This window comes from Kingella denitrificans ATCC 33394, from assembly GCF_000190695.1.
Taxonomy (GTDB): domain Bacteria; phylum Pseudomonadota; class Gammaproteobacteria; order Burkholderiales; family Neisseriaceae; genus Kingella_A; species Kingella_A denitrificans.
The window spans coordinates 1226192-1279851 of sequence record NZ_GL870929.1; the positions used below are offsets into that span (position 1 = coordinate 1226192).

The following is a 53660-nucleotide window of genomic DNA, read 5'->3' on the forward strand; positions in this document are numbered from 1 at the left end:
TAAATTAGATATCCGTTCAAACACACACAAAAGCAGCCTGCACTTTGAAAATGGAAGTGCAGGCTGCTTTTTTCGGTTCAAAGATTAAAACGTATAACCCGTTTGCAATTCTTCGTCGCCCACCAGTTCCAACAGCAGTGCATAGAGCGGTGCCAATTCGGTGTAGCGGCGGGTGGTGCGGCGCAGGTAATTCAAAAAGCGCGGGATTTCGGGGCGGTATTTGTCTTTGCCGTCGCGATACCACAGCCGCGCGAAAATGCCGGCCACTTTCAAATGCCGCTGCACGCCCATCCATTCGTACCAGCGGTAGAACGTGTCGAACTCTGCCGGCACGGGTAATCCGGCGGCGCGCGCCTTTTCCCAGTAGCGAATCACAATGTCCAGCGTAAATTCTTCGTCCCATTCGATAAACGCATCGCGCGTCAGCGACACCAAATCGTATGTTATCGGGCCGTACAGCGCGTCTTGGAAGTCCAGCACGCCGGGGCGGCCGCGGGTCAGCATCAGGTTGCGGACGATAAAGTCGCGGTGCACAAACACTTTCGGCTGCTCGGCAATCGCGTCCAGCAGCGTTTCCGTGCCCTGCTGCCACAGGCGGCGCTGGGCGAAATTGAGCGTTTTGCCCAATTCTTTGCCCACGAACCATTCGGGGAACAAATTCATTTCGCGCAGCAGGATTTCGCGGCTGTATTCTTCCAGGCAGCCTGCACGGCTGGCTTGCTGCAACACAATCAGTTCGTCCACCGCTTCCAGCAGCAGGGCTTTGTGGGCATCGGGCGAGGGATCGTGCTGCATGGCTTTGAGATACTGGACATCGCCCAAATCGTTCAGCACCATAAAGCCCTGTTCGGGGCTGTGGTGCAGAATCTGCGGCACGTTGAGCATTTGGAACAGCTGCTGCACGCGCACATAAGGTGCAGTCTGCATTTTGTCGGGCGGCGCGTCCATGCAGATAACGCTGCCGCCGTCGGCGAATACGGCGCGGAAATAGCGGCGGAAATCCGCGTCGGCAGCGGCAAAGGCCAGCTCGAAGGATTGGTTCGGATAACATTGGGCCAGCCAGTTTTTTAGTTCGGTTTGGCGTTGCATGATGTGAATACTCTGTTTTTCGGTTAAAATAGCCGTCATTTTAACGTTAAGCACGGTTGTTCGTCAGCAGAATTATCACGGCGGGCAGCAACACACAGGGGCAGATTTTGACGCGTTTATTTGTTTGCAAACCTTTGGTGGTTTTATTAGGGATTGCTTTTTCCGGTTCGGCATGGGCGGCGGACAGCTGGTCGTCCGGCCGTTTGTGCCGCGCGCCGTCTGCCACCCCCGCCGCCCAAACCGATACGCAACCCGACAAGGACGACACGCCCCTGCCCGCTGGTGCAACGCGCATCACGGCCGACAAAGCCGTCGGCCAAACGCACACGCGCCACCGCGCCGAAGGCAATGTGCTGGTGGAGCGCAATGACGAAACGCTGAAAGCAGACTGGGTGGATTACCGTCCGCAGCAAGACACCGTGCAGGCGGGCGACCATTTCGTGCTGACGCGCGGCGACGGCGCCCAAGTACAAGGCGAGCGGCTGGATTATGATTTGGCGCAAAAATCGGGCAATGCCGAGCAAGTGGAATTTGCCGCCGAACGGGAAGGCCGCCGTTTGCAAGGCGTCGGAAGCAGCCTGCACATGGAAAACGACCAGCGCTACACCATGCGCGATGTGAAATTCAACACCTGCGGCGAAGGCGATACCTCTTGGTATGTGCAGGCCGCCGAATTGAAAGCCGACCGCGAAACCGGCATCGGCGTGGCGCGTCATGCGCGGCTGGTTTTCGCCGGCGTGCCGATTCTGTACACCCCGTGGGCAGACTTCCCCCTCAACGGCAACCGCAAAAGCGGCTTCCTGATGCCGTATGTATCGTTCGGCTCAAACGGCGCCACCCTCAAACTGCCTTATTATTTCAACCTCGCCCCCAATTACGACGCCACCTTCACCCCCGGCGTGATTTCGCGGCGCGGCGTGCAGCTTTCCGGCGAATTCCGCTATCTGCAACCCAAATACCAAGGCAGCCTGCAAGCCGCCTATATGCCGTACGACAACGCCTCGCGCCACAACCACCGCTACGAAATCCAGTTGCGCCACCAACACCGCTTCACACCGCACATCACCGGCGGCATCCACTTCAACCAAGTGTCCGATGACGACTACTACCGCGATTTCTACGGCCGCAACGACATTGCCGAAAACGTCAATCTGAACCGCAGCTTATGGCTGAATTACACCGGCAACGCCTGGGGCGGCAATGTGCAGGCTGCTTTTTTGGTCCGCAAATACCAAACGCTGGCCGACAGCAACGGCTACCGCTCCGCGCCCTACGCCCTCATGCCGCACCTCTCGCTGGACTGGCAGCGGCATTGGCGCAACGCAACGATTCACTGGAAAAACCAACTCACCCGCTTTGAAAGCGACCGCGCACAAAACGGCACGCGGCTGGTGATGTACCCCAGCATCCAATGGGATTTCTCCACGCTTTGGGGCTATATCCGCCCGAAAATCGGCGTACACGCCACGCAATACTGGCTCAACCGCTGGCAGGGCAACCCGCGCCAATCCGTGAACCGCGTGCTGCCCATCGCCAACATCGACACCGGGCTGACCTTCGAACGCGAGCGCACATGGTTTAAAACACCGCTGATTCAAACCCTCGAACCGCGCCTGTTTTACAACTACATCCCCAGCCGCCGCCAAAACCACCTGCCCAATTTTGATTCGTCGGAAAACTCGTTCAGCTACGACCAACTGTTCCGCGAAAACCTTTATTCCGGCAGCGACCGCATCAACGCCGCCAACAGCGTTTCCCTGGGCGTGCAGAGCCGCATCCTCCATGCCGACACGGGTTCGGAAATTTTCCGCGCCGGCATCGGACAAAAATTTTACCTTTCGCGCGACGACGTCCTATTGGACGGCAGCACCGGCACCCGAGCCCGCCACCGCAGCGACGTTGCCCTGTTCGCCGGCGGGCAAATCGCCCCGAACTGGTTTGCCGACACGCAATACCACTGGAACGCCAACCAGAAAAATACCGAGCGCTTCGACATCGGTGTGCGCTACAATCCCGAACCTGGCAAAATCCTGAGCGCACGTTACAAATACAACCGCAACACGGAAATTTACGCCGGCTTTTTCGGCAAGCTGCAACACATCGACTTGGCGGCGCAATACCCTATCAACCAAAACCTATACGCCGTCGGCCGCCTGAATTACAGCATCAGCCCGTGGGTGGCGTTGGAACAGACGCTCGGTTTGGAATATAAAAACCCCTGCGGCTGCTGGAGCGTGAGCTTTGTCGGACAACGTTATGTGGACGGCATCAGCAACGGCAGAAGCAGCCACAAATCCGCCGTTTTCCTGACCCTGCAACTGAAAAATTTAAGCAATATTGGCAACAACCCCTATGAACAGCTTCGTCTCGGCATTCCGGGATACAGCAAAACCAATGAGGTATTTACCCGATGAAACCTATCCGTACCCTTGCCGCCGCCGTTTTGGTCGGCTTGAGCCTTCAGACCGCTGGCGCTGCAGAAATCAAACCGCTCAACAGCATCGCCATCGAGATTAATTCGTCCATCATCACCTACCGCGACATCGAACGCGTGGTGCGCGAATTCAAAAGCCGCCCGGGCAACAAAGACATTCCCGAAGCGCAGTTGGTGCAGGCGGCCAAAAACACTTTGGTCGAACGCGCCCTGCTGGCCGATGCCGCACGCGCCCAAGATTTGAAAGCCACCCCCGCCGGCATTGACGCGGAACTCGAACGCCGCGCCGCAGCAGGCAAAACCACCGTGCAGAATATCTACGCGCAGGCTGCCGCATTGGGCTACACGCGCGAAGCTTACCGCACGGAAGTGGCCAAAGATTTGCTGATTACCTATATGCTGCAAAACCTGAACAGCAACATCAAAATCACCGACGAACAAGTGCAGGCTGCTTTGAACGAGCTGCAAGCCAAAGGCCAAGCCCCCACCGGCGAGCCCTACACCGTCTATACCATCCGCCGCGTGATTCTGAACGCCGCCAACCAGCAGCACATGCCCGCCGTCGGCCAGCGCATACAGCAAATCGCCACCGCCATCGCCCAAGGCAGCGACTTCGGTGCTGTCGCCCAACGTTATTCGCAAGAAGTGCAGGCGGCCAACCAAGGCCTGCATGACAACATCACCGACATGATGCTGCCCGAAAACGTTGAAGCCGCCCTGCACCAGCTGCAACCCGGCCAAATCACACCGCCGCTGCGCGCAGGCAACAGCTGGCAAATCGTGCAACTCATCGGCGCGCGCACCGAAAACGACCCGGCCAAAATGCAGCGGGAAGCCGTGCGCCGCATGCTGGTGCGCCAAGCCCAAGAGCGCAACCAGGCGCAATTCATGGCACAATTACAGCAAATGGCCGTGGTGCGCGAATATTGACCGCACACAGTTTGAACGCATAAAAAGCAGCCTGCACTTCAATTCCCAAAGTGCAAGCTGCTTTTCCCACCTCCGCCTTCCTGCCGCCATTCCTTGCCACACGCCCAAAACCCCTATATTATTCAACCCACCAACCATCAACACAGCCGAACATCATGCCCACATCCCTCCCCTTCTCCCCCGCCGAACTCTGGCAAATGCTGCTCACACATTTATGGCTTTCCGGACTGGCTTTGCTCGCGGCAGTGGCGATTGCCGTGCCTGCCGCCGTGTTGTTTGCGCGCAGACGGCGGGCGGCGGAAGCGGTATTGCAGTTCACCAATATATTGCAAACCATCCCGTCTTTGGCGCTGCTGGGCTTGTTGATTCCATTTGTCGGCATCGGTTCGCCGCCCGTCTTGATTGCGCTCACGTTATACGCGCTGCTGCCGATCTTTCAAAACACCTATCTGGGGCTGACCCAAATTGATCAATCCATTCAAGACGCTTACACGGCGTTCGGCCTGTCGCGTTGGCAGTCGCTGTGGCGGATTGAATTGCCCATGGCGCTGCCTGCCATGATTTCGGGCATCCGCACGGCGGCGGTGCTGATTGTCGGCACGGCAACTCTGGCGGCGTTAATTGGCGCCGGCGGTTTGGGCAACCTGATTCTGCTCGGTATCGACCGCAACAACATGACGATGACGTTTACCGGCGCATTGCTCTCCGCGCTGCTGGCTGTCGGCGTCAGCGGCATTATCGGGCTGTTGCAGAAATCGCGACGCAAGTTGCCGATTATTTTGGCATTGGCGGTGGGCTTCGGCGCGCTCGGTCTGTCGCAGGTTTCGTTTACGCCTGCCACGCAAAACGTGGTGATTGCCGGCAAAATGGGCAGCGAGCCGGATATTCTGATTAATATGTATAAATTATTGATTGAGCGTGAAAATCCGAATATCAGAGTTACCGTCAAACCCAATTTCGGTAAAACCACCTTCCTGTTTAACGCGCTGAACAGCGGCGAAATCGACATTTACCCCGAATTCACCGGCACGGTGCTGGAAACCTTGGTGCAAGTGCCGCCCGAGCAGAAAAACCGCCATCTGTCGCCAGATGAAACCTATCGACTGGGCAAACAATTATTGGCGGAACAATATCGGCTGGAATTCCTGCCGCCGATGTCTTATCAGAACACCTACGCGCTAGCGGTGAAAGAGAGCTACGGCGCGGCGCACCAGCTCAATACAATCAGCGATTTAAAGCGGGCTGCACCCGATATTCGGGCAGGTTTCTCACTGGAGTTTACCGACCGGGCGGACGGCTACAAAGGCATGCAGGCTGCCGGTATCACGCTGAAACATATCGTCCGCCTGGAACCCGCCCTGCGCTATACGGCGCTGCTGAATGACAAAATCGACCTGGTGGAAGCCTTTTCCACCGATGCAGAATTGAAGCAATACCAATTGCGCCTGCTGAAAGACGATATTGCCCTGTTCCCCGCCTATCAGGGCGCGCCGCTGATGAAAGCCGAATTTGCCGCAAAAAACCCGCAAATCGTGGCCGCGCTGAACCGCTTGGCAGGCAAAATCAGCGAAGCGGAAATGAGCGAGATGAACTACCGCGTGAAAGTGCAAGGCGAAAGCGCGGAAAACGTGGCGCGAGATTATTTGGAGAAAAATGGGTTGCTGGCGAATTGAAATGAGCGGCAGGCTACCTGAAAGCCAAAAAGCAGCCTGCACATGGTTTGACAGAAATCCTGCAAACGGCAAAGCCATCCCTTTTGAAAATACATAAGGAAAACAACATGAATCTAGCCATCACCGGCGCCAGCGGCAACATCGGCGGCATGGTCGCCCGTCATCTGAACACACGCGGACTGCCGCTTATCCTGCCGCTGCGCAACCCCGCCAAAGCACCCGACCTGCCGAACTGCGAAGCGCGGCAGTTTGCCTATGGCGATTTGGAGCTTGCCAAGCAGGCGTTAAACGGGGTGGATGTGCTGTTCATGGTGTCCGCCGCCGAAAGCCCGACGCGCGAACAGGAGCATTTGACTTTGGTGCAGGCTGCTTCGGAAGCGGGCGTAAAACACATTGTCTATCTCTCTTTTGCACAGGCGGCGTTGGACAGCACCTTCACGCTAGCGCGCACCCATGCGGTTACCGAAAATGCAATCCGGCAAACGAATATGCGCCACACCTTTCTGCGCGACAATTTTTACAGCGAGATGATGGCAACAATTGCCAACGCAGACGGCATCATCGCAGGTCCAGCCGACGACGGGCGCGTTGCCTGCGTGTCGCAGCGCGATGTCGCCCAAGCGGCGGCAAACGTCATCGCCGACATCGCGTACGGCCACCACCGCCACGACAATCAGACCTACACGCTGACCGGTCCCCAATCATTAAGTTTTGCTGAAATAGCCGCCGTCTTAACCGAAATCACCGGCAAACCACACCGCTACCACAACGACACCCTAGAAGAAGCCTTCGCCAGCCGCAAATCCGCGTACCCTGACACGCCCGATTGGCAGATTGAGGCATGGGTTTCCACCTACACCGCCATTGCCAAAGGCGAACTTGCCGCCGTTTCAGACGACCTGCCGCAGTTATTGGGACGTGCACCGCTTAATTTTGAAGACGTAGTAAGGGCACAATATGCAAAATAATCTTGTTCCGTTTATCGAATTTCGCGGCGCAGGCAAGCAGTATGACGGCAAATATGCCGTGCGCGATTTGGATTTGACCATTTATCAAGGCGAGTTTTTCGTGTTGGTGGGCGGCTCGGGCAGCGGCAAATCCACCACTTTGCGCATGATTAACGCGCTAATTGAACCGACCGACGGCAACGTTTATCTGCACGGCAAACGAATTAAAGACTACGACATCCGCCAGCTCCGCCACCAAATTGGTTACGTATTGCAGCAAATCGCCCTGTTCCCCACTATGACTGTGGCGGAAAACATCGCGCTCATGCCCGACATTTTGGGCTGGCCGAAAGCCGAACGCAAAGCGCGTGTGAACGAATTATTGGAACTGGTGGAACTCGACCCCGCACACTACCGCGACCGCTATCCGCACGAACTCTCCGGCGGCGAACAGCAGCGCATCGGCATTTTGCGCGCCATTGCCGCCAAGCCCCAAGTACTGCTGATGGACGAACCGTTTTCCGCGCTCGACCCGCTGGTGCGCACCGTGCTGCAAGACCAAATTGCCATGATTCACCAAAAATTTGGCACCACTATCGTGTTTGTGACCCACGATATGCAGGAAGCGGCGAAACTCGCCTGCCGCATCGGCGTGATGCACAACGGCAAACTGGTACAAATCGGCACGCCCGAAGCCATCAAAAAGCAGCCTGCAAACGATTACGTGCAATCGCTGTTTTCCGCCGCCGACGCACCCGATGCCCAACGTATCATCCACCAATTCCTGCGACTGGACCCACAGGGGCAGGAGGCGGTGAGACGGGCGTTGCTTTGATGCACGTTTGAGGCTACCTGAAAACCTAAAAAGCAGCCTGCACTTTGAATTTCTCAAGTGCAGGCTGCTTTTTATCGTCTGCGCCACCCTCTTTCCACGCCTTTCCGATTCTACAAAATCCCGTTTTGATTTACCATAACGCTTTCCCACAACAAGAACGAAGGAGAATCAAGATGGACATTCTTTCCCGCCTGCAAGCATTGCCGCCGGGCAGGTTCCACTACAAATTGCTGGTATTGGTCGGTATAGGTTGGTTGTTTGACGCAATGGATACCGGCATCGTGTCGTTTATATTGCCCGCATTAGGCAAAGAATGGGGATTGCAGCCTGCACAACTGGGCTGGATCGTCAGCATCGCCTTTATCGGCATGGCACTCGGCGCGGTAGCGAGCGGCTGGCTGGCAGACCGCTTCGGCAGGAAAACCGTATTTGCCGCGACCATGGCAGTGTACAGCACGGCGACAGGCCTATGCGCCTTTTCGCCCGATGTAGAAACACTGCTTACCTGCCGCTTCTTTGTCGGTGTAGGATTGGGTGGACAGCTCCCCGTCGCGGTGTCATTGGTCAGCGAATACGCCCCGCCGAAAGTACGCGGACGCTTTATCGTGTTGCTGGAAAGTTTTTGGGGGCTGGGCTGGCTTGCCGCCGCACTCGCTTCCTATTTCTTTATCCCAAAATTCGGCTGGCACAGCGCGTTTTTAATCGGTGCGCTGCCGATTGTGTATATCCCGCTGGTGTTGAAATTCATCCCCGAATCCGTACCCTACCTGCTCTCGCAAGGCAAAACGGACGAAGCGCACCGGCTGGTCAGCCGCTTGGAAGAGGAAGCGGGGATTACGCCCGCCGCAACGGCCATCGCACCGCCGCAAAAGGAAAAACAGCGCATCCGCTTCATACAACTATGGCAACAGCCTTTCGCACGGCGAACGCTGATGCTGTGGCTGGTTTGGTTCGGTATCGTCTTTTCCTATTACGGCATTTTTACTTGGCTGCCGAAACTCTTGGTCGAACAAGGCAATACGGTGGTCAAAACCTTTGAATATGTGCTGGTGATGATTGTCGCGCAACTGCCCGGCTACATCGCGGCGGCGGCATTGGTGGAAAAAATCGGGCGTAAAGCGACTTTGGCGGGCTTTCTCGCCGCCTGCGCCGTCTGCGCGTGGTTTTTCGGACAAAGCAGCAGCGCCACCGAAGTCATGGCATGGGGCAGCCTGATGTCGTTCTTCAACCTCGGCGCATGGGGCGTTTTATACACCTACACGCCCGAACTCTACCCCCTCCGCTTCCGTGCCTTCGCCTCCGGCTGGGCGGGCGCAATCGGACGCATCGGCGGCATTCTTGCGCCTATGGTGGTCGCCAAAATGGTCGGCGGCAGCGGCGGATTCGGCAATATATTCATGATGTTCGCCGGCGTGATGATGCTGATTGTATTGGTGATTTTGGCATTGGGCGAAGAAACGAAAGGCAGGACGCTGGAGGAAATCAGCTCGTAAACATATTTTCATACTTTAAAAGCAGCCTGCACCTTGGAAATCTGAAAGTGCAGGCTGCTTTTGTGCTGTTTGGTGTAAAATCCCTTCTTTTCCAAACGGGGGTATCACATGAAACGCAAATTTTGGTCGGGGTTTACCTCCGTCATGCTGGCGGTGGCCTTTTTGCTCCAAGCGGGCAATCTCGCCTGGAAAATGTATCAGGGCAAACAGCCGCAGGCAGCCATTGCGCCGGCCAAGCAATATGCCAGGGTGCAGATGGACTGGAATGCGGTCAAGCTGGAAAGCAACGTGTGGAAAATCCACCGCGAAGGACAGGCCGATTCCTATCTGCTGGGCACGTACCACATCGGCAAAAAAGGCGACGCCATGAACCCCGCCCTGAAGGATTTGATTGCCCGAAACCAAAAAATCATAACCGAAGTGGTCAGCGAGCCGCCCGAAGCCGAAATCAAAAACCTGGCACAAAACGCCATGAGAAGCAACGTGCCGCTGACGGAAAAAATGGGGCGGCGGCCATTTGACACGCTGGTGCGGAAAATGAATACCTATCCCGAAGGCAAATCTTTGTCGCAAAATCTGAAATATGTGAAACCTTGGGCGGGCGTGCTGTTCGTCATGGGTCTGCGCGATAAGGACGAAGACGGCAACACCGGCGCGGAAAGTTTCATTTATCGGGAAACGGCGCGGCTGGGCAAAGAGCACGGCGCATTGGAAACCCACACCGAAGCGACAATGTATTTCGCGCTGATTCCCGACGATTTGGCGGTGGCCATGTTGAACGACTGGGTGGCCCATTCCGAGGACTCGGAAGAAAGCAAGGCTTTGGAAGCGGCGTACCGGCAGGGGGAATTTAGCAAAATGCCCGCCCTGCACACCAAAATGTTTTCGCCCGACCCGGACGGCAAAAACACCTCGCTGACCCTGCCGCAGCAGGAAGCCGTTAACGAATGGTTCGTGCAGGATTTGCTGATTGCGCGAAACAAAAATTGGCTGCCGAAAATGAAGCAGGAAATGGCGCAGCAGCCGACTTTGTTTGCCGTGGGCGCGGCGCACTTGATGGGCAGCCAAGGGTTGATTGCCCTGCTGCGGCAGGAAGGCTACACGGTAACGCCCGAACCCGGATTGAAAGTGTGGCGTTAAGGCAGGACACGGCAAAAAGCAGCCTGCACCTTTGTTTTCGAGGTGCGGGCTGCCATCGGTCTGAATTTTCGATTCGGCGAACCGATGTGCGTGCCTTCGTACTGCTTTTTCGTTTTTCAGACTGCTGCAAAAACATTTGAGAGATTGCCTGAAACCTTCAAAGCAGCCTGCACCCGTCCCCTCTCTCGTGGGAGAGGGTTAGGGAGAGGGCACACCCGGACAGGCAGCGGAAAATTCAAAGACAGAGCATGGCGTATCGCTGCCATACCCACTCTCAAAAAGCAGCCTGCACCCGAGTTCGCCGTGCGTCCCCAAAGCCCTCTCCCCAACCCTCCCCCTCGGGGGAGGGAGCAGATTGCCGAAGCCGCGCCATTGGCTGAACAAACCCAAAAAGCAGCCTGCACTTTCTGAATTTGGAAGTGCAGGCTGCTTTTATAGTGGATTAAAATAAAAATGAGACAAGGCGACGAGCCGCAAGGCGTACAAATAGTACGTCAAGGCGAGCCAACGCCGTATCATTGCGATTTTAATTCACTATAAACACCCAATCCATCACCGCCGATACGGCAGCTTCGGATAGTCGGGCGTAACGTCAATAATATTATCGTCCTTCACCACAGGGCGAACATCCCGTTGCAAACGCCAGTATTCCCAAGCCAAAAGCGCGCCGCCGAGCAAAAGGCGGTATTTCCAGCGCGTGGGCAGCATGGCGATTTTCCATAACTGGCGGTTGCTGATAAGGCTGCCTGCACTGTTGGCCAGTTGCTTGAAATTCAAAAAGGCGTGAACGGCGGCATGGCTGCGGTCGCGGGCACGGTTTCGCGCGCGTTTGAGCTGGGCGGCCTGGATTTTCAGCCGCGCCAGTTTCGCCTGCAATTCCAACAGCTCGCGTTCTTCTTCACGGGTCATAGCGTTCTCCTTCTACGATATCAGACGATAGGTCGTCGGGCGACACGGTTTCGCACAGGCGGCTCAAATCGTCCTGCATATCGCCCAGCGTTTGGCTGATTTGCCGCACGTTGCGCTGCAAAATCGACGGAATACGCCATGCCAATAACACAATCGTCAGCAGGCACGCCGTGCAGACTCCGAAAAACACCCAAGGCTTCGCCGCTTCGGGCAACACCGCCTGCAAACCAAACAACAGCGCAATCAGCCCAACCAGCAACGCAACGGCGATAACGGCAAGCATGGCCAGCACGATAATGATGTCGGTTACCTGCGCGCCCAAATCCAGGCGCAAAAGGCGGAGGCGCAGCAGCAACAACTGTGCGCCCTGCGCCATCAGGGTTTTGATTTGTCGGATTTCTTGGGCAATATTCATTTCGGCAACCTTATATGGTTAAAAAACCTGCATTCATCGGCATGAACGCAGGTTCTGTTGCGAAAAGCAGCCTGCAAGGGCAGCCTGAACGGGATTAGCGGCGGTTCAGCAATACACCAACCACCAAACCGGCCAACGCGGCAAAGCCCATGGCGTAATACGGTTTTTCATTGATGTATTCGTCGGCGGCTTTGGCGGAATTTTTGACCTGTTCCACAGCGCGTTCTTCAAAATCCTGCAATTTGCTTTGCGCGTTGCTCAGGCGCTGCTTCAGTTTCGCGGTCAGTTCACGGGCTTCTTCTTCGCCGCGCTCCACACCGGATTCATAAAGGTTTTCCACTTCGCCCAAAACGTTGCGGATTTCCTGCAACAAGGCTTCTTTTTGGGCTTCAAAATCATTGCGGCTGTTACGTCTCATGAGACTCTCCTTAAACAAGTGGATGGGAAAACCCAATATACGCGGTTCGCGGAACGGGGGCAAGGGCGATGATGTTTTTTAACGCGGGTTTTCGCTATGTAACGTTTCCCAACGCGCAAAAAGCAGCCTGCACCCCCGTTTTCCAAAGTGCAGGCTGCTTTTTGCGCCGTCAATCGTGCGCCAACGCGTCAATCGGGTTGAGCTTGGAGGCGTTTTTGGCGGGCATATAGCCAAACACGACGCCGATGGCGGTGGAGCACAGCACCGCGCCGATGATGGAGGCGGTGGAGAACGACATGGCGAAATCGCTGACAAAAGAATTGAACAGTGCGGCCAGCCCGAAGGAAATCAGCACGCCGCTCAATCCGCCAATCACGCACAGCAAAATCGACTCAATCAGAAACTGCTGCAAGATATTGCCCTGCCGCGCGCCAATCGCCATACGCACGCCGATTTCCTTGGTGCGCTCGGTCACAGACACCAGCATGATGTTCATCACGCCGATGCCGCCCACCACTAGCGAAATCACGGCAATGCAGGAAATCAGCAGCGTCATGCTGCCCATGGTGCTTTCTATCGTCTGCTTGATGCTGTCGCTGTTGCGCGTGAAGAAGTCTTCCGTGCCGTGCCGCGCCAGCAGCAGTTCTTTCACGCCTTTTTCGGCGGTTTGCGAATCCACGTTGTCCTTCACTTTCACGGCAATGCCGTTAATGTGCTTGCTGCCGCTGATTTGGTGCATCAAGGTGGTATAGGGCACGTAAATATTCACGCTGCTGGAATCGCCGAAGGAATTGTCTTCTTTTTTCAGCGTGCCGATAATGGTGAGCGGCCGCTTGTCCATCATGATGACTTTGCCCAAGGGATCGCTGCCGTCGGGGAAAAGCTGCGCCACGGCGTTGCTGTCAATCACCGCCACTTGGGCGTTGCTGCGCACGTCTTCGTCGTCATACAGCCGCCCTTGGTCGAGCTTCAAGCCGCGCACGTCGAAAAACTGCGGCCCTGCCCCGTTGGCCGCGGCGGTCAGGTCGATATTGCGGTAGGTAACCGTGCCGCTGGTGCTGACGGAAGGCGTGGTGCTTTCCACATAACTCAGTTTGGCAATCGCATCGCTGTCGGCCACGGTGAGCGTTTTCACTTTGCCGCTTCTCCGGTCGCCGAAGCCTTTGCCGGGGAACACGGAAATGGTGTTCGTGCCCATGCTGTTGATGTCGGACAGGATTTTTTCCTGCGTGCCGCGCCCCAGCGCCACCACGGACACCACCGCCGCAATGCCGATGATAATCCCCAGCATGGTCAGCATCGAGCGCATTTTGTGCGCCACAATCGCCTGCACCGACATTTTGAAGGCTTCGGCAAACTGGTCTTTATAAAACCCGAAACCGCGTTTTTCCTGAATCGCCTGCACGTTGCTTTCGGGCAGTTCGGCGGTTTTGCTGTGGTCGGAAATGATTTCGCCGTCTTTGATTTCAATCACACGGTTGGCCTGCGCGGCGATTTTCGGGTCGTGCGTTACCATGATAATGGTGTGGCCGTCCGCATAAAGCTGGCGGATGATTTCCATCACGTTTTCGCCGCTGCCGCTGTCGAGCGCGCCCGTCGGTTCGTCCGCAAAGATGATTTCGCCGCCGTTCATCAGTGCGCGGGCGATGGACACGCGCTGCTGCTGGCCACCGGAAAGTTCGCTGGGCTTGTTTTTCTCTTTGCCTTTCAGCCCCAGTTTGTCCAGCAGCATATCCGCGCGGCGGCTGCGCTCGGCGTGGCCGATGCCGGCATAGACGGATGGCAGGGCAACGTTGTCGCGCGCCGAAATGGAGCTGAGCAGGTTGTAGCGCTGGAAGATAAAGCCGAAGCGTTTGCGGCGCAGCGCGGCCAGTTCGTCCGCCGACATTTTGGAAGTTTCTGTGCCTGCGATGGCATACGTGCCGCTGGTGGGCGTGTCCAGCAGGCCGAGAATGTTCATCAGCGTGGATTTGCCGGAGCCGGACTGCCCGATAATGGCGACAAAATCGCCCTTTTCGATGGTGAGGTTGATGTTTTTCAGCACGTGGACGCGGTTTTCGCCCGTGCCGAAATAGCGGTTGATGTCTTTACATTGGATAAGGCTCATAACGTTCTGACCTTTGGGTGGGAAAAGCAGCCTGCACGGGTGCAAAGCGGTTTCAGGCTGCCTGAATAATGGGGTGGTTAATAGGGGGGTTGGGGTGCAGGCTGCTTTTTGGGGCTTCGGGCAATGCAAAAGCAGCCTGCACTTTTTCATTTCGTTATTGCCACGCCTGCTATGCCAAATCGAAGCAGTCGGACAGGGAAAAATTGGGCAGGTGGAACCCGAGTTCCGCTTCCATCAGCCGACCGCACGTTTCGTCCCAAAAAAGCCCTGCTGTATTGTCGTCCAGAGCGGCGGGGTCTGTGCGGCGGACGATTTCGACAAATTCGCTACCGATGCGTTCCTCTATGGCACAGACGGCATCATCGCCTGCGGAATCGGGCAACATCCTGCGTTCCGCAATCAGGCGGTGGATGCAGGACAAAAACCAGTGGCAGCAGACGGAAAAGGTGTGCAGGCTGCCATTGACATAGCTAATGGGTGTGCGGATGTTGTCAGACGAAATCAGGCAGACACTGCCGTCTTTTTCGCATAGAGCGAAATATCCGTCGGGCATTTTGCCGAAGCACCAATAAATGCTGCGTTCGTGGATAAGGCGGCGTTGTTGGTCAGGAAAACGGACGAATTTCACGCCCCAAAAACGGATATCTTCCAAATGGATAAAGGGATTTTGGACGATTTGTTTAAAGCGGCTTTTTTTATCGGCCGGCAGAGCGGGTTCTACGATAAAACCCAGCTTTTCTAGGCAGGCGATGTCTTCGGTATCCAGTTGCATTGTGTACGCTCCGTTGTCGGGTTGTGGGGATGCGGTTTATGCCTGCCACCGGATGGCAAACGTTCCACCGCGTTCGGGCTGCCAGCCTTCCGCCAAAGCGCGGCGTATGGCACGGGCAACGGTATCCGGTGTAACGGTACTGCACGGGATGCCGCCGCGCGGCTGATTGAATGCGTTGTCATGGCGCGGTTGGTCCATGGAAACGTGCAGCGTGCCACCGCGCGGGCTTTCCGGCGCAACAGCAAATGTCAGCGGGCTACCGCAGCCGTAATCCGCCTGAATGCGCGTCGGTTTGCGCCGTATGCGCCAGCGGTAGGCCGTGCCGTCCACCACGATGCGGCGGCTGCCTTTGAACGGAATCGCCATATATTTTCCAGTATATTCAATGCTTTTCAGGCAGCCTGCACCTGTGGATATGCCGCCAGAAACCGCCGTTCGGCAGCGGTGTAGCCGTCAAAAATATCATCTTCGTCCCCCGCAAACGCCTACTGCCGCATCAAGCGGATAAACGCATATAAAGCAGCCTGCTCTTCGGCGTTCAGGTTCAGCCCTTCGTAAAAACCGCTGTCTTGCAAATGGGACATCAGCGCATCGGAATCCATCGGGTTGTCCTGCAATGCCCACAGCATATAGCAGGGCAAGGCAAACCGTCTGCCTGCGCCGTCCATAAAGCTCAGCGCGGAACTGGGGGAAAATGCGGCGGTGTATCCGTTACCGCAGGAAACGCGCTTCGGTGCGGCAAGGTTGCGCTCCCAAAGCACGCGCTCGTCTTGTTGGCGGGCGGCATACCGCTCTTCGTAAGGCATGTAGTCGTCAATCGCGTTGGCTTCGTAAAAGCCGATGCCGTCGCCCAATTCGGTGTCGAAAAAGGCGGCGGTAATCTGCAGGGCGAGGGTTTCGTGCTCTTCGCCCCACTGCGCCGCGCCGGTTTTGGCTTGCTGCACAATGGCGGCGGTGCGGTTTTGGCGCAAGGCGAGCTTGGTTTTGTTTTTCATATCGGGTGCAGGCTGCCGTCCAACAGGCGTTCGGGTTCGGGTGCGCCCCCTTCGGCAAAACTGTTTTCCTCGTCGCTCAATGTCAATTGCAAATTAATTAAATCGCGCAAATACGGCGACGGCAGCACAATTGTGCAAATCCAGCCGCAGTTCAGTATCTATCGTTTTCCCGTCCCATAAAAAGGGGCGGAATACCACCTTCAGGCTCAAATATTCGTTCAATGGTAACAAGAATGTGGCGGCAGGGCGCAGCAGTCGGGTGGAAAAGGATTGTTTGGCGGGCATATTACTTTCCTTCGTGTTTCATCGGCGGTAGCTGACGACAACCGCCGTGCCACCGTCTTGTTTTTGGTAATACGCACCTGCGCTGCCCCACGTGAAGCGGCGGCATTTGCCTGCGGCCGATGTTTGAACGGTGCAGGGCTCGCTGCCGAGCTGCCGGTCCAGCCAGCGGTCGAATTCTTGCCGCCGTTGTAGTTCGCGCGCTTCCGTCCACGTTTCCCAGCTGTTGTCTTCGCCTGCCGGGCAGAAAAATACGGACACGCTGTCCAGCCGCTGCTGTTCAAATCGTGCAGCAACGGTATATTGCTGGAATTTATCGGCAAACAACAGTCCAAAATGGACGGTTCCAGTGCACGGGCACAGCGGGTGGACGTGGGGATACAGGGTGGCCAAGTCGGCCAATACGGTGTGCGCGGCGATGGTGTTGCCGTCCGGCAGGGTAATGCTGCCGTTTTCGGGGTTTAGCTTCATTTTCGGGATTCCGATTTGGTGTGCAGGCTGCTTTTTTTGTCGGCCCGAAACGCGCTCTGCCGCCCTGTTATGCCAGCACGCCTTGCCCCTCTGCGGCAGCAAACGCTTCGTCCAGCGCCTGCCGCATGGCTTCAGGCAGCCTGCACCCAATGTTTTCGCGGCGGTAGCGGTCGCGGCACAGCCCGAGTTCCGTGCTGTGGCGGCGGTGCACTATCGCGCTTTGCAGCAGTATCAGCAGGGCGGCGGTATAGGCGGCGGCTTGGTCGGGGCGTGAAGCGGCATAATCCAGCACTTCGGACGGAAAATAGGCCGTACATTGTTCGGCGGTGAGACAGCCGTTCTGCCGTTCCACCACCTGCCGCAGCACGCGCAGGTTTTCGGCACGTTCACCGTCAAAAGCGGACAGAGCGGCAATTTGGGCAACGGCGGCGCGGCCGTGCTCGGCAAGATAGGGAAACAGGGGTGGGTTCATGTGCAGGCTGCCTGAAATGGGTTGGAGCGGATTAAAATCACAATGCTGCTGCATTTGCCCGTTTTGCATCCTTTTATTTTTATCCGCTATTTTTATCGGGCGGCAGGATTTGAACAACTGCTTGCGTGCCGCCGTTTTCAAACCACAGCCGCAGATTGGGGGCAAGCTGTTGCAGGGCGGCCAACCGTTCTTTGAACGGGGCGAGCGAATCATCCAGCCAGTAATCGGGGTCGCTGCCGACATTAGGATAGATGTACTGCTGCACGTTGCGCAAATAATGCAGCGCGTTGCTTATCCGCTTGTCCTGTTTCCAATTCAAGGCTTTCAGCGCGGCATAAACGGGGCTGCCCTGCGCGGGTGGCGGGGCGATTTCCAAATGCAGCGTTCCGTTTACGCATTCCCTTTCGGGCGGCGGCGCGTATTCGCGTTCCGCCTGATAGGGGAAACTTTCGCCGCTGCGCGCAAACCCAGGCTGCCGCGACAGGATTTGTTCGACTTCGCGGCGGGAAAGCAGCCCGGTTTCGCGTTCCCCGCCTGTTTCAAAAATTTGCTGTTCCCGCCAAAAAATGTCTGCCAGCAGGTTTTCCTGAGCGGCGGCGAGATAGGGGCGGTGGGTGGCGGAATAGGCGGCAAGCTGCCCCTGCCATCCGTCCGCCGTCCAAAGCGAGGTGTCGGGGTTCATGTGCGCGACGCTTTCCAGCAGGGCGCGCAGCAGGAAGGCTTGCAGGTTGTCTGCCAAAATATCGGCTTGGTCGCAATCGTGCCACAGCAGGACGACGGGCGGTTCGGCTTCGGGCGCGGAACGGTCGTAAAAAAAGCAGTACAAATCGCCCGCGCCGTTTTGGGCGAAGGGGGCGAACAGGTAGTCTTCGCGCACGTCCCAACAGCTGTCGGGGTCGTGCTGGCTGTCGAGTTCTTCGGCAATGCGGCTGCCGTCTATCAGCTCGAAATCGTCGCCGTAAAGCAGCAGCGGCGGACGGGCTTGAAGTTTGGGAAATTCTTGCGTGAACCAGCCTGCGCCTATTTGGCCGAAATCTAAAAAACCGTTTTGCGCCATTTGAAGGTAAAGCGGCGGATAAGCGAAGCGGTGTCGGGTTTCGAAGGTTCGGAGGGTTTTTAGGTTCATACTCGTCCTTTGAGCAAATCAATCGGGTGCAGGCTGCTTTCCAGGCTACCTGAAAATGCTAATGTTCATGCGCGTGTCCGTGTTCGTGGCCGCATTCATGCGCCGTCTGCTCGCACGCTTGGCAGCACGCTTCGCCGCCGTCGGCTGGTTCTGTTTGCACGGTGATGTGGCCGATGCCGTGCGCCCGAACGGCAGCCTGCACCTGTTTGACCAGCGCATCTGCCTCCGCCACGGTCAGGCCGCTGTGCACGATCACATGGCAGGACATGGCGTGTTTTTTGCTGGTAATCGTCCAGGCGTGCAAATCGTGCACGCCCAATATACCGTTGATTTTCTGTATGTCTTCGGCAATTTTCACCAAATCCGTGCCTTTGGGCGCACCTTCCATCAGGATGTGCAGGCTGCCTGAAAGCACGCCCCAGCCGCTTTTGCCAATCAGCAGCGCCACCGCCGCGCTGGCCGCCAAGTCCGCCCAGTTCCAGCCGTAAAACTGTATCAGCAGGCCGGCCGCCACCGCCGCCACCGAGCCGAGCAAGTCGCCGATAACGTGCAGGAACGCGCCGCGCATATTCAAATTATCCTTCTCACCGCGCAGCATATACCACGCGACAAATAGGTTCACCAACAGCCCAATCACGGCCACCGCCAGCATCGCACCGCCCGCCACGGGTACGGGTTTGAAGGCGCGGATAACGGCTTCGACCACAATCCACGCCGCCATTACCACCAGCGTGAGGCCGTTGAGCGCGGCGGCCAAGATTTCCACGCGCTGGTAGCCGTAGCTTTTTTGCGAGTTGGCGGCCTTTTCCGCCCATTTGAAGGCGAACAGGGCGAGGGCGAGCGAGGCGGCATCGGAAAACATGTGCCCCGCGTCCGACAAGAGCGCGAGGCTGCCGCTAAGCCAGCCTGCCGCCGCTTCCACCAGCATAAAACCGCCAATCACGGCCAGCGACACGCGCAGGATGCGGGTGTTGGTGCTGTGGGCGTGGGCATGGTTGTGTTCGTGGGTGTGGAAAGACATGATGTTTCCTTAATGTTTAAGTGCAGGCTGCTTTTTGCCGCCGCAACGCTATGTTTTGCCGTCCAAATACGACCAAATCCCCGCCAAAAGCAGCAAGACCGCTATCAGCCAAAGCATCTGCCCGACCACTTCCGCCGAATCGGTGGAAATGGTGCGCCAGTCCAAAAGCTGCGAATTACTGTAACGCTCCACGCGCAGCAGCCCTAAGCTCAATATCGGCACGACCACGCAGGCGGTGCGGTAGAAAAACCACTGTTCCGTTTCGGTTTCACCGCCCCACGACCACCACTCCAGCAACCCATACAGCAGAAAGGCAAACAGGCGCAAAACAGCGTGCAACAAGGTTTCCAGCATATACGGGTGCTCCATTTATCCAGCGCAGAAAAAAGCATTTCGGCCAACCATGTTTTTGTACATTTCGCCGCCGGTTTGCCGTGCCTCCTATCCCCTTTTTGAGTGCAGGCTGCTTTTACCGCGTTTCCGAACGTTCAAAAGCAGCCTGCACCTTCAAAATGCCGGGCATTCAGCCGTTTTTAGCGCGGTCCGGGGCCCATGCTTTTCTGCATGGCTTCGGCTTTTTCGCCCGCACCCATTTCCGACATCACCACTTTGTCGCCCTCTGCCAAGCCTGATTTGATTTCAATGTTCATGCTGTCTTTCAGGCCGGTTTGCACTTCTTTTTCCACCACCTGGTTGCCAGCGGTCAATACGCGCACATATTTTTTGCCGTCGCGCGCCTTCACCGCCACGTTCGGCACCATCAGAACATTACGCGCCGAATTGATTTCAATGGTATTTTGCGTCGTCATACCGATGGCCAGCTTGTGGTTGGAATTGTCCACAATCGCGCGGGCAAAATAATAAATCGCGCTGGACGTGGTGTCGGTGGATTTGCTGTACGAACCTTTGGACATGGTGGTCAAACCCGGGTCGATGCTGTCCAAAGTCGCGCTAATCGGGTTATCCGGCTCGGACAAAATCGTGAAGCTGATTTTCTGCCCCGCGCGCACCTTGGTAATATCGCCTTCCGCAATCTGCATTTTATTGGTCATGCTGCCCAAATTAGCAATCTGCACCACCGTGGGCGAAGTCTGGCTCGCGTTAATCGTCTGCCCCTGCTCCACCACCAAGGCCACCACCGTGCCGTCCACGGGCGCGGTGATGCGCGTGTAGCCCAAATCTTTTTCCGCCGTGTTAATCGCAATCTGCGTTTGCTTGATGGACGATTGCAATTCGCGGATTTTGGCGCGGTTGGTCGCCAAACTGTCTTCCGTTGCCTCGAATTCTTCTTTAGATACGGCATCTGCATTGGCCAAGGTTTTATAGCGGTCGTATTTGCGCTGCGCGATTTTCAACGCCACCTGCGCCGAAGCCAGTTGCGCCCGATAGGTTTCCAACTGCGCTTTTTTCGTATTGACTTCATTCACTTGGGTCACATTATCGATTTCCGCAATCAAATCGCCCGCCTTCACTTCGTCGCCGATTTGCACGTGCATTTTCTTAATTTGCCCGGAAACCTGCGCGCCCACGTCCACCAAATTGGTGGCGGCAATTTCACCGGTGGCCGAAACCGTTTGGCTGATGTCGCCGCGTTTCACCGTTTCCGTGATATACGACACTTCTTCTTTGGGCTGGAAATACATCCATCCGCCCCAGGCCGCCGCCGCGATAACGGCCGCAATCACTATCCATTTCAATATTTTCATGTGTGAGAACACCTTTAAATAAAAGTCAATCGTTTGAAATACGCCATAATAACGTATTTCAGTGCCAAAACCAATGCGGACACGGCGCATTAAATCAAATAAAATTATTATAAATCAAAATATTAAAATATATTCATTTACAAATTTTGGTATTTTTTGGGCGTAAATTACATTTTCATGCGCCGCCCGAACCCATCAAAATCACTTTTTTCTGCCATCAATACAAAAAACGCTTGCATTCAAACAAATTCTTTGGTTTAATACTGCCTTTCCCAATACGGGTGATTAGCTCAGTTGGTAGAGCGTCTGCCTTACAAGCAGAATGTCGGCGGTTCGACTCCGTCATCACCCACCAGTTTTAAACCGGTTGCTTTAACGGCAGTCGGTTTGCGCGGTGGTAGCTCAGTTGGTTAGAGTACCGGCCTGTCACGCCGGTGGTCGCGGGTTCGAGCCCCGTCCACCGCGCCAATCACCTTTTCACACAAACTCTTTGGTTCGCTGAAGAGTTATTTTTTTGCCTATGGCTTTTATCTTCATCCATAAAAGTGCAGGCTGCTTTTGAAACATATTCCAAAAGCAGCCTGCACTTTATTCAGGACAACATCAATCCAAATTACCCAATACAATCCGCAGCATACGGCGAATCGGTTCGGCCGCGCCCCACAGCAGTTGGTCGCCCACGGTGAACGCGCTGATGTATTCTCCGCCCATGGCCAGCTTGCGGATACGGCCCACCGGTGTGGCCAGCGTGCCGGTCACTGCGGCAGGCGTCAATTCGTGCATGCTGGCTTCTTTGGTGTTCGGCACCACTTTTGCCCAAGGGTTTGCGTTGGCAATGGTTTGCTCGATTTCGGCCAGCGGCAAATCTTTTTTCAATTTCAGCGTGATGGCCTGGCTGTGACAGCGCATGGCGCCGATGCGTACGCACAAACCGTCAATCGGCACGGGCGTGCTGTTGCCCAAAATTTTGTTGGTTTCCACGCCGCCCTTCCATTCTTCTTTGGACTGGCCGTTGCCCAAATCCGCGTCAATCCACGGAATCAGGCTGCCTGCCAACGGCACGCCGAAGTTTTCTTTGGGATAGCTATCGGCACGCAGGAAATCGGAGACTTTGCGGTCGATGGTCAAAATGGCGCTGGCAGGGTCGGCCAATTCGGCGGCCACTTGGCTGTGCACCGCGCCCATGCCGGCAATCAGTTCGCGCATGTTTTTCGCGCCCGCACCCGATGCGGCTTGATAAGTCATGGAAGTCGCCCATTCCACCAGGCCGTTTTGGAACAGCCCGCCCAATGCCATCAGCATCAGCGATACGGTGCAGTTGCCGCCGATATAGTTTTTCACGCCGTTTTTCAGGCCTGCGTCAATCACGTTGCGGTTCACGGGGTCGAGCACGATAATCGCATCGTCTTTCATGCGCAATGTGGACGCCGCATCAATCCAGTAGCCGTTCCAGCCGCTTTGGCGCAACGGCTCGAACACGGCTTTGGTGTAGTCGCCGCCTTGGCAGGTAACGATAATGTCCATTTTGGCCAGTTCGGCAATATTGTTGGCATCCAGCAGCGTTTTGGCTGCCTGGCCGAAGTCGGGTGCGGCGCCGCCCGGATTGGATGTGGTGAAGAAAAACGCTTCGGGAATGTGTGCAAAATCGTTCTCTTCGCGCATACGTTGCATCAATACCGAACCGACCATGCCGCGCCAGCCGACAAAACCTACTTTCATATCAAATCTCCGTCAATAAAATGTTAAGCGTAAAGGCGTGGTTTTAATCCTTTGCGGCGCAAATGTAAAGCGTTTTGTGCGCAAACGGCCGGTTTTTAATGTGCAGGCTGCTTTTGGCCGTGCAAAAATTTTCAAACATACGGAATTTTTATATTACAATCGCCGCTTTCACATCTTAACAATTACTAACCTATTGTTAATGTGTATTGACAGAATTTTTGCAAGGAAAGGGACTTATGTTTAACGAAATCACAGGCTGCTTTGCCAAAGAAAATGCAGTCGACGCCGTCCACTGCACGGTGAACGCCATCAGCTCGCCTTTATGGTCGTGGTTGGTATGGATTTTAATCGGCGTGGGCGTTTTTTTCACGCTGACGACCGGCTTTGTGCAACTGCGCCTGCTCGGCCGCAGCGTTAAGGAAATCGGCGGCAGCCGCCAAAACCCGAACGACCCGCACGGCATCACGTCTTTTCAGGCATTTGTGACCGGTTTGGCCAGCCGCGTGGGCACGGGCAATATTGCCGGCGTTGCCCTGGCCATTGCATCCGGCGGCCCTGGTGCCGTGTTTTGGATGTGGGTGACGGCGCTGATTGGCATGAGTTCCGCATTCGCCGAATCCACCTTGGCGCAGGTTTATAAAGTGCGCGACAAGGAAACCGGCCTGTTCCGCGGTGGCCCTGCGTATTATATTGCCCACGGTCTGAACCAACGCTGGCTGTCCATCCTGTTTTCCATCAGCCTGATTTTCTGCTTCGGCTTCGTGTATAACTCGATTCAGGCCAACACGATTGTGCAGGCCGTCCAATCGGCGGCGGGCATGACCACGGTGCACGGCGTGACCGAAGAAGTGTGGGACAACTACAAACACGGCATTGCGGCGGTTTTGGTGATTGCTTCCGCGCCGATTATTTTCGGCGGCGTTAAACGTGTGGCCCGCGTATCCGAAGCGATTGTGCCGATGATGGCGTTGATGTATATCGGCGTGGCGCTGTTTGTGATTGCCACCAACCTCGGCGAAATTCCGCGCGTAATCGGCTTGATTTTTGAAGACGCGTTCACGTTCAAAGCAGCCGGCGGCGGTCTGCTGGGCGGTTTGGTTTCGCAAAGCATGATGCTCGGCATCAAACGCGGCCTGTTTTCCAACGAAGCCGGCCAAGGTTCCGCGCCGAATGCCGCCGCGTCTGCCGACGTGAAGCACCCTGCATCCCAAGGCCTGATTCAAATGCTGGGCGTGTTTGTGGATACGATTATCGTGTGTTCGGCCACGGCGTTTATCGTGCTGCTGTCGCAAATGCCGCACAATCCTGATTTGAGCGGCATCCAAATGACGCAGGCTGCTTTGGAAACGCACATCGGCCCTTGGGCGCAAACCTTCTTGGCCGTGGTGCTGTTCATGTTCTGCTTCTCGTCCATCATCGGCAACTATGCCTATGCCGAATCGAACATCCTTTATCTGCACAGCAACCGCTTCGTGCTGGCAGTGTTCCGCATGCTGGTGCTGGCGTTCGTGTATTTCGGTTCGATTGCCAAAGTAGCGATTGTGTGGGATATGGGCGATTTGAGCATGGGCGTGATGGCGCTGATTAATTTGGTGGCGATTGTGCTGCTGTATAAAGTGGTGCTGCTGGTGCTGAAAGACTACACGGTCAAAATCCGCATGGGCAAAGCCGAGCCGGAATTCAAATTGAGCGAACACCCCGTGCTGAAACGCAAAATCAAAAGCGATATCTGGTAATCCGATTGACCACACAAAAGCAGCCTGCACTTCCCCAATGGGGTGCAGGCTGCTTTTTGCCTGATTGAAAATGCTATAATCCGCCCATTATCATTTATAGTGGATTAAAATAAAAATGAGACAAGGCGGCGAGCCGCAAGGCGTACAAGTAGTACGTCAAGGCGAGCCAACGCCGTATCATTGCGATTTTAATTCACTATATTTACGGAACACACCATGACCCAACCCACACCCAACCTCACAGCCTTGCAACACCTGTCGCCCGAATGGCAGCAATGGCTGCTGGAAAACCTGGCGCGCCAAGTACCGCCCGAAAACCTGGCCAAAGTATTGGCGGAACACGGCATGAGCGATGCCTGCCAAGCATTGGCGGACGATTTCAAACTGGTGCCGCAGGCTGCCCAGCCCCGCCCGTTTGTCGATGTGTCGCACAACCGCCTCACCCTGCCCAATGCATCGCCGCAAGTGATATTTGCCTGCGACAGCCCCGAAGTGGTTGTGCTGGATAACTTCATCACCGCCGAAGAATGCGCGCAACTGATTGCCCTTGCGGAAGGCAAAGTGGAAGACGCCACCGTGGTTGACCCTGCCACCGGCGAATTTGTGAAACACCAAGACCGCACCAGCATGAACGCTGCTTTCGCCCGTGCCGAGCATCCGCTGATTGCCCGACTGGAAGCACGCATTGCCGCCGCCATCCACTGGCCGGCCGAAAACGGCGAAGGCATGCAGGTGCTGCGCTACCGCTCCGGCGGCGAATACAAAGCGCATTTCGATTATTTCGACACGCAAAGCGAAGGCGGCAGAAAAAATATGCAAACCGGCGGACAGCGTGTCGGCACGTTCCTGGTGTATTTGTGCGATGTGGACGCCGGCGGTGCCACCCGTTTCCCCGCACTGAATTTTGAAATCCGCCCGAAAAAAGGCATGGCTCTGTTTTTTGCCAACACACTGCCCAACGGCGAAGGCAACCCGCTGACCCTGCATGCCGGCGTGCCCGTGGTGTCCGGCGTGAAATATCTGGCCAGCAAATGGCTGCGCGAAAAACCCTATTGACGCGCCAAACCAACACAAAAAAGCAGCCTGCACCCCGAAGAACGAGATGCAGGCTGCTTTTTAAGTTGCCAAACCGGCAATTATTTCACTTGGCTGCCGATAACGCCACCCAATGCCGCGCCACCCAGAGTAGCCGCGGTGCTGTTACCCAGCAGGTTGCCGGCCACCGCACCTGCGGCAGCGCCCATAGCGGTGTTGCGTTGTGCTGTCGTCATGTTGGCACATGCGCCCAAAGAGGCTGCCAAAGTCACCACCATGCCTAATTTCAACAATTTAGCTTTCATCATAATAAACTCCTGTTTATCGGGTTGAGGGGTCGGATATAGTATGCCACGATTATTCGTGAATGTCTGTAAAAACGTGAAAAAGCAGCCTGCACTTTGGCAGATTCCGCCCGCCGAAGCATGTGCAGGCTGCTTTTGAAGCGTGCGGATTTATTCGGCGCGGTCGAGCAGCACCGCATTCAGCAAAATGGCCAGCAATGCCGACAAACCCACGCCTGCAAACGCCATATCGCCGATTTGCACGAAAAAGCCGCCCAGCCCCACCGTCAGCGTCGTGCTGGCAATCACCAGGTTTTTCGGGCGCATCAAATCCACTTTCGCATCAATCAGCGTTTTCAAGCCCAAAGAGGCAATCGTGCCAAACAGCAGCAGCATCACGCCGCCCATCACCGGCAGCGGAATCGACGCCAAAAACGCATTGAATTTGCCGAAAAACGCCATGCAGATGGCAAACACCGCCGCCCACGTCATAATCACGGGGTTGCTGTTTTTGGTAATCATCACCGCACCGGTCACTTCGCCGTATGTCGTTACCGGTGGGCCGCCAATCAAACCTGCCACGCACACGCCCAAACCGTCGCCCGCCAGCGTTTTGTCCAATCCCGGGTCGGCCGCGTAATCCTTACCCGTTACCGCGCCAATCGCCAAAATGCCGCCAATGTGCTCGATGGCCGGCGCAATGGCCACGGGCAGCATGAAAAACGCCGCACTCCAGTTCACTTCCGGCTTGGTAAATTCAGGCACGGCAAACCAAGGCGCGGCCGCCACGCCCTGAAAATCCACCACGCCGGCCAGCGCCGCCGCAACGTAACCCGCGCCCACGCCAATCAAAATCGGTATCAGCTTCATCATCTTGCTGCCGAACACGGTCACCAGCACGGTAACCGTGAACGTGAATGCCGCCAATGCCACCGCCGTGCCGTACGGCACCACCTGCACATCGCCGCCTTTACCCACCGCCATGCTGCCGGCCGCACCCGCCACCGACAAACCAATCACCATAATCACAGGGCCGATAACCACGGGCGGCAACAGTTTGTGCACCGCTTCCAAGCCGCGCCAACGGATAACGGCGGCAAAGACGAAATACATAAAACCGGCGGCGAACAGGCCGAACATGGTCGCGCCCACGCCCCAGTTTTGCTTGGCGGCGATAATCGGCGCGATAAAGGCGAAAGAGGAGCCCAAAAAAATGGGCACTTTGCGCTTGGTCAGCAACTGGAACACCAGCGTGCCGATACCCGCGCCCAACAACGCCAACGCCGGATTCAGCCCGGTCAAAATCGGCACCAAAACCATTGCGCCGAACGCGACAAACAAAATCTGCGCGCCCGCAACGGCCGTTTTCATCTGCTGCAACATGCTTCTGCTTCCTTCATCTCTGTTCAAACGGCGCGGATTATAGCCCAGTCTGCAAAGACAATGTTAAAATATGTGGGATTTTGTTTCGAGAATACGAACATGAGAGAAGTAGTCGCCTTTTTGCTGGAACATTTTGCCGATTTCCAAGAATTCCCCCAATCCGACGATTTGGGCGAAATGCTGGAAGAAGCGGGCTTTGAATACGAAAGCATCAGCCAAACGCTGACCTGCGTGCACCTTTTGGAAGAGCTACCCGAAACCAAAAGCAGCCTGCACGCCGATACACCCGTGCTGCGGATTTACCATCCCGAAGAAATCGAGCTGCTTTCGGCGGAAATCCGCGGCCTGCTGCATTTTCTGGAAAACAGCCGCGCCATCAACGCCCAGCAGCGCGAATACATCATCCACGCGCTCATCCACCTGCCCTACGAACAGATGACGCTGGAAAACGCCAAAGTGCTGGCATTGCTGGTGTTGTGGGCGCAGCGCACCGAGCTGCCCACGCTGATTGGCGACGATTTGATGAGCGTGCTGCACGGCAAGGGAACCATGCACTGACACATGCCGCAGGCAGCCTGCATTTTGCCGCCCGACAAAGTGCAGGCTGCTTTTAACACCGCCCGCATAAGCCGCGTTCGTATTGACGCACATACGGGCGGGACGATGATTGGGATTGAATATGAAAAAACACCTTTTCGCCGCATTATTCCTGACCGCGCTGCACTTTCACACCGCCAATGCAGCCTGCACGATTACGCCCGAAGGCATCGGCGGCGTGAAGCTGGGGCAAACGCTGGCGCAAGTAAAACGCGCCTTTCCGCACATGAAAGTCCCCAGCGAACCCGACGAGGAAGGCGAGGAAATATGGCCGCTGCCCGTTGCGCCGAACGCGGTGGTGTACGCACACCTGGAAGAAGGGCGGCGCGGCAGAATCGATTCTCTGGAAACCTTTTCTGCCGCCTGCCAAACCCAAGACGGCGTGCGCCCCGCCATGCGCCTGACGCAGGTCGCGCAAAAATGGGGGCGGCTGCGCAACATCACCATGAGCGAAATCGAAATGCACCAATTCGCCCAATTTGCCAAGCAGCCTGCACACATCGGCCTGCGCGTGGAAGGCGGCGATTTCGGCACGCAGGAAGCCGATGTGGAACTGCCGCTGAACACGTCCAAAGCATCGCCTGGCGCAAAAGTATTGAGCATACAGATTGCCCGCTGAACGAAGGTGCAGGCTGCTATGATTGCCCTGTTTCTATTTTGCGCCGTTGGCCTGATTTTGCTCACCGCCTACCGGAAATATAGCGGAAAATCAGGCATTCTGTTGATTTTGTGTCAATTTCTGCTGATGATGATACCCGCCGTAACAGCGGTTGCCATGTATATGCAGGGTTTTGCGGCGGTGGCGGCAGGCAGTTTGGCGGGGATTATCGTATCGTTGGCCAGCATTTCTACGGATAACCAATGCTGGATTAAAGGTATCTTCGCCTCTGGCCTGCTCATTCCCGGAGGCGTTTTCATACTGTATTTAACAGCCCGCTTGCTGGATTGGCAGATGGTTTTGGATTGGCGCGACAACCCGACTATACAGACGCTGGGCAATTTCATGCAAGGCTATTGCGCTATGCTGCTGGGCTTTATGCCAATGGTTAATCATTGGCGCGATATAGTGGATTAAAATAAAAATGAGACAAGGCGGCGAGCCAACGCGGTATCATTGCGATTTTAATTCACTATAAAACTGGCCTTTGAGGGGTGCAGGCTGCTTTTTGCCGCAAAAACCGCCCTGCCCCTTGCCAAAAACACCATATTATAAGAATAATAAAAAAAGAGATTTCAGGCAGCCTGCACTTTGAATTGTGAAATGCAGGCTGCTTTAACAACCCTATTTAACGAAAAAAAGAAGACTATGTCCAAAAACCTACTCATTGTCGAATCCCCCAACAAAATCAAATCCATCAAAAAATACCTGGGCGGCGATTTCGAAGTGCTTGCCTCGTTCGGCCATGTGCGCGACCTCATCAAGAAAAACGGCGCGGTCAATCCGGACGACAACTTCGCCATGAAATACGAAATCCCCGCCAAATCCGTGAAGCATGTGGACGAAATCGTGAAAGCCGCCAAAGAAGCCGAACACATTTACCTGGCCACCGACCCGGATAGGGAAGGCGAAGCGATTTCGTGGCACATTGCCGAGATTTTGAAATCCAAGCGCGGCATGAAGGATGTGGAAAAGAAAATACAGCGCGTGGTGTTCCATGAAGTCACGCCCAAAGGGGTGCAGGCTGCTTTGAAATCGCCGCGCGGCCTGGACATCCATTTGGTGGACGCGCAGCAGGCACGCCGTGCGCTGGACTATTTGGTCGGCTTTAATTTGTCGCCGCTCTTGTGGAAAAAAATCCGGCGCGGTTTGAGCGCGGGGCGCGTGCAAAGCCCCGCCCTGCGGCTGATTTGCGAACGCGAAAACGAAATCCGCGCGTTTGAAACGCAGGAATACTGGTCCGTCCATTTGGACAGCCACAAAGGCCGCACCAAATTCAGCGCCAAGCTCACCCAATGGCAGGGCAGCAAACTGGAACAGTTCTCGCTGCCGGACGAAGCCAGCCAAGCCGCCATTTTGACCGCACTGCAAGGCAAGGAAGCCCGCGTGGCCGACGTGGCGAAAAAGAAGGCCACACGGAAACCCGCCGCACCCTACACCACCTCCACCATGCAGCAGGATGCCGTGCGCAAACTGGGTTTCACCACCGACCGCACCATGCGCACCGCGCAGCAGCTTTTTGAAGGCATCGACGTGGGACAGGGCGCCGTCGGCCTGATTACCTATATGCGTACCGACAGCGTTACCCTTTCCGAAGATGCGCTCACCGAAATCCGCCACTATATTGAAAACAAAATCGGCGCGGATTTCCTGCCGAACAGCCCGCGCGTGTACAAAACCAAATCCAAAAACGCGCAGGAAGCGCACGAAGCCATCCGCCCCACGTCCGTGTACCGCTCGCCCGAAAGCGTGAAGCCGTTTTTGTCGCCCGACCAGTTCAAGCTTTACCAAATGATTTGGCAGCGCACCATGGCCTGCCAGATGGTGGACGCAAAATTTGACGCCACCACGGTGGACATCCATATGGGCGAAGGCGTGTTCCGCGCTTCGGGGCAAGTGCTGGTGTTTGCCGGCTTTTTGAGCGTTTACCAAGAAGGCCAAGACGAAGACGACGAGAGCGAAGACGCGAAAAAGCTGCCCGAAATGGCGGCGGGCGACGTGCTGCCTGTGGACAAACTTTATGGCGAACAACACTTCACCCAGCCGCCGCCGCGCTTCAACGAAGCGACTTTAGTGAAGGCACTGGAAGAATTCGGCATCGGCCGGCCGTCCACATATGCCAGCATTATCAAAACACTGAAAGACCGCGAATATGTGGTTGTGGAGCAACGCCGCTTCCAGCCCACCGACACGGGCGACATCGTCAATAAATTCCTCACCGAGCATTTCGAGCAGTATGTGGACTACGATTTCACCGCGAAACTGGAAGACCAGCTGGACGAAATCGCCAACGGCAAACGCGCGTGGGTGCCCGTGATGGACAAATTCTGGAAAGGCTTCCACAAGCAGATTGAAGAAAAAGAAGGCATCGAGCGCGCCAAATTCACCACGCAGGAATTGGACGAAACCTGCCCCAAATGCGGCCAGCACAAACTGCAAATCAAATTCGGCAAAGCCGGCCGCTTCATCGCCTGCGCGGGCTATCCCGAATGCGATTACACGCGCAACGTCAACGAAACCGCCGAGCAGGCTGCCGAGCGCATGGAACGCGACGCGCAGGCACAGGCCGAATTGGCCGGACGCAGCTGCCCCAAATGCGGCGGCCAACTCGTGTTCAAAAACAGCCGCACCGGCAGCAAATTCATCGGCTGCGCCAATTATCCGAAATGCAAACACGTCGAGCCGCTGGAAAAACCGAAAGACACGGGTGTAACTTGCCCGCAGTGCGGCAAAGGGCATTTGGTGGAACGCAAATCGCGCTTCGGCACAACGTTTTACAGCTGCGACACCTATCCCGACTGCAAATACGCCGTGAACCACCAGCCGCTGAACGAGCCCTGCCCGCAGTGCGGCTGGAAAATCACCCTGCGCAAAGTCACCAAACGCTGGGGCGTGGAGCGCGTGTGCCCGCAAAAAGAATGCGGCTGGAAAGAGCAACTGGAAGCGCCCGCACCGAAAGAAGGCAAAGGCGGCGAATAAAGTGCAGGCTGCCTGCACGCAAGGAAACATCCCATGTACCGACACCTTGCCTGTTTGGCAGGCATGGCCGCCGTGGTGCTGGCCGCCGCATGGCCGATATCGGTTTACACGGCATACGGCTGGGAAGCCGCGCTGGTTTACGCGCCGATTGCAGCCGCCGTTTACGTCATGCTGCTCAATGCCTTGGTCATGCCGCTGCTCGGCATCCATTCCGCGCGCAACGACCATCCGCCGCGCCGTTATTCGGGCATTGCCCTGGTGGCAGAAATCTGCTTTGTCGTGCATCATCAGGCCGGAAAATTTTTGCAGGACAGGCTGCCTGAAAACGTGCCGCTGGTTCCGCTTTGGCTGGGGCTGCCGCTGGCGGTGGCGGCTTATATGCTGGTGCCGGGCTGGATTCGCCGTTTTGCAAGCAGACGGGAATAAAGGTGCAGGCTGCTTTTCATCGGCCCGAAACCCCAATTCAACCAACCGATGTATATATCCTTGGCGCTGCTTTTGAACATGAATTACCGCTTCAAAAGCAGCCTGCACTTTCTAACATATTGAATATCCAATAAATTATCAAAATCTGTCACGGCCAACCTTGCCATTCGGCACACGCTCCAACATAATATAGGCCTTTCACTCTATAGTCGATTAAAATAAAAATGAGACAAGGCGGCGAGCCGCAAGGCGTACAGGTAGTACGTCAAGGCGAGCCAACGCCGTATCATTGCAATTTTAATCGACTATAAACAAAGGAAAGCAACACCATGCACACCACCTTATCCGCAAGCAAACAATGGGCGCAGCGCAACCAAACCGCCGCCTTCCTCCTGAAAACCGTCATCGGCGCCAACGTGGTTGCCCTGTTGGCGCAACTGGCGATTCCGCAGCCTTGGGGCGTGGCCATTTCCGCCGGCTCGCTGGGCGTGATGGTGATGGGTTTCGCGCTGGGCCGCAACGCCGCCATTGCCGCGCTGACACTGTATGTTTTGGAAGGCGTGGCGGGATTGCCCGTCTTCGCCAACGGCCGCTCCGGCCTGTCCGTGCTGATGGGCCCGTCCGGCGGCTATCTGTTCGGCTACATCGCCATGGCCGGCATTTTGGGCTGGGCCACCGACAAAGGCGCGCTGCAATCCGCCGTGAAAAGCGTGGCGGCGGCGCTGGCAGGCGTTGCCGTGCTGTATGCTTTCGGCATGGCGCAACTGTCGCTGTTCGTGCCGGCCAACGAACTCATCTACAAAGGCTTCACGACTTATCTGGCCTTCGACATCGCCAAAGCGTGCCTGGCCTGCTTCTTGGTCATGCCGGCCTACCGCTTCTTCCAAAAACTGTAAACACGGCAAAAGCAGCCTGCACCTTTGTGTTCCAAGTGCAGGCTGCTTTTTTGGCGGACGAAATCGCAATCATGCAGCGTCGGCCCGCCCTGCCCCATTTTGATTTTCATCCACTCCGGATACTTGACCCGCTCCCGCCGCGCCATGACGACCGACTCCGCATGCACCAAACTTGCCCGAATACACGCCGTTTTGCGCCGCATCCGCACCGTGCGGCTTGCCGTGTACGAAAAAAGCAGCCTGCACACCGAAGGCGAAGGCAGCGTGCGCGTTTTCGAACAAGGCGGCTGCATTGATTTTGCCGAAACGCTGCTGTGCGGCGGCAAACGCGCCTTCGATAGCAAACGCTGGCAATTCGGCGACACCGCGCTGACCTTCTGCCGCCTGCGCAACGGCACATACGAACCGCTGTTCTGCTTCGAACCGACCGAATCGGGCTGGCGGCCGCAAAGCGAATACCTGTGCGCGCCCGACTGCTACCGCGCCGAACTCTCTTGCGACGGGCACACCGTCCACCTGACGGTGCATATTCACGGCAAAAATAAAGCGCAAACGGTGTGTTACGTTTACGCCTAAACCTAAACAAGTGCAGGCTGCCATCGGTCGGAATTTCTAATGAAAACCCGTCCCAAAAGCAGCCTGCACATTATCTTTCGTCCGCAGCGGCCTAATGCACCGCCTTCTCCTGAAAACTCTCCTGCTGCACAATTTCGTTCGTAGCCAAGTTCAACGCCGTGAGCCGGCCGCCCCACAGCGCGCCCGTGTCGATGCCGCACACGCCTTTGGCACGGTGCAGCCCCAGCGCGGACCAATGCCCGAACACGATTTCGTGGCTTAAATTCCACCTGTCCGCCGCATCGAACCATGCATATTGCCCAAGCGGAATGTCGGCATAAGTGGCGCTGTATTCGTAGTTCAGGCTGCCGTCTGCGTTGAGCGTGCGCATTCGGGTCAGCACGTTGGTGATGTAGCGCAGGCGGTCTTGGCCGCTCAATTCGGGCGACCAGAACTGCGGCTCGTTGCCGTACATGTGCTTGAAATAATGGTGGGCATGGCCGCCTTGCAAGGTGTCCGCCACTTCGTCGGCATAAGCCTGCGCCTGCGCCACCGTCCATTCGGGCAGCAGCCCCGCGTGCACCAGAACGTGCGTGCCAGTGTGCCGCATCAGGGGCTGGCAGCGCAGCCAGTCGCGGTAACGCTTGGCATGCGGATGCTTCACGATGTCGTCCAGCGTGTCGCGCCGCTTCATTTTGCCCTCGCCGTATAGCAATGCCAGCAAATGCAAATCGTGATTGCCCAATACGATTTGCACGCTGTCTTCGTGGCGGCGGCAGAATTGCAGGCACGCCAGCGACTGCGGCCCGCGGTTCACGATATCGCCCACCAGCCATAAGGTGTCCGTGCCGTGGTTGAAGGCGATTTTGGCCAACAGGGCTTCCAGTTCGTCGTAACAGCCCTGCAAATCGCCGATGGCATAATGCGCCATGCCTTACCTCTTGTGTGTTGCTGCGAAAATTTTGATTTTATCATGTTTGCCAGACAAACTGACTGTGGCGTACAATCGGACGGCACTTGCCAAGTGCAGGCTGCTTTTTCTCTTTTAATTCCATCTTGCGAAAGGTTCACATCATGCATACCGTTGCCGACAAACTCAACGCCCTGCGCGCGCAGCTCGACCAATATTCGTTAGACGCGTGGATTGCGCCCACCGCCGACCCGCATTTGTCGGAATACCTGCCCGAGCATTGGCAAAGCCGCGTGTGGCTTTCCGGCTTCACCGGTTCGGCAGGCACGCTGGTCATCACGAAAACCGCTGCGGCGCTGTGGGCGGACAGCCGCTATTGGGAACAGGCAGCGGTGCAGTTGGCCGGCAGCGAAATCGAATTGGGCAAACTCGGCACGGGCGGCAACCACGTCCAATGGCTGCTGCAACACCTGCCCGACGGCGCGCGCGTCGGCATTGCGGGCGATATGCTTTCGCTGGCGGAACTGCGCCATGTGCAGGCTGCTTTTGCCGCACGGAATATCACGCTGCATTATGCGGACGATATTATCGCCAAAATCTGGCAAGGCCGCCCTGCCCTGCCGCAAGAACCCGTGTTCGTCCACGAAGCACCGTTCGCCCCCGAAAGCGCGGCGGACAAACTGGCGCGCGTGCGCAACGTCATGCGTGAAAAAGGCGCGAGCCACCATCTGGTTTCCTCGTTGGACGACATTGCCTGGATCACCAACCTGCGCGGCAGCGACGTGCCGTTCAACCCCGTATTTCTGGCGCATTTGCTGATTGGCGAACACGATACCACGCTGTTTGTGGACGAACGCAAACTCGACGGCAAAGTGCAGGCTGCTTTGACCGCGGCCGGCATCCGCACCGCACCTTACGAAACCGCCGCCCAAGCCGTGGGCCGATTAACGCAGCCACTGCTGCTCGAGCCGGCCAAAGTCGCCCTGTCCACGCTGGAACACCTGCCCGAACAAGTGCGCCTGATTGAAGACATGAACCCCAGCACGCATTTCAAAGGCTGCAAATCGCCCGCCGAGCAGGAATACATCCGCCAAGCCATGGTGCAGGACGGCATTGCCCTGTGCGGCTTTTTTGCCGAACTGGAACGCGATTTGGCAGCCGGCGAAACCGTTACCGAATACGACATCGACGCGCGCCTGTACCAACACCGCAGCCAGCGCGAACACTTTATTTCCGCCAGCTTCGGCACGATTGCCGGCTTCAACGCCAACGGCGCGATGCCGCATTACAGCGCGCCCGAACACGGCAGCAGCACCATCGAAGGGCAAGGCCTGCTGCTGATTGACTCCGGCGCGCAATACCTGACCGGCACCACCGACATCACGCGCGTGATTCCGATTGGCACGCCCACCGCCACGCAAAAACGCGATTTCACGCTAGTGCTCAAAGCGCACGTCGCGCTGGCCACCGCCGTGTTCCCCGAAGGCATTTTGTCGCCGCTGTTGGACGCCATCTGCCGCAAACCTTTGTGGGCGGCACAATGCGATTACGGCCACGGCACGGGTCACGGCGTGGGCTATTTCCTGAACGTGCACGAAGGCCCGCAGCGCATTGCCTACCAAGTGCCCGCCGCGCCGCACCACGCCATGCGCGAAGGCATGTACACTTCAAACGAACCGGGTTTGTACCGCCCGCAGCAATGGGGCATCCGCATCGAAAACCTGGTGCTGAACCAAAAAGTGGTCGCACCGCAGGAAACCGCGTTCGGCGAATATCTGTATTTTGAAACGGTAACGCTCTGCCCGATTGACACGCGGCTGGTCGATACCGCGCTGCTCACCGAAGAAGAACGCGGCTGGCTGAACGATTACCACGCCAAAGTGCGCGCCCAGCTCGAACCGCATGTGTCGGGCGAAGCCAAAGCGTGGCTCATCGAACGCACCGAAGCCGTGTAAACGCGGCAAAAGCAGCCTGCACCTTTGCCAATCGCCATTACGGCATCGCGTGCAGGCTGCTTTTCCTTCAACGGCATTTGAAGACGCATCGGCCGCACGTTTCCAAAGCAGCCTGCACCCCGAAACCGCCTTTGTACCCCACCGGAAACCCATCATGTTCCAACATCTCCAAGCCTACGCGGGCGACCCGATTCTGAGCCTGGTCGAAACCTTCAACCGCGACCCGCGCGAACACAAAGTCAATTTAAGCATCGGCATTTATTTTGACGATGCAGGCTGCCTGCCGCTGCCCGAAGCCGTGCGCGCCGCCCAAACGCAACAGCCCGTTCAGGCGCAGCCCTATCTGCCAATGGAAGGCCATGCCGCCTTCCGCGCCGCCGCATTGCGCGTGCTGCTGGGCAACGAACACCTCGTTTTGCAGCAAAACCGCGCCGTCGCCGTGCAAACGCTGGGCGGCTCTGGCGCGCTGAAACTGGCGGCGGACTTTCTGAAACGCTGGTATCCGCAGTCGCGCGCCTTCGTGAGCGACCCGACGTGGGACAACCACCGCGGCATTTTGGAAGGCGCGGGCATCGAAGTCGGCACTTATCCGTATTACGACCCCGACACCATCGGCGTGCGCTTTGCCGAACTGACGCAGTTCCTGCACACGCTGGACAGCGGCGACATCGTGCTGCTGCACCCCTGTTGCCACAACCCCACCGGCGTAGATTTGTCGCCCGAACAGTGGGACGAAGTGCTGCACATCATCCAAAGCCGCCGCCTGATTGCGCTGATGGACATCGCCTATCAGGGCTTCGGCGACGATTTCGACCGCGATGCCTATGCCGTGCGCAAAGCCGCCGATATGGGCTTGTCGTTTTTCGTCAGCAGCTCGTATTCCAAAAACATGTCTTTATACAGCGAACGCGTCGGCATTCTGGCCGCCGTCTGCCCCAACGCCGAACAGGCGGAGCGGGTGTTGGGCCAGCTGAAATTCGGCGTGCGGCGCATTTATTCCAGCCCGCCCTTCCACGGTGCAGACATTGCCGCGCGCGTGCTGAACGAAAGCAGCCTGCACCGCCAATGGCAAAACGAAGTCTATGCCATGCGCGACCGCATCAAACGCATGCGCCGCCAACTGCACGACGCGCTGTCGCAACGGCTGCCGCAACACGATTTCCGCCATTACCTTACCCAGCGCGGCATGTTCGGCTACACCGGCCTGAACGAACACCAAGTGCAACGTCTGCAAGATGAATTTGCCGTGTATCTGCTCAAATCCGGCCGCCTGTGCATGGCCGGGCTGAACAGCCGCAATATCGAATACGTCGCCCGCGCCATTGCCACCGTCCTGCAAGAAAGCGAAACACCGTCATGAACGCCAAAAAGCAGCCTGCATTCACCCCCACCTTCCCTTGGCTCTGGCAAAGCCCCGTGCGCCTGCTCGGTTTCGGCTTCGGCACAGGGCTCGCACCCAAAGCGCCCGGCACCTTCGGCACGCTGCCGGCCGTCTTCATTGCCGGGCTGCTGCTCGGTTCGGGCATGAGCCGGCTCGCGCTTGCGCTTTGGTGCATCCCGCTGTTTTTCATCGGCATTTGGATTTGCAACCGCACCGAACGCGATTTGGGCGTGCACGATTACGGCGGCATCGTGTGGGACGAAATCGTCGCCATGCTGTTCGTTTTGGCGTGCGTGCCGCAAGGTTTGGGTTCGTGGGCGCTCGCCTTCGCCCTGTTCCGCCTGTTCGATGCCGTGAAACCGCCGCCCATCCGCTGGTTCGACCGCCAAGTGAGCGGCGGATTCGGCGTGATGCTGGACGACGCCATCGCCGCCGTGTTCAGCATTGCCGCGTATTACCTGCTGACTTGGATATTCTGAACGCAAAAGCAGCCTGCACTTCCCAAAACAAAGTGCAGGCTGCTTTTTGAACATCTGCCGCGCGGCAAAATAAAACAAAAGGAGCTTAACCGAAAGATTAAGCTCCTAGAATCTGGTGGGTCGTGAGCGATTCGAACGCTCGACCAACGGATTAAAAGTCCGCTGCTCTACCGACTGAGCTAACGACCCGAAAGACTGGCATTATACGCGAAATAGAAAGTCTGTCAAACCCCCGTTCTCAAATTTTTCGGAAAAAATTTCATCGGATTGTTTTCAATGGCAATTAAATTTTGCAAAACACGTACGATTGTGCCAAAATGGCCGCTTGTTTTAGTCGGGGTGCTGCTGAAATAGCGGCTGAGATAATACCCGTGAACCTGTTGCAGATAATACTGGCGTAGGAAACTAGGGCGATTTGGTGCAAACGCATCTACAAACCGATTTTCTGTGCCGATTGGCAGCGGGGAATCGGTTTTTTTATTAGGAGAATATTGGAAATGCGTTTGAAAACTGTATTGGCCGGCGTGCTGGCCGTTTGGGTGCAGGCTGCTTTGGCGGCCACGGAAGTGCGTTTGGCGGTGCATGATTCGTATGATTTGCCGAAAGAGACGATTACGGCATTCGAATCGGCCAACGATGCCAAAGTGGTCATCTTGAAAATGGGCGACGGCAACGCCATGCTGAACCGCCTGATTCTGACGCGCAACGAAGGCGGCGTGGCCGACGCGGTGTACGGCTTGGACAACAACACGGTGGCCAAAGCGCATGCGGCGGGCATTCTGGCGGCCAGGCAGCCTGCATCGGCGCGCACGGTGGTGCAACTGCCGCACGCGCTGGCGGTGGACTACGGCTTCGTTACCCTCAATTACGACAAAAAATGGTTTGCCGAGAAAAAACTGCCGCTGCCCAAAACGCTGGCCGATTTAACACAACCGGCCTACCGCAACCTGCTGGTGATGCCGAATCCCGCCACCTCCACGCCCGGCCTGGCATTTTTGCTGGCGAACATCCGCGGCTTGGGCGAAGAAGGCGCGTTTGCCTGGTGGGCGAAAATGCGTCAAAACGGCGTGAAGGTAACGCAAGGCTGGTCGGACGCGTATTACAAAGAATTCACGCTCAACGGTGGCGCGCGGCCGCTGATGGTGGGCTATGCCAGCAGCCCGGCGGCGGAAGTGTTCTACAGCGAAGGCAAGCTGACACAGCCGAACATGGGGCTGCTGTTCCTGCCCGGCGGCAGCTATCTGCAAATTGAAGGCGCGGCGGTGCTAAACCACGCCAAGCAGCCTGCACTGGCCGCCAAACTGGTGCAACACCTGCAAAGCGCCGTGGTGCAAAAGGCCATCTTCCGCGCCATGTGGGTATATCCTGCGGTGCAAGGCACGCCGTCCGACCCGATGATGCGCCATTCCACCGTGCCGCAACGCCCTTCCCTGCTGCCGCCCGCACAAGTGGCGCAGAAACAAAAAGACTGGGTGGCGCGTTGGACGCGGACGGTGTTGAAATAACGCGGTCATTGCCATTATAGTGGATTAAAATAAAAATGAGACAAGGCGGCGAGCCGCAAGGCGTACAAGTAGTACGTCAAGGCGAGCCAACGCCGTATCATTGCGATTTTAATTCACTATAAAAAGTGCAGGCTGCATTTTCCCTTTCGGGCGGCAGGCGTTTTGCAAAGCCGCCTGAAAATAGAAAGCCGAACGTTCGGCCGATACCATTTGCCGCCTGCCGCAACGACAGCCATGAACCCAAAAATCGCCCAACACCAACAGCGCAACGCGCAAACCCGCCTGCGGCAGCGTTACGCCTTCCTGAACATTGGCGACATCCAATCCACAGACGGCGACATTGCCCAACGGTTTGTAAACAGCGGCATTTACCGCATCGAGCGCCCGGCCGCCGCCCGCTTTCCGTTTCACCAAAACGGCGAAATGGACCGCGCATTCCGCCAAGCCCAACACCAAGCCGCCCGTGCCGAAACGGTGCGGCGCATTCTCACCTTGCACGCCGACACGACTTGGATAAGCCTGCGGGAAAACGGCTTTGTGTTTTGGGCGCGCGTTTCGCTGCCTTCCTTGCAGGCTGCTTTGAGCGGCTGGTTTGAGCAGCACGGCGATTTCGCGCTGTATCTGGAAAACGGCTACGCGCTGGACATCCACGAAGCGGAGTATGAATGGGAAGTGTTGGAAACACCGGCAGATTAGCCGTCATCGACACTGCAAAAAGCAGCCTGCACTTTGGAAACCGAAGTGCAGGCTGCTTTCGCATCGCCGTCATTCATCGTTATGGACTTCGCCCAAATATTCGGACGATGTGATTTTCAAATCAAACAGATGCACGGTGTATTTCCAGCGCGCGGAAGGGAAATTATTGAAGTCATCGCCGGCGTGTTGGAGCGACACGATTTCCAGATTGTCACCCTGTTTTTTCACACTTTCAATAAAGCGCGTGTTGATGAAATACGGGTTGCCTTTCGGGTCTTTTGCGTGCCGGCGTGCGGCGGCAGTATTGGCCTTATCAATCAAATCAAACAAATTGGTGTCGCTCACACCGCTGCCCGCGCCGACGGACGTATTATAGCCCGCCAGTTGCAGGTAATAGCTGCTGGTGCCGGAACCTGCACTGCACGCGACAAAACTCCAATCACCCGGTTTGTCGGGCCATGAGGCATCGGCAGCGATAACATCGGAACGGTACAACACGGCCACAATGGTATTCTGTTCAACGTCGGATTTGCTTGTGTTCAGAATGATGGCGGCATCGGCCGGATTGATTTTATCGGTTTCGTCCCAGCCCGCTTTATCAGTTTGCGCTAAATCAGCATTGCCGCAATGGCGGAGTTGGGCATATTGTAGGACTTGTTCTGCTGCCTGTTTGCGGATTTGCGTATCCGAAAGCGGCTTCGCTTCGGCGGAAGCGTCATCGGTGGCAGATGCTGCGGAAGCGGCGGGTGCAGGCTGCTTTTGCGCTTGGGAAGCGGCAGGCGGTTGGGCGGCCTGCTGTTGGTGGCAGGCGGCCAGCAGGAGAAGGATGGGGAGAAGGCGGAAGTTCATGCGTGGTCCTTTCAAACGGGCGATGGATGGTCGGTTAAAATTCATTCCCTGCTTGCAAACAGGGCTTGCGGCACATCAGTCAAACATTATTGATGAATAAATCTTCTTTTGTATCATCATTTATTGATGAAATCGACAAACAAAGCCCGCCCTGATTTTTTCGGGGCAGGCTTTGCCTATCTTCGGTTTTTTTCTTCGTTCATGTGCTGGATGCGTATGTGTTCCACCAGCTCGCGGTGCTTGTCCGCTTCGGTTTTCTCGCCCCAATCAAAACCTTTTTTGCGCAGTTCTGCCGATTTGGCGGCGGCTGCCCAGAAATCAGGTAAAAACGGTAGAAATAAGCGGAAAAAACGCCAAACTGCACCAACGACAAGCACAATCAGCGCCATCGGGATAACGATAACGGCATACAGCCCGGCAAAGAAAACTACAACGCCAATCACCCAAATAATGCATCAGACGGCCACGGCATTATTTCGGGCAGGCGTCTTGCCGTTTCGCGTCGCCCCAATTTTCAATATGGCACTGCGCCTTTGCCGAGTAACGGATGCCTTCCATTTGATCGCGCTTATTCAGGTAGCCGTTTCGGTCGGTATCAAGCCTGCGGAAACTTTCGCGGGTAATGGGAAAAGATACAGCCAACCCCTCAGGCACCCTGCCGATGGCCAGAAATTCTCTCAGGCTGACTTTATTGTCGTGGTTTTTATCGGCCTCTCTGATGAAGATTTCCGAAGGGTCTGCTACGTCCAGCGCATAGGAGGGGGCGGCACTGCAACACAGTGCAAAAACAAATAATAAGGTTTTTTTCATTATCTTTTCTTCCGAATGGTGTCCGGCACTGCTTGAGGCCGTCTGAAAAGGCCGTCTGAAAAACAGGTGCAGGTTTTTTATAGTCAATTCAAATGAAAACCGTCCATATCGATATTGGCTTACGCAAAGCGTTTTCTACCCCGGGCGGGAATGGCCGTGCGGGTATTTCTTATTCCAATTTGCCATACCCTGCCGAGGCTTTGCCTTCAGACGGCCTCCTTCGTTATTTTACCCGCAAAATCCGCGGTTTCTCAACAAGCGGCCGTTACGCCGTCCGGCTTCAGGCAAACGGCGGCACGGCATAACCCGCCTGCCGCAGCAGTTCGCAGGTTTCATATGCGGGCAGGCCCATCACGCCGGTGAAACTACCCGACAGTTCGCGCACGAAAATGCCGCCCAAACCCTGTATGCCGTATGCGCCCGCCTTGTCCAGCGGTTCGCGGCTGCGGATGTAGGCGGCGGTTTCGGCTTCGGTCAGCGGTTTGAAGGTAACGTGGTTGGTATTCAGTGCATGAAAGATGCGTCCTTGGTAGTGCAGGCAGACGGCGGTATACACCTGATGGCTGCGGCCGGAAAGGGCGAGCAGCATTTCGCGCGCATGTTCGGGCGATTCGGGCTTGCCCAGTATCTTGCCGTCCAGCGCGACGGTGGTGTCGGCAGCAATGACGGGGGCGGCGGGTTCGGGTTTGCCCGCCGCCTGCCAAACGGCAAGCGCGGCGGTGTTTTTTTCGGCGGCCAACCGTTGCTCATACTCTGCGGCATCTTCTTGCGGCAACGGGGTTTCATCTATATCGGCGGCAATGCGTTCGATACGGTAGCCGAGATTTTGCAGGATTTCGCGGCGGCGCGGGCTGGCGGACGCGAGATAAAGCAGTTGATGAGAATCTGAGACCAGTCCATAGCGCACCTTTCAATAAAAAACGTTTTCTGAATCACCTATGTATTTATGAGACTACGGTCAAAATTCTGCCAAAGGTGTGTGCCTGCGGTGTGTTTCATCGCCCGAAAGCAGCCTGCACTTCGTTTTGCAGCAGCGCCAAATTGCGCTCCGCCATTTCGTCGCCCAAACGCACGGCGAGTTTGTACCAATGTTTGGCGCGCTTGACATCGCGTTTCACGCCCAAGCCGTTGTGGTAAAGGTTGCCGATGTTGTTGCAGGCTTCGGGGTGGAAGCTGCCGGTGGCGGCACGGGCATACCATTTCAGGGCGCGCTTGTAACTCTGGCGCACGCCGCGCCCCGTGTCATACAGAAACCCGATGGCGTTTTGGGCATCGGCATCGCCCAGCTTGGCGGCGCGGCGGTAATATTTCAAAGCAGCCTGCACATCTTTTTTGCCGCCCAATCCGTGTTCGTACAAGCTGCCCAGACGAACGATGGCAAACGTCGCATCCCTGCGGCATTGCGCGGCGGCGCGGGCGTACCATTTTCGGGCGCGGCGGTAATCGGGTTCGGCAGCCGATTCATACAGCCAGCCGAGTGACTGCTGCGCTTCGGCGTTGCCCAGCTTGGCGGCTTTTTTGTAGTATTTTTTGGCACGGCGCAGATTGGGCGCGGTGCCGTAGCCGTATTGGCAGCACTGCCCCAAACCGTCCCACGCGCGGTGGTCGTGCGGATGGCTGCGTACGATTTTGCGGTAAACGCGGTAACAATATCGGCTGTATTCGGACAACATGCGGTGGCAATACAGATATTCGTGCAGGGTGTCCAAATAAACTTGGTCAAGATTCATTCGATTTCTTTCTTTTTGTGCCTATCCGTATTGTGCAGCATTTTCCCTACCCGAAATCAGCCTGCACTTTGATTTTTCTTCCGTTTCACCGTTTGCCCTGCCGCACGGCAAACTGTATTGCCGCTTCATAGCCGAACGTTCCCAGCCCCGCCACCACGCCGGCCGCCTTGTCCGACAGATAAGAATGGTGGCGGAAATCCTCGCGCGCATACACATTGGAAATATGCACTTCCACAAACGGAATCCCCACGCCGGCCAAAGCATCGCGGATGGCCACGCTGGTGTGCGTGTATGCACCCGCATTGATGATTATCCAATCGACCGTGCCGCGCGATGCCTGAATCTTGTCTACCAGCGCGCCTTCGTGATTGCTCTGAAAACAGCTCAACCGCACGCCCAAATCTGCCGCCAGCGCGCCCAGCTTTGCCTCCACGTCCGAGAGCGTTTCCGCGCCGTAAATATGCGGCTCACGCAAACCCAGCAAGTTCAGGTTCGGGCCGTTGATAACCAAAATATTCATTGTTCTGTCCCATCCGTTCGAAATAAAACGATTGTAACGCGAAACGCGCGCGCTGGCCGCAAAAAAGCAGCCTGCACTTCAAAATCGAATGTGCAGGCTGCTTTTGGAGACAGGCTGAAAATCTTAATGGTTTGTGTAGCGCACTTCCGGCAACTGGGCAGATACTTTCTCGCCCACATACAAATACACCACAGGGTCTTGGTTTTTGCTTTGGATGCGCTCGCTGCCCACCAGTTGCAGGTTAGGGATTTCGCCGTGCGAAGGCTGCTGGCGGACAAAGTTATCGTTGTCCTGTGCATATGCAGAAACGCTCAATACGGAAGCCAATGCCAATACTGCTAATTTTTTCATGTTATTTCCTTACATTATTCAAAAGTTATCAAGAATGCAAAACCGTTCAAAAATAGATTGAATCGATAATGTTTTGCAGAACGTGAATGCATTCTATCGCCGCCTATCGCGGAAATCCAACCCCATTTAAGCAAAATTAAATTTCTTTTTAGGAAAAAATAAAACATTATCTGCTTTAAATATTGCAAAATAGAAAACAATAACGTAGCAAAGCGACAAAATACACAATTCGGCAAAGAAGTGCAGGCTGCCCCTTTCCTTTCAACATGAATTATTTTATAGTTGGCAGACATTATTCATTGCCCGAATCTTTATGGAAAGCATTATCGAACTACGCCACTTGCGCACGCTGCTGGCCTTGGAAGAAACCGGCAGCGTGTCTTTGGCGGCGCAGCGCGTGTTTTTAACGCAGTCTGCTCTGTCGCACCAAATCCGCGTGCTGGAAAACCATTTCGGCACGCTGCTGTTTGAACGCAAATCCACACCGCTGCGCTTCACGCCTGCCGGCGAACGCCTGCTCAAACTGGGGCGCGAACTGCTGCCCCGCGTGGCTTCGGCAGAACGCGACCTGATGCAGATTATCCACGGTGATGCGGGCCAGCTCCGTTTGGCGGTGGAATGCCACACCTGCTTCGATTGGCTGATGCCGGCCATGGGCGTGTTCCGTCCGCAATGGCCGCAGGTGGAACTGGACATCGTGTCCGGTTTCCAAGCCGATCCGGTCAGCCTGCTGCTCACCCACCGCGCGGATATCGCCATCGTGTCGGAAGCCGTGCCGCAGGCAGGCATTGTGTACCAGCCGCTGTTTGCGTATGAAATGGTGGGTATTTGCGCGCCTGACCATCCGTTGGCGCAAAAAGACGTGTGGCAGGCGGAAGATTTCCGCGATGAAACGCTGATTAGCTATCCCGTACCGGACGATATGCTCGATTTGTTGCGCAAAGTCCTGCTGCCGCGCGGCATCAACCCCACGCGCCGCCACAGCGAGCTGACGATTGCCATTGTGCAACTGGTGGCCAGCAAACGCGGGATTGCCGCCCTGCCTTATTGGTCGGTCATGCCGTATGTCGAAAAACAATACGTCGTGGCGCGCACGCTCACCGACACGCCGCTGCAAAGCGAACTGTATGCCGCGCTGCGTGCCGAAGATGCCGAACGTGCGTATTTAACCGATTTCTGCAATATCGTCCGCAACGAAGGCTTTGCCACATTGCCCGGATTAAGCGCGCTGCATCTGCAGAACGAACTGGGCGAAACCCCGTCCCCATAACCACCCAACCAAAGTGCAGGCTGCTTTTAACATGAAAAAACACACCAAACACTTCCCCTTTTTAGCCATTCAGCGGCAACGTTTCTCGCTGGATTACCAAAACCGCAGCAGCGCCGACGGCCTGCCCGATGAAAAACAGTTTTACCGCTGGATTTGGCACGCACTGAAATCCCACTACCGCCGCGCCGAATTGTCGCTCGTGCTGCTTGATGAAGAAGAAGCCCGCGCCTACAATCGCGATTATCGCGGCAAAGACTACGCCACCAACGTGCTCAGTTTCGCGCTCAACGAAGGCGAATCCATGTTCGCCGACACGCAGGACACGCTATACGGCGACCTCATCATCTGCCCCCAAGTCGTTGCCAGAGAAGCGGCAGAACAAGGCAAACCGCTGCACCACCATTTCGCCCATCTGGTGATTCACGGCACGTTGCACCTGATGGGCTTCGACCATATCGAAGACGAAGATGCCGACCAAATGGAAGCCCTAGAAATCGAACTGCTCCGCCAGCTCAATATCCCCAACCCATACTGAATCCGCAATGACCACAGACAACCCACCCAGTCTCTTCGCCCGCCTACGGCAAAAATTTTCAAGCAACATTCTGCAAGACATGGACGCATTGCGCGCCCTGCTGCAACAATCGCACACCCAAGGCATTATCGACCAAGATACTTTGTCGCGCGTGGAAAACGTTTTGAATTTCAACCAAATGCACGTTCGCGATGCCATGATTAGCCGCGCCCAAATGGACGTGCTTAAAACCACCGACAGCATAGAACGCATTATCGCCTATGCCGTGGACACCGCCCATTCGCGCTTTCCCGTCATCGCCGACGACAAAGACCACATTATCGGCATTCTACACGCCAAAGACCTGCTCAAATTCACGCTGAATCCGGAGCAGTTTAAGCTGGACAACATCATCCGCCCCGCCGTGTTCGTGCCCGAAAGCAAGCCGCTCAACACGCTGCTGAAAGAATTTCAGGAGCAGCACAACCACATGGCGATTGTGGTGGACGAATACGGCGGTATTTCAGGATTGGTCACGTTTGAAGACCTGATCGAAGAAATCGTCGGCAAAATTGAGGACGAATTCGACGAAGAAGAAAACTATATTTCGCCCGTATCCTCCGAACGCTGGCGCGTACACGCCAAAACCGAAATCGACGACATCAACCAATATTTCGGCACGCAATACAGCAGCGATGAAGCCGATACCATTGGCGGGCTGATTATCCACGAACTGGGGCACCTGCCCGTGCGCGGCGAAAAAGTGCAACTGGGCGATTTGCTGTTCAACGTTGCCCGCGCCGACAACCGCCGCCTGCACACCTTGATGGTAACGCGCGTCAAAGCACCCGCCGAAACCGCAGAATCCTAAATCCGCAAGGCAAAAAGCAGCCTGCACTTCCATTTCCAAAGTGCAGGCTGCTTTTTATTCAGCCGTTTATTCGGCCGCAGGTGTTTCCTGTGCCTGATGGTACATAGCGTCAAAATTGATCGGCGCCAACAATACCGGCGGGAAGCCCGCACGCGTAATAGTGGAAGACACCACTTCGCGCGCATACGGGAACAGGATGTTCGGGCAGGCAATACCCAGCAGCATTTTCAAATCTTCTTCCGGCACATTTTCAATGCGGAAAATACCCGATTGGGTGACTTCATTCAAAAATACCACACGGTTGTCCGCCAATTTCACCGTTACCGTAACGGTCAGATTGCAGTCGTAAAAACCTTCTTCAACCGCTTTGGATTCTGTGCTGATACGCATATCCACTTCCGGCGTTTCCGCTTCCAGAAAAATTTGCGGCGCATGCGGCACTTCCAGCGACAAATCTTTCACATACAGTTTTTCAATGCTGAACACAGGTTGATTTTGCTGCTCAGGCGCAGTCGTTTGAACTTGTTCTTCGCTCATAATCATACTTCTTTCGATAAAACGCTATTTTCATAGCTGGTTGATAAATTTATTCTGCCGACAAAAGCGCAAGCAACTCGCCCTTCTGATGCAAAGCATATAAATCGGTAAATCCGCCGACATGCGTCTGCCCAATAAAAATCTGCGGCACAGAACGCTGGCCGGTAAGCTGCTGCATTTCCGTAAACTGTTCCGGCTCTTTATCCACGCGGATTTCTTCAATCTCGCTCACACCCACTTGCCGAAATAATTGTTTTGCCATAGTGCAATACGGGCAAAAAGCACCCGTGTACATTTTAATGTGCGGCATATTCTTCTGATTTCAATCATGGAAATAGAAAAAAACCAGATTCCAAAATAAAGAATCTGGTTTTTCTTCAATTTATTTCACAACACCAGATAGTGTTTGAACAATCTGAATTAACGAACTTCTTGAGTTACCAAAGAAGTGATGTGAACGTCTACGCGACGATCTGGCTCGATACAAGCAATCAACGCTTGACGGCGTTTAGCTTGAGATACGCGACGACCCAGTTTGTTCACTTCAGCTTGGCAAGAAGCAGTCATACGAGCTTGGCTTTCACCCAAGCCTGCAGCAGAGATTTTGCTGGCAGGAACACCGCGTTCAACCAAGTAGTTAGCCACTCGAGTTGCACGACGCTCAGACAATGCTTGGTTGTATTGCTCTGAACCCATGAAGTCAGTATGACCTTCAACACGTGCAGATTGTACGTTGCTGTCACCCAAACGTGCGGCCAATTGGTTCAATGTCTCAATTGCTTCAGGACGCAGAGTGTCTTTATCGAAACCGAACAGGAAGTTGCTGTTCAGAGATACGGTTTCAGTTCTGTATTGTGGTTGTTGAACCACAGGAGCAGGTGCGGTTTCAGGAGCACGGTCGCCACATTCCACCAAGCCGTTTTCAGCTTTATTCAGGTAAGTGTTTTCCCAGCATTCGCCGTAGTTGTTGCGAACAACTTCACCAGATTGTTCGCTAACAGTGTAACCGTGGGTTCCGTGCGCCATAGCACCAGTAGAAGCCAACAAAGCTACAATCAGTGCGCTTGCTTTAACATGTTTAGTCATTGTTATTCCCTCATCAAAAAAAATGATTAGTAGCAAATTTGGATTTGCCACTGACATAGATTCAGGCTTCCGCTACATAAAGCAGATAAAGACCCAAATTTAAACGTTGCCTACTATAAAGAATTTACGGCGGTGCTGTCAATAGAAAGACGGTTTTATGCCATAAGTCGTTCGGCTATAATGCCCAAACTGGGTTGCTTTGTCATATATTATTGCGTTTAACTTATTTTTTTGTTGCAAATTTGCGACACTTTAACAAGCAGCCTGCCATTTTGCTTTATTCGGGGCGGCGTGCTACATTTACACCCCTTGATTTTGGGATATTTACGCTATGAAATTGCAGCAGTTGCGCTATGTGGTGGAGGTGTTCCGCCGCAATTTGAACGTGTCGGAAGCCGCGGATGCTTTGTTTACTTCGCAACCGGGCGTTTCCAAGCAAATCCGTTTGCTGGAAGACGAACTGGGGGTGCAGATTTTCATCCGCAGCGGCAAACGTATTGTGGCAGTAACGCCTGCGGGTTTGTCGGTGCTGGAAATGGCGGAACAGGTGTTGCGCCATGTGCAGAATATCAAGCACATCGGCGATGAGTTTTCGGACGCGCACCAAGGCGTGCTGAATATTGCGGCAACGCATCATGTGGCGCGTTTCCGTTTGCAGGCTACTTTGAAACAGATGGCGGAGCATTATCCCGATGTGCAGCTTTCCGTCCGCCAAAGCACGCCGGCGCAAATGGCGGAATGGGTGCGCAACGGCGAAGTGGATTTTGCCATCGGCCAAGATATGCCGGCGGGCATACACAATCTGAAGCTGCTGCCCTGCGGCACTTGGCGGTACGGGTTATTGGTGCCGGCCGGGCATGATTTGTGCAGGCTGCCTGCGGTGGCGTGGTCGGATTTGGCGGCGCATCCTTTGTTGGCATACAGTTTCGCGTTCCAATCCACTTCGTCTGCGGCGCGTGCGGCATTGAAGGCGCGGATGCACGATTTGCACATTGCTTTGGAATCGGACGATGCGCAACTGCTGAAAGATTATGTGCGCTTCGGCTTGGGCGTGGCGTTAATCGACGCACAAGCCTATCTGCCGGAGCAGGACGGCGATTTGGTGCTGCTGGACGTTGCCGCCCTGTTCGAGCCGACCGAATACCACGTTGCCCTGCGTGAAGACGCGCTGCTGCGCCATTACCAATACGATTTCCTGCAATGGCTGCATCCGGATTTAACGCACGACCGCGTCCGAAAACTCCTGTTTGCCCCTGCGGTGGAGGATTTCTCCATTTGAACGCGCCGCACAAAAGCAGCCTGCACAGTTTCCTGCACCGTTTATGGTGCAGCACGCCCTGCCGCTTCCTGCGCTTTGTTTCGCAGCGCTTCAACGAAGCCAACATCCTGCAAACCGCAGGCAGCCTCACATTCACCACGCTGTTGGCGTTGGTGCCGCTGCTCACCGTCATCCTGATTGTATTGGCCGCCTTCCCCATGTTCGGCGACATTTCCGCCCACTTCATGGATTTGGTCCACCGCATCATCGTCCCCAGCGGCGCATCTGCCATCGCGGATTATCTGGACCGGTTTAAAGAACAGGCCGTCCGCATGACCGCGCTCGGTATTGCCGTGATGGTGGTTACGTCATTGCTGCTGATTCAGACCATCGACCAAACCTTGAACCGCATTTGGCGCGTCCAGCGCGGCCGCCCGTGGTGGATTAGTCTGACCGTTTATTGGGCGCTGCTCACCATCGGCCCGCTACTGGTCGGCATCAGCCTGTCGGTGTCTGCTTACGGTTTGGCCCAAAACACCGACTATTTCTTTTCAAGCAGCCTGCACTTTGTCGGCAACGTGCTGGGCAACGCAGTGTTCCTGTTCTTGCTCTACCGCCTTGTGCCGAACTGCCACGTCCCCCTGCTGCACGCCGTGTCAGGCGCACTCATCATCGGCCTTTTGCTGGAAACCGCCAAATACGGCTTCGGTATCTATATCAGCCATTTCAACAGTTATGCCCCCGTGTACGGCGCGTTTTCCATCATTCCGATTTTTCTGGTGTGGCTTAACCTGTTGTGGCTCATCATTTTAAGCGGCGCGCTGGTCATCGCCTGCATCGGCGACTGGCACAGCCAGCAGGACGAAATGCAGCAGCCGGACCATGTGTTCAACCAAATCATCGCCATTTTGCTGCTGCTCGCAGATGCGCAACAACACGGCAAAGCGCTCACACTCCGCGCCATGCACCAGCAACTGCCCATCGGCCGCAGCCAAATCGAAATCCTGCTGCTGCGTTTGGCGAAAATACAATACGTTACCGAAAGCAAACGCGGCTGGCTGCTGAAAACCAGCCCCGAGCAGATTTGGCTGTCCGACCTGTTCCACCATTTCGTGTACCGCCGCAACGCCCTACCGCAAAACCCCTTGCTCAACGAGCGCATGACCGAATGCTGCCAACCGCTGCACGTCAATATCGCGCAACTTTATCGGCAGCAATGATACGGCGTGCAGGCTGCTTTGACGCTTTCACGCACCCAAAAAGCAGCCTGCACAGCAAAAAACGATGGCGTTCCCATTCATTGGAAAACCATCGTTTTTTTGTTTCCATCAAAGTGCAGGCTGCTTTTATAGTGAATTAAAATCGCAATGATACGGCGTTGGCTCGCCTTGACGTACCATTTGTACGCCTTGCGGCTCACCGCCTTGTCTCATTTTTATTTTAATCCACTATTGCGGCTGCCCGTCCGACGCTTCCGCCGTGGCAAAACGCTGCGCCACGCCGGCCGCAATCCGTTCCAAACTGTTCGATTGCGCTTCGTGATACGCTTCGTCCAGCGCATAGGCAAAGCCCACCGCATCCGTGCCGCCGTGGCTTTTAATCACCACGCCGCGCAGCCCCAGGAAAATCGCCCCATTGAAGCGGCGCGGGTCGAGCCGTTTTTTGAAGCCGCCCAACGCAGGCAGCGCACCCAGCGCGCCCAGCTTGGTCAGCCAGTTGCGGTTCAGCTCTTCTTTAATCGCACCGCCGATAAATTTGACCGTACCTTCCATCGTTTTCAGCGCGATATTGCCGACAAAGCCGTCCGCCACCACCACATCGACCCCGCCGCTGAAAATCTCGTTGCTTTCCACATTACCGATAAAATTCAAAGAACTGCTTTTCAGCAAACCGAATGCCTGCTTCACCACTTCCGTGCCTTTGATGTCTTCCGAACCGATATTGAGCAGGCCGACCCGTGCAGGCTGCTTTTGCGAGTGGAGCGCATTGAACAATTCGCTGCCCAGCACGGCAAACTGCCACAACTGTTCCGCGCTGCAATCCACGTTCGCGCCCAAATCCAGCATCAGCGTCAAGTGGCCGCCCTGCGCCGGCAGGAATTTGGCAATGGCGGGCCGTTCGATGTGCGGCAGGGTTTTGAGCACGAAACGCGCCGTGGCCATCAGTGCGCCGGTGTTGCCCGCCGACACGGCCGCCTGCGCTTTGCCGCCCTTCACTTGCTCGATGGCAATGCGCATGGACGAATCTTTTTTGTTTTTCAATGCGTGCTGAGGCGCTTCGTCCATCGCCACCACTTCGGTAGCATGCACGATTTCGATGCGGTCCAAAGGCGCGCCGGCCGATGCCAAAGCAGCCTGCACCTGCTCTTGATGGCCCACCATCAGCAACCGCACATCCGGTTGGCGGTTCAAAAATGCGGCGGCGGCAGGAGCGGTCACATCCAAACCCACATCGCCGCCCATTGCATCAACGGCTAACGTTATCATAACTATCCATTTTTCTTTTCAATCAATCATTACCGCTGGCGGTATTCTTCGCAGCCGTATTCTTTATCGGCATTGCCGAATGCGGTGTCGCGCACGGAAATAATCGTGCCGTCCGTGTCGGTTACAACGATACGGTAGGTGTGCTCCCCAGTATAGTACTTGTAATTCTGGTAATACTGCACATTGCCCTGCTGGCCCACATACGCCTGACGGACATCGTACAGCGCGATACGCCAGGCATAAAGATTGCGAACTTCTTTATTCTTCACACAGTTATAACGCACAATATCCGGCATACGGCCGGCGCGCTCCACAATAAACTCGCTGACATCTTTGCCGCGCCAACGCACGGTGTCGTGTATGCGGACGGTGGTGGCGCAACCGCCCAACAGCAACACGGCGGCAGACAGAAGAAACAGCCGTTTGAAATTCAGGGCATGAGTGGACACGATACTCTCTTTTCTTAAATAACGGGATAATTTTGCACAAAAGCAGCCTGCACTCTGCAGAACAAAGTGCAGGCTGCTTTTTTCGCATCAGGCTTCTGCCTGCGAATGCTGGGCGCGCGCATTGTGCGCCTCGATATCAGCAGCATCCCAGGGATAGTTAATCCACAAATCATTCACTTCCAGCCCGGCAAAATAATGCACGCCTTCGGGAATAGTGCCTTGTTTTTCTTTCAGTTTGTTGTGAATCACCGCAAAACCGATTTCGGCAAACCCTTCTTTTTGCAATTCGGTCAAGACAAAATCGGCCGTGATGCGGCTGTCGTCCACCTCGTCCACCACCAGAATGTTTTTGCCGACGATGTTTTCGGGAATCGGGTCAATCCATTGCACTTTTTGGATTTCGTCCGCCGTTTCATCGCTCGTCTCACCCAAATAATACGCCGTACTGACCGCATAAATCGGGATATCCAAAAAGCAGCGCAGCATACGCGCCGGAATAA

At 55.7% G+C, this 53660-nt stretch carries 58 protein-coding genes, 3 tRNA genes and 1 riboswitch (1 of these 62 cut by a window edge); of the genes, 28 read left to right on the forward strand and 33 right to left on the reverse strand.

Going from position 1 to position 53660, the window contains the following annotated elements:
• Positions 1–84 precede the first annotated feature (84 nt).
• On the reverse strand, positions 85–1089 hold the full coding sequence (gene amgK, locus HMPREF9098_RS06110; RefSeq protein WP_040564314.1) for an N-acetylmuramate/N-acetylglucosamine kinase AmgK: 1005 nt from the start codon (positions 1087–1089) through the stop codon (positions 85–87).
• 107 nt (positions 1090–1196) lie between these two features.
• Between amgK and HMPREF9098_RS06115 the strand changes: the two genes are divergently transcribed.
• From HMPREF9098_RS06115 to HMPREF9098_RS06145, 7 genes are all read left to right on the forward strand, one after another.
• Entirely contained in the window at positions 1197–3503 is a 2307-nt protein-coding gene (locus tag HMPREF9098_RS06115) for an LPS-assembly protein LptD (RefSeq protein ID WP_040564786.1), read from the forward strand.
• Positions 3500–4453, forward strand: coding sequence for a peptidylprolyl isomerase (locus HMPREF9098_RS06120; protein ID WP_003782970.1), 954 nt, complete (start codon positions 3500–3502; stop codon positions 4451–4453). The genes HMPREF9098_RS06115 and HMPREF9098_RS06120 overlap by 4 nt, the downstream gene beginning before the upstream one ends.
• Before the next feature lie 155 nt (positions 4454–4608).
• On the forward strand, positions 4609–6126 hold the full coding sequence (locus HMPREF9098_RS06125; RefSeq protein WP_003782972.1) for an ABC transporter permease/substrate-binding protein: 1518 nt from the start codon (positions 4609–4611) through the stop codon (positions 6124–6126).
• 107 nt (positions 6127–6233) lie between these two features.
• Positions 6234–7094, forward strand: coding sequence for an SDR family oxidoreductase (locus HMPREF9098_RS06130; RefSeq protein WP_040564315.1), 861 nt, complete (start codon positions 6234–6236; stop codon positions 7092–7094).
• Complete coding sequence (locus HMPREF9098_RS06135; RefSeq protein ID WP_003782976.1) at positions 7084–7908, forward strand: ABC transporter ATP-binding protein; 825 nt, start codon at positions 7084–7086, stop codon at positions 7906–7908. The genes HMPREF9098_RS06130 and HMPREF9098_RS06135 overlap by 11 nt, the downstream gene beginning before the upstream one ends.
• A gap of 173 nt (positions 7909–8081) precedes the next feature.
• Positions 8082–9401, forward strand: a complete 1320-nt coding sequence (locus HMPREF9098_RS06140; protein ID WP_003782980.1) for an MFS transporter — start codon at positions 8082–8084, stop codon at positions 9399–9401.
• A 108-nt stretch (positions 9402–9509) separates the two neighbouring features.
• A complete protein-coding gene (locus HMPREF9098_RS06145; RefSeq protein ID WP_003782982.1) occupies positions 9510–10541 on the forward strand; it encodes a TraB/GumN family protein in 1032 nt (343 codons plus the stop codon).
• A 552-nt stretch (positions 10542–11093) separates the two neighbouring features.
• Here the strand turns inward: HMPREF9098_RS06145 and HMPREF9098_RS06150 are convergent.
• The 14 genes from HMPREF9098_RS06150 to HMPREF9098_RS06215 form a co-directional block, all read right to left on the reverse strand.
• Positions 11094–11450 carry a hypothetical protein gene (locus HMPREF9098_RS06150; protein ID WP_003782984.1) on the reverse strand — a complete coding sequence of 119 codons (357 nt, stop codon included), beginning with the start codon at positions 11448–11450 and terminating at the stop codon, positions 11094–11096.
• Positions 11440–11865 (reverse strand): phage holin family protein, encoded by a 426-nt coding sequence (locus tag HMPREF9098_RS06155; protein ID WP_003782986.1) that lies wholly within the window; start codon positions 11863–11865, stop codon positions 11440–11442. The genes HMPREF9098_RS06150 and HMPREF9098_RS06155 overlap by 11 nt, the downstream gene beginning before the upstream one ends.
• A 94-nt stretch (positions 11866–11959) precedes the next feature.
• Entirely contained in the window at positions 11960–12283 is a 324-nt protein-coding gene (locus HMPREF9098_RS06160) for an ElaB/YgaM/YqjD family protein (RefSeq protein ID WP_040564316.1), read from the reverse strand.
• Between the two features lie 169 nt (positions 12284–12452).
• Entirely contained in the window at positions 12453–14390 is a 1938-nt protein-coding gene (locus tag HMPREF9098_RS06165) for a MacB family efflux pump subunit (protein WP_040564317.1), read from the reverse strand.
• A gap of 169 nt (positions 14391–14559) precedes the next feature.
• The gene (locus HMPREF9098_RS06170; protein WP_003782989.1) at positions 14560–15162 is read right to left on the reverse strand and encodes an SUKH-4 family immunity protein; all 603 of its coding nucleotides are present in this window, start codon (positions 15160–15162) and stop codon (positions 14560–14562) included.
• Positions 15163–15198: 36 nt separating this feature from the next.
• A complete protein-coding gene (locus tag HMPREF9098_RS06175) occupies positions 15199–15528 on the reverse strand; it encodes a hypothetical protein (RefSeq protein ID WP_003782990.1) in 330 nt (109 codons plus the stop codon).
• A 119-nt stretch (positions 15529–15647) separates the two neighbouring features.
• Positions 15648–16157, reverse strand: coding sequence for a DUF6714 family protein (locus HMPREF9098_RS06180; protein ID WP_003782991.1), 510 nt, complete (start codon positions 16155–16157; stop codon positions 15648–15650).
• A gap of 93 nt (positions 16158–16250) precedes the next feature.
• Positions 16251–16442, reverse strand: a complete 192-nt coding sequence (locus tag HMPREF9098_RS06185; protein WP_003782994.1) for a hypothetical protein — start codon at positions 16440–16442, stop codon at positions 16251–16253.
• A gap of 18 nt (positions 16443–16460) precedes the next feature.
• Complete coding sequence (locus HMPREF9098_RS06190) at positions 16461–16910, reverse strand: hypothetical protein (protein ID WP_003782995.1); 450 nt, start codon at positions 16908–16910, stop codon at positions 16461–16463.
• A gap of 67 nt (positions 16911–16977) precedes the next feature.
• Positions 16978–17382 carry a hypothetical protein gene (locus HMPREF9098_RS06195; protein ID WP_147285387.1) on the reverse strand — a complete coding sequence of 135 codons (405 nt, stop codon included), beginning with the start codon at positions 17380–17382 and terminating at the stop codon, positions 16978–16980.
• A gap of 79 nt (positions 17383–17461) precedes the next feature.
• Entirely contained in the window at positions 17462–18508 is a 1047-nt protein-coding gene (locus HMPREF9098_RS06200; protein ID WP_003782999.1) for an SMI1/KNR4 family protein, read from the reverse strand.
• A gap of 58 nt (positions 18509–18566) precedes the next feature.
• Positions 18567–19529, reverse strand: a complete 963-nt coding sequence (locus HMPREF9098_RS06205; RefSeq protein ID WP_003783000.1) for a cation diffusion facilitator family transporter — start codon at positions 19527–19529, stop codon at positions 18567–18569.
• 48 nt (positions 19530–19577) lie between these two features.
• Complete coding sequence (locus tag HMPREF9098_RS11180) at positions 19578–19898, reverse strand: hypothetical protein (protein WP_003783001.1); 321 nt, start codon at positions 19896–19898, stop codon at positions 19578–19580.
• Positions 19899–20062: 164 nt separating this feature from the next.
• Positions 20063–21235, reverse strand: a complete 1173-nt coding sequence (locus tag HMPREF9098_RS06215; RefSeq protein ID WP_040564318.1) for an efflux RND transporter periplasmic adaptor subunit — start codon at positions 21233–21235, stop codon at positions 20063–20065.
• Between the two features lie 279 nt (positions 21236–21514).
• Here HMPREF9098_RS06215 and HMPREF9098_RS06220 point away from each other — a divergent pair.
• Both HMPREF9098_RS06220 and HMPREF9098_RS06225 read left to right on the forward strand, forming a co-directional pair.
• Positions 21515–21590 (forward strand) — tRNA-Val (locus HMPREF9098_RS06220).
• A 36-nt stretch (positions 21591–21626) separates the two neighbouring features.
• Positions 21627–21703: transfer RNA gene (locus HMPREF9098_RS06225), tRNA-Asp, on the forward strand.
• Between the two features lie 135 nt (positions 21704–21838).
• Here the strand turns inward: HMPREF9098_RS06225 and asd are convergent.
• Complete coding sequence (gene asd / locus HMPREF9098_RS06230) at positions 21839–22954, reverse strand: aspartate-semialdehyde dehydrogenase (protein ID WP_003783003.1); 1116 nt, start codon at positions 22952–22954, stop codon at positions 21839–21841.
• A gap of 236 nt (positions 22955–23190) precedes the next feature.
• Here asd and HMPREF9098_RS06235 point away from each other — a divergent pair, with 236 nt between their 5' ends.
• Together HMPREF9098_RS06235 and HMPREF9098_RS06240 are read left to right on the forward strand one after the other, a co-directional pair.
• Entirely contained in the window at positions 23191–24690 is a 1500-nt protein-coding gene (locus tag HMPREF9098_RS06235) for an alanine/glycine:cation symporter family protein (protein ID WP_003783004.1), read from the forward strand.
• Positions 24691–24906: 216 nt separating this feature from the next.
• The gene (locus HMPREF9098_RS06240) at positions 24907–25746 is read left to right on the forward strand and encodes a 2OG-Fe(II) oxygenase (RefSeq protein ID WP_003783005.1); all 840 of its coding nucleotides are present in this window, start codon (positions 24907–24909) and stop codon (positions 25744–25746) included.
• Between the two features lie 80 nt (positions 25747–25826).
• On the opposite strand, the gene HMPREF9098_RS06245 is transcribed toward HMPREF9098_RS06240, so the two are convergent.
• Both HMPREF9098_RS06245 and HMPREF9098_RS06250 read right to left on the reverse strand, forming a co-directional pair.
• Positions 25827–26030 carry a glycine zipper 2TM domain-containing protein gene (locus HMPREF9098_RS06245; protein ID WP_040564791.1) on the reverse strand — a complete coding sequence of 68 codons (204 nt, stop codon included), beginning with the start codon at positions 26028–26030 and terminating at the stop codon, positions 25827–25829.
• A 150-nt stretch (positions 26031–26180) separates the two neighbouring features.
• Positions 26181–27392, reverse strand: coding sequence for a uracil-xanthine permease family protein (locus tag HMPREF9098_RS06250; protein ID WP_003783007.1), 1212 nt, complete (start codon positions 27390–27392; stop codon positions 26181–26183).
• 99 nt (positions 27393–27491) lie between these two features.
• Between HMPREF9098_RS06250 and HMPREF9098_RS06255 the strand changes: the two genes are divergently transcribed.
• The 7 genes from HMPREF9098_RS06255 (at position 27492) to HMPREF9098_RS06285 (ending at position 33524) form a co-directional block, all read left to right on the forward strand.
• Positions 27492–27950: a Smg family protein gene (locus HMPREF9098_RS06255; RefSeq protein WP_040564793.1), complete on the forward strand. Its 459-nt coding sequence runs from the start codon at positions 27492–27494 to the stop codon at positions 27948–27950.
• Between the two features lie 121 nt (positions 27951–28071).
• The gene (locus HMPREF9098_RS06260; protein WP_003783011.1) at positions 28072–28608 is read left to right on the forward strand and encodes a hypothetical protein; all 537 of its coding nucleotides are present in this window, start codon (positions 28072–28074) and stop codon (positions 28606–28608) included.
• An 18-nt stretch (positions 28609–28626) separates the two neighbouring features.
• A complete protein-coding gene (locus HMPREF9098_RS06265; RefSeq protein ID WP_003783013.1) occupies positions 28627–29064 on the forward strand; it encodes a hypothetical protein in 438 nt (145 codons plus the stop codon).
• A 231-nt stretch (positions 29065–29295) separates the two neighbouring features.
• The gene (gene topA / locus HMPREF9098_RS06270) at positions 29296–31626 is read left to right on the forward strand and encodes a type I DNA topoisomerase (protein ID WP_040564319.1); all 2331 of its coding nucleotides are present in this window, start codon (positions 29296–29298) and stop codon (positions 31624–31626) included.
• A gap of 33 nt (positions 31627–31659) precedes the next feature.
• Positions 31660–32052 (forward strand): hypothetical protein, encoded by a 393-nt coding sequence (locus HMPREF9098_RS06275; protein ID WP_040564320.1) that lies wholly within the window; start codon positions 31660–31662, stop codon positions 32050–32052.
• 329 nt (positions 32053–32381) lie between these two features.
• Positions 32382–32948 carry a biotin transporter BioY gene (locus HMPREF9098_RS06280; RefSeq protein WP_003783021.1) on the forward strand — a complete coding sequence of 189 codons (567 nt, stop codon included), beginning with the start codon at positions 32382–32384 and terminating at the stop codon, positions 32946–32948.
• Positions 32949–33071: 123 nt separating this feature from the next.
• On the forward strand, positions 33072–33524 hold the full coding sequence (locus HMPREF9098_RS06285) for a hypothetical protein (protein ID WP_232617986.1): 453 nt from the start codon (positions 33072–33074) through the stop codon (positions 33522–33524).
• Between the two features lie 91 nt (positions 33525–33615).
• Here the strand turns inward: HMPREF9098_RS06285 and HMPREF9098_RS06290 are convergent, their stop codons facing one another.
• Entirely contained in the window at positions 33616–34434 is an 819-nt protein-coding gene (locus tag HMPREF9098_RS06290) for a symmetrical bis(5'-nucleosyl)-tetraphosphatase (protein ID WP_003783026.1), read from the reverse strand.
• Between the two features lie 143 nt (positions 34435–34577).
• Here HMPREF9098_RS06290 and HMPREF9098_RS06295 point away from each other — a divergent pair, with 143 nt between their 5' ends.
• The 3 genes from HMPREF9098_RS06295 (at position 34578) to HMPREF9098_RS06305 (ending at position 38228) form a co-directional block, all read left to right on the forward strand.
• Positions 34578–36368 carry an aminopeptidase P family protein gene (locus HMPREF9098_RS06295; protein ID WP_040564321.1) on the forward strand — a complete coding sequence of 597 codons (1791 nt, stop codon included), beginning with the start codon at positions 34578–34580 and terminating at the stop codon, positions 36366–36368.
• 154 nt (positions 36369–36522) lie between these two features.
• Entirely contained in the window at positions 36523–37728 is a 1206-nt protein-coding gene (locus HMPREF9098_RS06300; RefSeq protein WP_040564797.1) for an amino acid aminotransferase, read from the forward strand.
• Positions 37725–38228, forward strand: coding sequence for a phosphatidylglycerophosphatase A family protein (locus HMPREF9098_RS06305; RefSeq protein WP_003783033.1), 504 nt, complete (start codon positions 37725–37727; stop codon positions 38226–38228). Before HMPREF9098_RS06300 ends, HMPREF9098_RS06305 begins: the two co-directional genes overlap by 4 nt.
• Positions 38229–38341: 113 nt before the next feature.
• Here HMPREF9098_RS06305 and HMPREF9098_RS06310 read toward each other — a convergent pair.
• A tRNA-Lys gene (locus HMPREF9098_RS06310) sits at positions 38342–38417 on the reverse strand.
• Positions 38418–38553: 136 nt separating this feature from the next.
• Positions 38554–38649, forward strand: a riboswitch (TPP riboswitch).
• A gap of 76 nt (positions 38650–38725) precedes the next feature.
• On the opposite strand from HMPREF9098_RS06310, the gene HMPREF9098_RS06315 reads away from it, so the two are divergent.
• Positions 38726–39733 (forward strand): thiamine ABC transporter substrate-binding protein, encoded by a 1008-nt coding sequence (locus HMPREF9098_RS06315; protein WP_003783035.1) that lies wholly within the window; start codon positions 38726–38728, stop codon positions 39731–39733.
• Between the two features lie 234 nt (positions 39734–39967).
• A complete protein-coding gene (locus tag HMPREF9098_RS06320; protein ID WP_003783039.1) occupies positions 39968–40429 on the forward strand; it encodes a hypothetical protein in 462 nt (153 codons plus the stop codon).
• Positions 40430–40498: 69 nt separating this feature from the next.
• Here HMPREF9098_RS06320 and HMPREF9098_RS06325 read toward each other — a convergent pair whose 3' ends face one another.
• The 7 genes from HMPREF9098_RS06325 to HMPREF9098_RS06360 form a co-directional block, all read right to left on the reverse strand.
• Complete coding sequence (locus HMPREF9098_RS06325) at positions 40499–41278, reverse strand: hypothetical protein (RefSeq protein WP_003783041.1); 780 nt, start codon at positions 41276–41278, stop codon at positions 40499–40501.
• A gap of 176 nt (positions 41279–41454) precedes the next feature.
• Positions 41455–41721, reverse strand: coding sequence for a hypothetical protein (locus tag HMPREF9098_RS06330; protein WP_003783042.1), 267 nt, complete (start codon positions 41719–41721; stop codon positions 41455–41457).
• Between the two features lie 28 nt (positions 41722–41749).
• Positions 41750–42088 carry an EF-hand domain-containing protein gene (locus tag HMPREF9098_RS06335; RefSeq protein ID WP_003783043.1) on the reverse strand — a complete coding sequence of 113 codons (339 nt, stop codon included), beginning with the start codon at positions 42086–42088 and terminating at the stop codon, positions 41750–41752.
• Between the two features lie 280 nt (positions 42089–42368).
• On the reverse strand, positions 42369–42995 hold the full coding sequence (locus tag HMPREF9098_RS06345; RefSeq protein ID WP_003783044.1) for a Maf family protein: 627 nt from the start codon (positions 42993–42995) through the stop codon (positions 42369–42371).
• 88 nt (positions 42996–43083) lie between these two features.
• Positions 43084–43818, reverse strand: coding sequence for a tetratricopeptide repeat protein (locus HMPREF9098_RS06350; RefSeq protein WP_003783045.1), 735 nt, complete (start codon positions 43816–43818; stop codon positions 43084–43086).
• A gap of 85 nt (positions 43819–43903) precedes the next feature.
• Positions 43904–44338 (reverse strand): type II 3-dehydroquinate dehydratase, encoded by a 435-nt coding sequence (aroQ, locus tag HMPREF9098_RS06355; protein WP_003783046.1) that lies wholly within the window; start codon positions 44336–44338, stop codon positions 43904–43906.
• 123 nt (positions 44339–44461) lie between these two features.
• On the reverse strand, positions 44462–44689 hold the full coding sequence (locus tag HMPREF9098_RS06360; protein WP_003783047.1) for a hypothetical protein: 228 nt from the start codon (positions 44687–44689) through the stop codon (positions 44462–44464).
• A gap of 313 nt (positions 44690–45002) precedes the next feature.
• On the opposite strand from HMPREF9098_RS06360, the gene HMPREF9098_RS06365 reads away from it, so the two are divergent.
• The 3 genes from HMPREF9098_RS06365 to HMPREF9098_RS06375 are packed head-to-tail and all read left to right on the forward strand — an operon-like array spanning position 45003 to position 47344.
• Positions 45003–45959 (forward strand): LysR family transcriptional regulator, encoded by a 957-nt coding sequence (locus HMPREF9098_RS06365; protein WP_003783050.1) that lies wholly within the window; start codon positions 45003–45005, stop codon positions 45957–45959.
• A gap of 31 nt (positions 45960–45990) precedes the next feature.
• Positions 45991–46494, forward strand: coding sequence for an rRNA maturation RNase YbeY (gene ybeY, locus HMPREF9098_RS06370; RefSeq protein WP_003783051.1), 504 nt, complete (start codon positions 45991–45993; stop codon positions 46492–46494).
• Between the two features lie 7 nt (positions 46495–46501).
• Positions 46502–47344 carry a CorC family transporter gene (locus tag HMPREF9098_RS06375; RefSeq protein ID WP_003783053.1) on the forward strand — a complete coding sequence of 281 codons (843 nt, stop codon included), beginning with the start codon at positions 46502–46504 and terminating at the stop codon, positions 47342–47344.
• Positions 47345–47410: 66 nt separating this feature from the next.
• On the opposite strand, the gene secB is transcribed toward HMPREF9098_RS06375, so the two are convergent.
• The 3 genes from secB to HMPREF9098_RS06390 all read right to left on the reverse strand — a co-directional run bounded on the left by secB (position 47411) and on the right by HMPREF9098_RS06390 (position 48967).
• Positions 47411–47881 carry a protein-export chaperone SecB gene (gene secB, locus HMPREF9098_RS06380; protein WP_050781238.1) on the reverse strand — a complete coding sequence of 157 codons (471 nt, stop codon included), beginning with the start codon at positions 47879–47881 and terminating at the stop codon, positions 47411–47413.
• A gap of 49 nt (positions 47882–47930) precedes the next feature.
• On the reverse strand, positions 47931–48191 hold the full coding sequence (gene grxC / locus HMPREF9098_RS06385; protein WP_003783057.1) for a glutaredoxin 3: 261 nt from the start codon (positions 48189–48191) through the stop codon (positions 47931–47933).
• A gap of 110 nt (positions 48192–48301) precedes the next feature.
• The gene (locus HMPREF9098_RS06390) at positions 48302–48967 is read right to left on the reverse strand and encodes an OmpA family protein (protein ID WP_040564324.1); all 666 of its coding nucleotides are present in this window, start codon (positions 48965–48967) and stop codon (positions 48302–48304) included.
• 331 nt (positions 48968–49298) lie between these two features.
• Here HMPREF9098_RS06390 and HMPREF9098_RS06395 point away from each other — a divergent pair, with 331 nt between their 5' ends.
• Both HMPREF9098_RS06395 and HMPREF9098_RS06400 read left to right on the forward strand, forming a co-directional pair.
• Positions 49299–50246, forward strand: a complete 948-nt coding sequence (locus tag HMPREF9098_RS06395) for a LysR substrate-binding domain-containing protein (protein WP_003783061.1) — start codon at positions 49299–49301, stop codon at positions 50244–50246.
• Positions 50243–51445 carry a YihY family inner membrane protein gene (locus tag HMPREF9098_RS06400; RefSeq protein WP_003783062.1) on the forward strand — a complete coding sequence of 401 codons (1203 nt, stop codon included), beginning with the start codon at positions 50243–50245 and terminating at the stop codon, positions 51443–51445. The genes HMPREF9098_RS06395 and HMPREF9098_RS06400 overlap by 4 nt, the downstream gene beginning before the upstream one ends.
• Before the next feature lie 228 nt (positions 51446–51673).
• Here HMPREF9098_RS06400 and plsX read toward each other — a convergent pair whose 3' ends face one another.
• From plsX to HMPREF9098_RS06415, 3 genes are all read right to left on the reverse strand, one after another.
• Positions 51674–52711 carry a phosphate acyltransferase PlsX gene (gene plsX / locus HMPREF9098_RS06405; RefSeq protein ID WP_003783065.1) on the reverse strand — a complete coding sequence of 346 codons (1038 nt, stop codon included), beginning with the start codon at positions 52709–52711 and terminating at the stop codon, positions 51674–51676.
• A gap of 29 nt (positions 52712–52740) precedes the next feature.
• The gene (locus HMPREF9098_RS06410) at positions 52741–53160 is read right to left on the reverse strand and encodes a hypothetical protein (RefSeq protein ID WP_003783067.1); all 420 of its coding nucleotides are present in this window, start codon (positions 53158–53160) and stop codon (positions 52741–52743) included.
• An 87-nt stretch (positions 53161–53247) separates the two neighbouring features.
• Positions 53248–53660 carry the 3' portion of a phosphoribosyltransferase gene (locus HMPREF9098_RS06415; RefSeq protein WP_003783069.1) on the reverse strand. It continues 121 nt past the right edge of the window, so 413 of the gene's 534 nt are visible here — the last part of the coding sequence; its start codon lies beyond the right edge, outside the window; its stop codon occupies positions 53248–53250.

Excerpts from the sequence above, each read along its gene's own strand:
- grxC (WP_003783057.1), bottom strand. The coding sequence starts at position 48,191 with ATGCCGCACATTAAAATGTACACGGGTGCTTTTTGCCCGTATTGCACT.
- HMPREF9098_RS06130 (WP_040564315.1), top strand. The coding sequence starts at position 6,234 with ATGAATCTAGCCATCACCGGCGCCAGCGGCAACATCGGCGGCATGGTC.
- HMPREF9098_RS06280 (WP_003783021.1), top strand. The coding sequence starts at position 32,382 with ATGCACACCACCTTATCCGCAAGCAAACAATGGGCGCAGCGCAACCAA.
- HMPREF9098_RS06315 (WP_003783035.1), top strand. The coding sequence starts at position 38,726 with ATGCGTTTGAAAACTGTATTGGCCGGCGTGCTGGCCGTTTGGGTGCAG.
- HMPREF9098_RS06135 (WP_003782976.1), top strand. The coding sequence starts at position 7,084 with ATGCAAAATAATCTTGTTCCGTTTATCGAATTTCGCGGCGCAGGCAAG.
- HMPREF9098_RS06155 (WP_003782986.1), bottom strand. The coding sequence starts at position 11,865 with ATGAATATTGCCCAAGAAATCCGACAAATCAAAACCCTGATGGCGCAG.
- HMPREF9098_RS06320 (WP_003783039.1), top strand. The coding sequence starts at position 39,968 with ATGAACCCAAAAATCGCCCAACACCAACAGCGCAACGCGCAAACCCGC.
- topA (WP_040564319.1), top strand. The coding sequence starts at position 29,296 with ATGTCCAAAAACCTACTCATTGTCGAATCCCCCAACAAAATCAAATCC.
- HMPREF9098_RS06255 (WP_040564793.1), top strand. The coding sequence starts at position 27,492 with ATGAGAGAAGTAGTCGCCTTTTTGCTGGAACATTTTGCCGATTTCCAA.
- HMPREF9098_RS06170 (WP_003782989.1), bottom strand. The coding sequence starts at position 15,162 with ATGCAACTGGATACCGAAGACATCGCCTGCCTAGAAAAGCTGGGTTTT.
- HMPREF9098_RS06150 (WP_003782984.1), bottom strand. The coding sequence starts at position 11,450 with ATGACCCGTGAAGAAGAACGCGAGCTGTTGGAATTGCAGGCGAAACTG.
- HMPREF9098_RS06145 (WP_003782982.1), top strand. The coding sequence starts at position 9,510 with ATGAAACGCAAATTTTGGTCGGGGTTTACCTCCGTCATGCTGGCGGTG.
- HMPREF9098_RS06265 (WP_003783013.1), top strand. The coding sequence starts at position 28,627 with ATGATTGCCCTGTTTCTATTTTGCGCCGTTGGCCTGATTTTGCTCACC.
- HMPREF9098_RS06335 (WP_003783043.1), bottom strand. The coding sequence starts at position 42,088 with ATGAAAAAAACCTTATTATTTGTTTTTGCACTGTGTTGCAGTGCCGCC.
- HMPREF9098_RS06350 (WP_003783045.1), bottom strand. The coding sequence starts at position 43,818 with ATGAATCTTGACCAAGTTTATTTGGACACCCTGCACGAATATCTGTAT.
- HMPREF9098_RS06260 (WP_003783011.1), top strand. The coding sequence starts at position 28,072 with ATGAAAAAACACCTTTTCGCCGCATTATTCCTGACCGCGCTGCACTTT.
- amgK (WP_040564314.1), bottom strand. The coding sequence starts at position 1,089 with ATGCAACGCCAAACCGAACTAAAAAACTGGCTGGCCCAATGTTATCCG.
- HMPREF9098_RS06365 (WP_003783050.1), top strand. The coding sequence starts at position 45,003 with ATGGAAAGCATTATCGAACTACGCCACTTGCGCACGCTGCTGGCCTTG.
- HMPREF9098_RS06275 (WP_040564320.1), top strand. The coding sequence starts at position 31,660 with ATGTACCGACACCTTGCCTGTTTGGCAGGCATGGCCGCCGTGGTGCTG.
- secB (WP_050781238.1), bottom strand. The coding sequence starts at position 47,881 with ATGAGCGAAGAACAAGTTCAAACGACTGCGCCTGAGCAGCAAAATCAA.
- HMPREF9098_RS06125 (WP_003782972.1), top strand. The coding sequence starts at position 4,609 with ATGCCCACATCCCTCCCCTTCTCCCCCGCCGAACTCTGGCAAATGCTG.
- HMPREF9098_RS06375 (WP_003783053.1), top strand. The coding sequence starts at position 46,502 with ATGACCACAGACAACCCACCCAGTCTCTTCGCCCGCCTACGGCAAAAA.
- HMPREF9098_RS11180 (WP_003783001.1), bottom strand. The coding sequence starts at position 19,898 with ATGGAGCACCCGTATATGCTGGAAACCTTGTTGCACGCTGTTTTGCGC.
- HMPREF9098_RS06180 (WP_003782991.1), bottom strand. The coding sequence starts at position 16,157 with ATGAAAAACAAAACCAAGCTCGCCTTGCGCCAAAACCGCACCGCCGCC.
- asd (WP_003783003.1), bottom strand. The coding sequence starts at position 22,954 with ATGAAAGTAGGTTTTGTCGGCTGGCGCGGCATGGTCGGTTCGGTATTG.
- HMPREF9098_RS06240 (WP_003783005.1), top strand. The coding sequence starts at position 24,907 with ATGACCCAACCCACACCCAACCTCACAGCCTTGCAACACCTGTCGCCC.
- HMPREF9098_RS06395 (WP_003783061.1), top strand. The coding sequence starts at position 49,299 with ATGAAATTGCAGCAGTTGCGCTATGTGGTGGAGGTGTTCCGCCGCAAT.
- HMPREF9098_RS06140 (WP_003782980.1), top strand. The coding sequence starts at position 8,082 with ATGGACATTCTTTCCCGCCTGCAAGCATTGCCGCCGGGCAGGTTCCAC.
- HMPREF9098_RS06300 (WP_040564797.1), top strand. The coding sequence starts at position 36,523 with ATGTTCCAACATCTCCAAGCCTACGCGGGCGACCCGATTCTGAGCCTG.
- HMPREF9098_RS06215 (WP_040564318.1), bottom strand. The coding sequence starts at position 21,235 with ATGAAAATATTGAAATGGATAGTGATTGCGGCCGTTATCGCGGCGGCG.
- plsX (WP_003783065.1), bottom strand. The coding sequence starts at position 52,711 with ATGATAACGTTAGCCGTTGATGCAATGGGCGGCGATGTGGGTTTGGAT.
- HMPREF9098_RS06295 (WP_040564321.1), top strand. The coding sequence starts at position 34,578 with ATGCATACCGTTGCCGACAAACTCAACGCCCTGCGCGCGCAGCTCGAC.
- HMPREF9098_RS06165 (WP_040564317.1), bottom strand. The coding sequence starts at position 14,390 with ATGAGCCTTATCCAATGTAAAGACATCAACCGCTATTTCGGCACGGGC.
- aroQ (WP_003783046.1), bottom strand. The coding sequence starts at position 44,338 with ATGAATATTTTGGTTATCAACGGCCCGAACCTGAACTTGCTGGGTTTG.
- HMPREF9098_RS06245 (WP_040564791.1), bottom strand. The coding sequence starts at position 26,030 with ATGAAAGCTAAATTGTTGAAATTAGGCATGGTGGTGACTTTGGCAGCC.
- HMPREF9098_RS06390 (WP_040564324.1), bottom strand. The coding sequence starts at position 48,967 with ATGACTAAACATGTTAAAGCAAGCGCACTGATTGTAGCTTTGTTGGCT.
- HMPREF9098_RS06120 (WP_003782970.1), top strand. The coding sequence starts at position 3,500 with ATGAAACCTATCCGTACCCTTGCCGCCGCCGTTTTGGTCGGCTTGAGC.
- HMPREF9098_RS06235 (WP_003783004.1), top strand. The coding sequence starts at position 23,191 with ATGTTTAACGAAATCACAGGCTGCTTTGCCAAAGAAAATGCAGTCGAC.
- HMPREF9098_RS06185 (WP_003782994.1), bottom strand. The coding sequence starts at position 16,442 with ATGCCCGCCAAACAATCCTTTTCCACCCGACTGCTGCGCCCTGCCGCC.
- HMPREF9098_RS06360 (WP_003783047.1), bottom strand. The coding sequence starts at position 44,689 with ATGAAAAAATTAGCAGTATTGGCATTGGCTTCCGTATTGAGCGTTTCT.
- HMPREF9098_RS06195 (WP_147285387.1), bottom strand. The coding sequence starts at position 17,382 with ATGAACCCACCCCTGTTTCCCTATCTTGCCGAGCACGGCCGCGCCGCC.
- HMPREF9098_RS06290 (WP_003783026.1), bottom strand. The coding sequence starts at position 34,434 with ATGGCGCATTATGCCATCGGCGATTTGCAGGGCTGTTACGACGAACTG.
- HMPREF9098_RS06200 (WP_003782999.1), bottom strand. The coding sequence starts at position 18,508 with ATGAACCTAAAAACCCTCCGAACCTTCGAAACCCGACACCGCTTCGCT.
- HMPREF9098_RS06205 (WP_003783000.1), bottom strand. The coding sequence starts at position 19,529 with ATGTCTTTCCACACCCACGAACACAACCATGCCCACGCCCACAGCACC.
- HMPREF9098_RS06190 (WP_003782995.1), bottom strand. The coding sequence starts at position 16,910 with ATGAAGCTAAACCCCGAAAACGGCAGCATTACCCTGCCGGACGGCAAC.
- HMPREF9098_RS06305 (WP_003783033.1), top strand. The coding sequence starts at position 37,725 with ATGAACGCCAAAAAGCAGCCTGCATTCACCCCCACCTTCCCTTGGCTC.
- HMPREF9098_RS06160 (WP_040564316.1), bottom strand. The coding sequence starts at position 12,283 with ATGAGACGTAACAGCCGCAATGATTTTGAAGCCCAAAAAGAAGCCTTG.
- ybeY (WP_003783051.1), top strand. The coding sequence starts at position 45,991 with ATGAAAAAACACACCAAACACTTCCCCTTTTTAGCCATTCAGCGGCAA.
- HMPREF9098_RS06325 (WP_003783041.1), bottom strand. The coding sequence starts at position 41,278 with ATGAACTTCCGCCTTCTCCCCATCCTTCTCCTGCTGGCCGCCTGCCAC.
- HMPREF9098_RS06175 (WP_003782990.1), bottom strand. The coding sequence starts at position 15,528 with ATGGCGATTCCGTTCAAAGGCAGCCGCCGCATCGTGGTGGACGGCACG.
- HMPREF9098_RS06250 (WP_003783007.1), bottom strand. The coding sequence starts at position 27,392 with ATGTTGCAGCAGATGAAAACGGCCGTTGCGGGCGCGCAGATTTTGTTT.